This is a genomic window from Anaerotignum lactatifermentans (assembly GCF_016902535.1).
GTDB classification, from domain to species: Bacteria; Bacillota; Clostridia; order Lachnospirales; family Anaerotignaceae; genus Anaerotignum; species Anaerotignum lactatifermentans_A.
Genome location: NZ_JACSNY010000017.1, coordinates 1 through 41,287 on the forward strand (window position 1 = coordinate 1; position 41,287 = coordinate 41,287).

Genomic DNA, 41,287 nt, shown 5'->3' on the forward strand with positions numbered 1-41,287 from the left:
AGGAGGGAGCCGCCGAAGGTGAAGCCAGTGACTGGGGTGAAGTCGTAACAAGGTAGCCGTATCGGAAGGTGCGGCTGGATCACCTCCTTTCTATGGAGTATAGGTTGAGTTCATCACTATTCTATTTTGAGTGTTCATGGCGCAGGATTTATCAGCGAAAAATGATTCCGGATAAGGAGTATTTTTTCTTCCTAGCGGAAGAAAAACCATTCCATCATTTTTCATTCGTTTCCTCGCGCATTGCAAAGCAATCGCAGGGTCGGAAACTCATAAACGAAAAATGATTCCAAGTAAATAAGGTATGTTTTTTCTTCCTAACGGAAGAAAAACCGTTCCGTTATTTTTCATAAAATCCCTTGTGCATTGCAAAGCAATTGCATGGGCGGGATTTTATAAACGAAAAATGATTCCGAATAAGGAGTATTTTTTCTTCCTAGCGGAAGAAAAACCATTCCATCATTTTTCATTCGTTTCCTCGCGCATTGCAAAGCAATTGCAGGGTCGGAAACTCATAAACGAAAAATGATTCCGAATAAGGAGTATTTTTTCTTCCTAGCGGAAGAAAAACCATTCCATCATTTTTCATTCGTTTCCTCGTGCATTGCAAAGCAATCGCAGGGTCGGAAACTCATAAACGAAAAATGATTCCATTATATGGGTGGATTCCCGAGTGGCCAAAGGGGGCAGACTGTAAATCTGTTGCGATAGCTTCGAAGGTTCGAATCCTTCTCCGCCCAGTTTTTAAGACAAGCAGAAATGCTTGTCTTTTTTGTTTTGCAGGAGACTTTTCCACAGGAGAAGTCTCTTTTTTGTGGATAAACTGCTCTATCCACAGTCTTTTCCACAGAGGTGTTTCTTTTATCCACAGGAATTTTTCCTTTTCCACAGAAACAGAGCATATATCCACACAATATCCCCAAAAACAGATTGACATACCTAGATGTACAAGGTATAATATACCTAGAGAATCTAAGTATAAAAAGGAGGGATAGCATGGCAATTGATAAAGGCTTGATCGGTGGAAGTACGGTATTGATGCTGCTGTCTTTGCTGGCAGAAAAGGACTGCTACGGCTACGAGATCATCAAGGAAATCAGCGAGCGGAGCCAGAATGTGTTCCAGTTCAAGGAAGGCACACTCTATCCTGTACTCCATCGCATGGAAAACAATGGTCTGGTGAAGTCCTACCGTTCCAAAACGGAAAGCGGCAAGGAACGGAAGTATTACCGCATCACCGGAAAAGGCAAGGAACAGCTGGCAGAGGAGAAAAAGGACTGGAACGCCTTCTGCGGCTCCGTGGAACGCGTCCTAAGGGGGAGTAGTTATGCGGGAGAGATGGGAACAATATTTGAATGAGGTGGTATCCCATGTCCGCTTTCCGTTTGAGCGGGGGAAGATCCGGCAGGAGATAGCGGACCATATAGAGGATCTGTACGAGGATCTGTGCTCCCAGGAGATGGAGGAGGAGCAGGCGGCACAGCTGGCGCTGGAATGGATGGGAGACAGCGAGGAAGTAGGGAAGGCTCTGGATCGGGAGCATCATCCCGTATTGGGCTGGACATGGCTGGTACTGGGGGTTGTGTGTGTCCTGCTGGTTCTGAAAACGGTGTTTGGCATAGTGGATACGGGATGGGGCATCCTCCGAGGGTATCGAGAGGAATTGGAGCCTGCTTCTGAAAGTGCCGTAGTCTATACGATCTATCCTGAGATAGAGAAGCAGCTGTATCACGATAAGCTGATGATTGACAAGATTGTTTATTATGAGGACGGCACTTTGGCAGTAGATTATGCCACATGGCACAATCCGCTGGAAAGAGGGAATTATTGGACGCTGTCCATTCACATGGATGCTTTGGCAGACGGTGAAAAGTACCATCTTGGAGGCGGCGGTTACAAAAACGGCGGATATTACGGAAAAGGGCAGATGCGCCTGCAAGAGGTGCCGGCCGATGCGGATACACTGCTGATTTATGCCGAGGCCGCATCTATGATGGATGGGATGCCTCTGGAGATCTCTCTGACGGAAGGACGGGTGACGGCGAAATGAGAAGAGGAAGACAAACCATTATTTTTTTACTGCTCATCGTCCTTTGCGCCGGGATTTCCTTTTGGCGGCAGGGACTGTATTTTACAGAAGAAGGCGCTTTTCATAGTGTGGAAACAGGTCTGCGCTACGGCCCTTCGGAGGAAATTTTGCTGACCTATGACAGAGAGGACGGCAGTGAGATTATCGTAGGGCGCTGGATGGATGGGCTTTCGGTGGTGCCGGTGGAACGGTATCTGGGCGTGTTCTGGCGGATGCCAAGAGGCACAGTGGTAGAAGGCTATCAAAGTATGCGCTATGACGTGGATGGATTGGTCACAGCGGAAAATTGGATTTTAGGACTGTCACGGCTGCCGGAGGTAACGGAGGTAGATTGTCTGGTAGTGGTATATGACGAAGAAGAACGCAAAGAGGTGATTGCCGCGGATGTGACGATTCCGGTAAACGAAAATGGATTTTTCTGTCAGAAACTGGATCTGGAAGTTGTTGCGTCCACAGACTACGGTTATTCTATCAGCTATCTGGAAGGAAGAACCGCGGATGGAGATGTGGCATTCCGCCATGGAACAGACGAAAGTGGAAACTTTTTCCAAGGCACAGGAGATCGTTTTTCGGAAGTGCGAATCGGCGGAGAAAACGAGACCTGGGTGAGAGTGCAGTAGGAGAAGAGAAACGGAGGAAACGTCATGGAAAGAGAACATTTTGAAAAATACATAAAGGATGTGACTTCCCATGTGCGTTTCCGCTTTGACCGCCGGGGCATTGCCGAGGAACTGCGGGAGCATATGGAGGATTTATACGAGGATCTGCTGTCACAGGGTATCGAAGCGGAACAGGCGGAAGAGCTGGCTCTGGAATGGATGGGAGACAGCGAGGAAGTGGGGAAGGCCTTAGACGCGGAGCACAACCCGGTTCTGGGCTGGATCTGGCTGTTTTGCCGGAGGGCATTGATCCTGATCTTTCTGTTTTTCGGGATACCGGCGCTCTTTGGCGTGAGCTGCACGGCGCTGATGACAGGATATGACGCCGTGGATACCTTTTTTACGGAGTTGTATGCGGAGAATGACGTGGTATATACAGTAGACGTGGATCAAAAGGTGAAAATTGACGATACAGTTTTTTCTGTGAAAAATCTGAAATACCATGAGGACGGCACGATGGAGATTCGGTATTTGTCTTATCGAAGCCCTTTTTGGAGAGGAATGTATAACAGCAGATTTTCTCTCTATGACTGTGAGATCAATAATGGGGCGGAATACGTGAAGGAAGTGGATGACTGGACCGAGGATACCTATCATGTGCAAGGGCTGTATTGGGATATCAGCGCCTATCTGGAGGATTTTCCCGAGGATTCCCAATGGCTGAATATTATCTATGAAAACGGGGAGCGCAGCTTTACCATGGAGATTCCTCTGACACAGAAGGAGGGAGAGGAATGAAAAGAAAAAAACAGATTGTACTGTATCTCCTTCTGATGGCAGTCTGTGTATGGGGGTATCTGTGGCTCCATGATCTGAAATTATCAGCGGAGGCATATTTCCGGGCCAGTGAAAGAATGGACCATGTGGGGCCATGTGAGGAGATTTTGGCGGAATTGGACTGTGGAGATGGAAAATACCTTATGCTGGGCAGAGACGGAGAGAATCTTTATTACTGCATGATGGAGCGCCGCAGAGGAATTTTCTGGACGGGCGCCGGAAGGGAATATTTCACCCGGTCTTATCTGGAGGAGTACGACCAGAAGATCATGGCGAGATATTACTGGACCCATGACTTTCTTTTTGGTATCTGCACAGAGGACGGCGTTGCGGAAGTTTCCTTCCGGCTGGAGGATGGAGAAGAGAATCTTTTGATGGAAGGCACGCTGCCGGTGAGAGAGGACGGTATTTTCTTTGGCGGCAATATCCACGGAACTGTCTCGGAAGAAGCGGTCTATCCGGCGACTTTGATCGCTACGGATAAGGATGGGAATATTGTGGCGGAATATTGAAGAAAACTTCTGTGACAGCCATGTGTTTAAAATCAAATCAGCATCGCCGGAATTCTTTGTGCGCGGCAGGATTCCGGCGGTTTTGCGTTCTTTTGGAGCGGCCGGCAAGGGGAATTTTCCCGCGGGGAAGAAAAGGAAGATAAAAAAATTGAAAAAAAGTGTTGACAAAAGAATCTCTCTTTGGTATTATAAACAAGCCGTCAAACGACGACAGGATAAGCCCGAGTGGCGGAATTGGCAGACGCACAGGACTTAAAATCCTGCGAGGTAAAACTCGTACCGGTTCGATCCCGGTCTCGGGCAGCTTCCTTTTGATGGTGGAAATCTGTATATGCCCAGATAGCTCAGTTGGTAGAGCAGAGGACTGAAAATCCTCGTGTCACTGGTTCGATTCCGGTTCTGGGCACTTTGTGCGCGAGTGGCTCAGTGGTAGAGCATCGCCTTGCCAAGGCGAGGGTCGCGAGTTCGAATCTCGTCTCGCGCTTTCGGAGAGTATCTTCGGATACTCTCCCGGATTTCCAAAAAATAAAACTTGACAGGAGAAAAGAACTTTGATAGAATATTTCTTGTCAGCAAATATGCGCGAGTGGCTCAGTGGTAGAGCATCGCCTTGCCAAGGCGAGGGTCGCGAGTTCGAATCTCGTCTCGCGCTTTGAGAGAGTATCTTCGGATACTCTCTTTTTTGCATATGCGAAAAAAGACGGAGAAAAACATGGCTGCTGCCGTAAAGAAGTCTGTTCCCTGAAAGGGAAAGTGTGATAAAATAAAAACAGTGGAATCATGAACGAAAAAGGAGGGGACTTTATGGAGAAAAGAAGAATGGAAAATATCGGTGCGGAGCCTTCCATGCTGGGCTTTGGCTGTATGCGTTTCTCTACCCTGCCCGATGGGAAGATTAACGAGGCGGAAGCGGAAAAAATGCTGGATTATGCTCTGGCCCATGGGGTGACCTATATTGATACAGCGTATTTTTATCATGATGGCGCCAGCGAGCCTTTTGTAGGGCGGGTGCTGGAGAAATATGACAGGGATTCTTTTTATCTGGCGACAAAAATGCCGACCTGGATTTTAAAAGACGCCGAGGACGCCAAACGGGTATTTCAGGATCAGCTGAATCGTCTTAGAACGGATCACATTGATTTTTATCTGCTCCATACCATGGACCGGAAGAAATGGCAGGGCGTATTGGATCTGGGCATTCTGCCGGTGCTGGAGGAGCTGAAAAAAGAGGGAAAGATCCGTTATCTGGGCTTTTCCTTCCATGATGAATATGAGGTCTTTGAGGAGATCCTTACCTATCGGAAATGGGATTTCTGCCAGATCCAGCTGAATTATATGGACACAGAGGAGCAGGCCGGTATCAAGGGCTATCAGTTGGCGGAAAAACTGGGGGTTCCTATGGTTATCATGGAGCCGGTACGAGGCGGCGCTCTGGCGGGATTTTCGCCGGAAATGAACCAGCGGTTTTATGATCTGGATGAAAAGGCGTCTGTGGCTTCCTACGCGCTGCGGTTCGTGGGCAGTTTGCCCAATGTCAAGGTGATCCTCAGCGGCATGACTACCATGGAGCAGGTGGAGGACAACATCCGCACATTTTCTCCCTTCCGGCCGTTGAACGAGGCGGAGCGGGAGGTTATCGAAACGACAGCGGCGGAATTAAAGGCGCGGATACAGAATGGCTGCACCGGCTGCCGGTACTGTATGCCCTGTCCCCACGGCGTGGATATTCCCAAGAGTTTTAAGATCTGGAATACCTATCATACGTACCGGAAATACGAAAGTGTGCGTTTCCCCTGGGAAGGCATGGAAGAAGAAAAGAAACCCAAAAACTGCGTAGAATGCGGCAAATGTGAGGCGGCTTGTCCCCAGAAGATTTCGATTCGGGCGGATCTGAAACGGGTGCAGGCGGACCTGGACGGCAGAATCTGGGATCAATAAAGGAGAGAGAAAATTGGAGGCATTGGAAAGGGCTAAGGCCGCGCTGGAGAAAGAGGGAGTGACCTTCTCTCTGGCGGGGGCAAAAGGAGAGAGCTGCTGCTCCGCAAAGAAGGGCATCGCGCCCATGATGGAGCTTCTGGCGGAAGATGCGCAGCTGCTGCGGGGAGCGGCTGTGGCGGACCGCGTCATTGGAAAGGCGGCGGCTTTTCTGATGGTTTATGGCGGTGTTCTGGCCGTTTACGGAGAAGTAATGAGTGAACACGCCGCCAAAGTACTGGAGGCGGCGGGAATGGATTTTTCCTATGGCAAACTGGTCCCCTATATCATCAACCGGAACAAAGACGGGATGTGTCCTATGGAGCAGGCAGTTCTCGGCGAAACAGAGCCGGAACGGGCCTATGCTGTTCTGCGGCGCAAAACAGAGGAGGGACGTTAGGATGGTCATTGGCAGCTGTATCGCCGTGTTTCGGGCGGAATGGGTCGGCAGTCTCAAGGAAAAGCGGATGGTTGTCAAAAGTCTGACGGAAAAGACGAGACATAAATTCAATGTTTCCGTGGCGGAAGTGGATACCCAGGACACTCATCAGATCTGTACCATAGGCTTTGCCTGTGTCAGCAACGAAAGCCGCCACGCGGACAGTATGGTGGGAAATATTCTGGATTTTATGGAAAAAAATACAGAAGCGGAGCTGATCTCTGCACAAACAGAGCTGATTTCTTTGTAAATTGGCGAAAAGAACGGTTTTTTTTCCGTTTAATAGTAGATTTTCAAAAAACGGTGTGTTATAATATGCTTTGATTGTGCGGTTTTCAAGGACCGCAGATACAGCTGCGGCGCAGAAATAAGCCGCGGCATACGAAATTTTAAGGAGGAGCTTCATATCATGAACGCAACATTGATCAGCAAAGAAAAAACAGAAGTAAAATTTTCTTTTGAAGTAAGCCCGGAAGTGCTGGAAACAGGTCTGGCTTTTGCTTACAACAAGAACAAAAACCAGATTGCCCTTCCCGGTTTCAGAAAAGGGAAAGTGCCCAGAAAACTTATCGAAGCACAGTATGGCGAAAACTTCTTCTATGAAGACGCCATCAACCATATTTTCCCCGACGAATACATGGCAGCTATCAAAGAGCTGGGTCTGGACGTTGTATCCGCTCCCACGCTGGACGTGGAATACATCGACAAGGCAAAGGGTGTTAAATTCCTGATCGACGTAACTGTAAAACCCGAAGTTACTCTGGGCCAGTATAAAGGTTTGAGCGTAGAAAAGGTGGACGCAGAAGTAAAAGATGAGGATGTTATGGCAGAACTGGAAAGAGTACAGAAACAGAATGCCAGAAACGTGGAAGTAACAGACAGACCTGCACAGATGGGCGACGTTGTTAAAATCGACTATGAAGGCAGCGTAGACGGCGTTCCTTTCGACGGCGGCAAAGCAGAGGACTATTCTCTGGAACTGGGTTCCCATTCCTTCATTGAAGGCTTTGAGGATCAGGTAGCAGGCCACTCCATCGGTGAAAACTTCGATATCAACGTAACTTTCCCCGAAGCATATCACGCACCCGAACTGGCAGGCAAGCCCGCAGTATTCGCAATCTCCCTGAAAGGCATCACAGCAAAGGAACTGCCTGAACTGAACGACGCTTTTGCAGAAGATGTTTCCGAATTCTCCACACTGGATGAATATAAAGCAGACATTCTGGCTAAACTGGCAAAAGAAAAGACAGAAAGAGCAAAACAGCTGCAGGGTGACAAGCTGCTGGACGCTGCTGTTGCAAACTGCACCATGGAAGTACCTCAGGTAATGTACGATAACAAGATCAACAGCATGATGAAGGAATTTGAACAGAATATCATGCAGCAGGGTCTGAGCATGGATATCTACTATCAGTACATGGGCACAACAGAAGAAGCCATGAGAGAAAACTTCAAAGACACCAGCATGAAGAGCGTTGACGCTAGACTGATGCTGGAACAGATCGCGAAGGAAGAAAATCTGACCATCTCTCAGGAAGATCTGGACGCAGAAGTTGTAAAATACGGCGAAAGCTACGGCATCGACGGCAAGACTATGCTGGAAATGATGAGAGAAGAAGACAAAGAAGCACTGAAACAGGATATGCTGGTAAGAGCCGCTATGAAGCTCATCGAAGACACAGCAGTTCTGACAGAACCCGAAAAGTAAGATCGGCAGAAATATCTGCATTGGAAAGAGACAGGCACAGGAAATCTGTGCCTGTTTCATAAATTGAATAAAAAAAGGAGGGATTCAGATGAGTTTGGTACCTATGGTCGTGGAACAGACCAATCGTGGAGAACGTTCCTATGATATTTATTCCAGATTGCTGAAAGACAGAATCATTTTCCTGGGGGAAGAAGTAAATGACGTAACAGCCAGCCTGGTGGTGGCACAGCTGCTGTTTTTGGCTGCGGAGGACCCGGATAAGGATATCAACCTGTATATCAACAGCCCCGGCGGCTCCGTAACGGCGGGCATGGCGATTTATGATACCATGCAGTATATCCGTCCCGATGTTTCCACCATCTGCATTGGCATGGCAGCCAGCATGGGCGCCTTCCTGCTGGCAGGCGGCGCAAAAGGCAAACGCTACGCTCTGCCCAACGCGGAAGTGATGATCCACCAGCCCAGCGGCGGCGCCAGAGGGCAGGCAACGGATATCCAGATCCAGGCGGAAAATATTCTGCGGATCAAAAAGAAAATGAACGAGATCCTGGCGGAAAATACTGGCAGAACCGTAGAGGAAGTTGCCAGAGACACCGAACGGGATAACTTCATGACGGCGGAAGAAGCCAAAGCCTACGGCCTGATCGATGAGGTCATTACAAAGCCCCAGACAAAGGAGTGAGAACGGCATGGCCGGTAAAAATGATGAAACAAACAAGCTGCGTTGTTCCTTCTGCGGAAAAACGCAGGATCAGGTAAAAAAACTGATCGCGGGACCTAATGTATATATTTGTGACGAGTGTATCGACCTTTGCTCCGATATTCTGGACGAGGAATACGAAACACTGGCCAGAGAGGACGAGGTATTTAAGGTGCCGAAGCCCAAGGAGATCAAGGCCACACTGGATCAGTATGTCATTGGGCAGGACAGAGCGAAACAGGCTCTGGCCGTTGCGGTCTACAACCACTATAAACGCATTTATATGGATGCGAAGACAGAGTCTGTGGAACTGCAGAAGAGCAATATCCTGCTGGTAGGACCTACCGGCACCGGCAAGACCCTGCTGGCACAGACACTGGCGAAGGTATTGAATGTTCCCTTTGCCATCGCTGACGCTACCTCTTTGACAGAGGCCGGCTATGTAGGTGAGGACGTAGAGAATATCCTGCTGAAGCTGATTCAGGCAGCGGATTATGATGTGGAACGCGCGGAGCGCGGCATCATTTATATTGATGAAATCGACAAGATCACCAAGAAAAGCGAAAACGTATCTATCACCAGAGACGTCAGCGGCGAAGGCGTACAGCAGGCGCTGCTGAAGATTCTGGAGGGGACTGTGGCAAGTGTGCCTCCTCAGGGCGGCAGAAAGCACCCCCATCAGGAATTTATCCAGATTGATACCACCAATATCCTTTTTATCTGCGGCGGTGCCTTTGGCGGCATCGAAAAGATTATCCAGAATCGTATGGGCCATAAGGTCATCGGCTTTGGCGCGGAGGTTCACAAGAAGGTGGATAAGAGCAACGATGAGCTGCTTCAGAGCATGATGCCTCAGGATCTGCTGAAATACGGCCTGATCCCGGAATTTATCGGGCGTCTGCCTGTGGTTGTGACACTGGATAATCTGGATGAGGAAGCCTTCATCCATATCCTGACAGAGCCGAAAAACGCTTTGACAAAGCAGTATGAATATCTCTTTGAGCTGGATGACGTAATGCTGGAGTTCCGGGAGGACGCTTTGCGGGCCATTGCCCACAAGGCTATGGAACGGGAGACCGGCGCCAGAGGTCTGCGCTCTATTGTAGAGGAATTCATCAATCCTGTGATGTACGAGATCCCCACACAGACCAATGTGGAAAAATGTATTATCACAAAAGATGTCGTGGAAAATAAGGCGGAGCCGGAATATGTTTACAATGAAAACAGAAAGCCCCTGCACCGTCTGCGTCAGAAAAAACAGAATTCTGGCGCCAGCGCATCCTGATAAATAAATGACAAAATATGGAACAGAGGGAACACCGTAAAAAGGGGACCCTCTGTTTTTTTTTAATTTTCGGGGGAGTCGAAAACGGATTGTATACAAGGGCTGGAGCGGTGGTACGCCGGTGGCGGATATTTGCGTTTCATAGAAAGAAAATTGAAAAAACAAGGGAAAAAATCAAAAAAATGTGAAAAAAATCTCAAAATCCTATTGACGTTGGAAAAGCCCGGGGATATAATAAACTCGTACATGAGAGAGGGACAATTAAGAACGATTGTCCGTGTTATAAAAACAAACAGGAGTGATTATTTATGTTGACAATGGAAATGCTGCAGGACGCAAAAAAGGTACTGGACGGCGTAGCTAGAAAGACACCCGTATTCCAGTCCACATACATCAACCCCGAAGCTGATGTATACATCAAATGTGAAAACATGCAGGTAACTGGTTCCTTCAAACTGAGAGGCGCTTACTTCAAAACAGCTAGCCTGACAGATGAAGAAGCAAAAAAAGGCGTTATCGCTTGCTCCGCTGGTAACCACGCACAGGGCGTAGCACTGGCTGCTCAGAAAAAAGGTATCCCCGCTGTAATCTGCATGCCTGAATCCGCACCCATGGCTAAAGTAGAAGCTACAAAGAGCTATGGCGCAGAAGTAGTTCTGGTTCCCGGCGTATATGATGACGCTGCTGCAAAGGCAACTCAGCTGCAGCAGGAAAAAGGCTACACATTCCTGCATCCTTTCAACGATGAATATGTAATGGCAGGCCAGGGTACAGTTGGTCTGGAAATCATGGAACAGGTAAAAGACGCAGAAGTTGTTCTGTGCCCCATCGGCGGCGGCGGCCTGATCAGCGGCGTTGCTTTCGCTGTAAAACAGATCAACCCTAACTGCAAAGTATATGGTGTACAGGCAGCAGGCGCTCCTTCCATGCTGAACGCTCTGAACGTTGGTACAACAGCTGCTCTGCCTTCCGTAAGCACAATGGCTGACGGTATCGCAGTAAAACAGCCCGGCGACCTGACATTCGCTATGTGCCAGAAATATGTTGACGGCGTTGTAACAGTAACAGAAGACGAAATCGCTTCCGCAATCCTGAAACTGATCGAAAAACACAAAATGGTAGCAGAAGGCGCTGGCGCAGTTTCCGTAGCAGCTGCTATGTACAACAAAGTAGACATCAAAGGCAAAAAAGCAGTTTGCATCATCTCCGGCGGTAACGTTGACGTAAACGTTCTGGACCGTATCATTGACAAGGCTCTGCAGGCAAACGGCAGAATCACAAAACTGTCTGTAATGGTTATGGATAAACCCGGCCAGCTGACACAGCTGCTGACAGCAATCGCTGAAACAGGCGCAAACATCTTCACAGTAAACCACGATCGTATGGTACAGGATATCGCGGTAAGCACATGTATCGTAGACATCGTTGCTGAAACAAGAAATCAGGAACACAGCGATGAAATGATCGCTGCCATCAAAGCAAAAGGCTTTGAAGTACTGTAATTCTCATTGACAACATTCGCTCTTACAGGAACATTCCTCTTTTGAGGAATGTTCTTTTTTTGCCAAAAACTCCTTGTTCAGAGAAAGGGAAGAGGATATAATGAAGCATAAGCCTTGTCTGAGAGGACGAAGGGAAAAGAACGAAGAAAAAGAGATGGGGGAGAAGGAAGAATGGAGAAGGAAGGAAGCAAAGAGAAGGGGATTCTGCTGACACTGGCCGGCGGTATTTGCTGGGGGATCTCCGGATGCTTTGGGCAGTATCTTTTTCAGCAGAAGGACGTGACTTCCAACTGGCTGGTTTCTGTGCGGCTGCTGGTGGCTGGGATTTTGCTGCTGGCCATCGGCAGATGGCGTATGGGGAAAGATTTGAATGCTTTTTTTCATGACAGGAAGGACCTTCGGAAGGTGCTGATTTTTTCTGTCTTTGGGATGCTGTTCTGTCAGTATTTCTATTTTTCCGCCGTGGAATATTCCAACGCGGGAACAGCTACGGTGCTGCAATCTTTAGCGCCCTTTGTTATATTGGCCATTGTATGTATCCGCGGGCTGCGGCTGCCCAAAGGAAGGGAGGTCATTGCGGTATTTGCGGCGGTCAGCGGTGTGTTTTTGCTGAGTACTCATGGAAATATCCACAATATGATGCTGACAGAGCAGGCACTGTTTTTTGGTCTGGCTTCCGCCGCCGGTGCGGCGGCTTATAATTTGCTGTCGGCGGAGATGCTGAGCAAATACGGCGTGTATCCCGTGGTGGGCTATGGTATGCTCTTTGGCGGCATCGTCCTGACCGTGATCGTATGGCCGTGGCGTTATGGCCTGATCTGGGACAGCGGGACGATCATCGCCCTGTTTGGTGTAATTGTCATAGGGACAGCGGTGGCGTTTTCTCTGTATCTGAAGGGTGTCAGCATGGTAGGCCCCTTTATGGGTAGTCTGCTGGGCATGGTGGAGCCGGTGACGGCCATTGTGGTATCGTTCCTGTTTTTGGATACCAAGTTCCAGTGGATTGATCTGGTGGGATTTGTATTGATTTTAGGCACGGTGCTGCTGATGTCACTGCGCTCTCCCGGCAGAGAAGCAACGAAAAAATCGTAAAAAAGCGTTTGGAATTTGGAAAAGGCGGTATTCTCTTTTGAGAGAAACACCGCCTTTTTATGTCTAAATCATACTTCTGATTTCAAAAAGAAGGATTTGCTGTCTTTGGCCCGCATCACAGCCAGAATGCCGTCCAGATGGTCATATTCATGCTGCAAAAGCTCGGAAAGATCTCCCTCCAAAGCCATTTGGCAGGGGGTTTTCTCTAAATCCGTGTAATGGATGATGCAGCGGCGGTGACGGGAGACCCGCACCAGCAGTTCCGGAAAGGACATGCAGTCGTCCATGACATCCATCATTTCCTCGTCGGGAAATTCCAACGAAGGATTGATGAAAACCGTAGGGGTATCAATGAACATATACAGCAGACGCAGAGGCACACCAATCTGCGGCGCGGCAATGGCCCGTCCGGCGCCGTATTTTTTGCGGAAGGCCAGCAGCGTATCGTGGAGATCTTCCACAATGGCCGGCAGGTCTTTCCAGTCCGCGTCGGTGACAGGACGGCTGGTTTCGTAAAGGGCGGGATTGCCCAGAAGCAGTATTTTTCTTTCCATAAATAAACACCTCCGTCTTTATTATACGCCGCCGTCGGGAGGCAGGACAAGCCTTCTTTTTTGTGGGGGCTTGCCCTTTTTGGCGGCCTACATTATAATGGATACAGCATGGAAAAAGGAAGGAAGTATGGAATGATCGCATATATCAAGGGAACACTGGAAGCAAAGGGAAACGGCTTCGTCATTGTGGAGAGCGGCGGGATCGGCTACCGCATTTTTATGTCGCCTACGGCATTGACCCAAATGCCCGCCTCCGGAGAGACGGTAAAGGTCTATACCTATATGAACGTCAAAGAGGACGGCATCTCTTTGTACGGGTTTTCTTCTTTGGAGGAGCAGGAGCTGTTCCTGCGGCTCATTACCGTATCCGGTGTGGGGCCCAAAGGGGCACTGGCCTTTCTTTCCCAGCTGCGTCCCCAGGAGATCATTCTGGCCATTCTTTCCGATGATGTGAAAACATTGTCCAAGGCGCCGGGCGTAGGCAGAAAGACAGCCCAGCGGGTGATTCTGGAACTGAAGGATAAATTCCAGACGGCGGAAGCAGTGGCATGGGAAATAGAAGAACAGGCGGCGCCCACTTCTGCCGGGGCGAAATTTGAGGCCATAGACGCGCTGACGGCATTGGGATACAGCCGCAGCGAGGCGGCCGGGGCCGTCAACGCTGTTGCGGCGGAGGAGATGACCACGGAAGAAATTCTGAAGGCGGCATTGAAAAAGATGGTAAGATTTTAAGATAGCAGGTGTTGGAAGTTGGAGAAGAAAAGAATTATAACGGCGGGATTCCGGGAGGAGGATCTGGAGCTGGAGCCGAAGCTGCGGCCGGACCGTCTGGAAAATTACATCGGGCAGGAGGGCATCAAGGAAAACCTGCGGGTATTCATGGAGGCGGCAAAGCAGCGGGGCGAGACGCTGGATCATGTGCTGCTTTACGGCCCGCCGGGACTGGGTAAGACCACCCTGTCCAATATCATCGCCCAGGAAATGGGCGTGCAGATCAAAACCACCTCCGGCCCTGCCATTGAACGGCCGGGAGATATGGCGGCGGTGCTGAACAGTCTGAATGAGGGGGATGTGCTCTTTATTGACGAGATCCACCGTCTGAACCGCATGATCGAAGAGATCCTGTATCCCGCCATGGAGGACTTTGTCATTGATATTATGATCGGGAAAGGGCCGGGGGCCCGTTCTGTGCGGCTGGATCTGCCAAAGTTTACCCTCATCGGGGCGACTACCCGCATAGGACTGCTGACGGCGCCTCTGCGGGACCGCTTTGGCGTGGTCCATCGTCTGGAGCCCTATTCCGTAGAGGATTTGAAAAAAATATTATATCGTTCGGCCCAGGTATTGCAGGTAGAGCTGGAGGAAGAAGGAGCGGAAGAAATCGCCAGACGTTCCAGAGGCACTCCCAGAATCGCCAATCGTCTGCTGCGGCGGGTGCGGGATTTCGCACAGGTGAAGTATGACGGCAGGATTACGGCGGAGGTGGCACGGTTCGCTCTGGATCTGCTGGAAGTGGATAAAATGGGGCTGGACTATATCGACAGAAAAATGCTCATGGCCATGATCGAGAAATTTTCCGGCAGGCCTGTGGGTCTGGATACTCTGGCGGCCTCTATCAATGAGGAGCCGGAGACCATAGAGGATGTATATGAGCCGTATTTGCTGCAGCTGGGGTATATCCAGCGCACACCAAGGGGCAGAGTGGTAACGGCAAGAGGATATGCTCATTTCGGATTGCCCTACCCGGGAGAAGGAAAAGGAGGAACAGCATGAAACTGACATTGGAAGAATTGATTGAGGATGTAAAAAACGAGCTGCTTTGCTACGAGGATGCCGAGGAAACGGCACAGCGCTGGGAAGAGGAGTTCCGGGCCTGGGCCGAGGAACAGCAGGGCAAAAACAAGGACCTGAGCGTGGAAGGCGACCGCGTGATGTTCCGCATCAAGGACGAGGAAGAGGTTTTTGAGATTGCCGATTCCTATATGGATGCCCTGGAAGAAGGCAGTGTAAAAAAATACTGGGAAAAATTCTGACAAAAAAAGGTGTTTCCGCTCCTCAAGGGGAGTGGGAAACACCTTTTTGTTTATTCCGTAATATAGTAAGTAGCCGCCATACGGGCCGCTTCCGTTTCGCCGCAGAAACAGACGATTTCCAGCCGCAGACGGCCTTTTTTCCGCTGCTGCCAGCTTTGGCGCAGGGCGTCTTTGGCCGCTTCGTCCGTACAGCGGCATTCCGCCCGGAAATCCGAAAGAATGGGCGCAAGATAGCGGATCTGGCTGCTCTGGACAACGATTTTCCCCTCCGGGTATTCCTCCCGAAAGTTGGCGTACATCATGGCCCAGCCGCAGACGGTCATAAGGCAGGAAATACTGCCTCCAAAGCCTGTATGCTTATCGTTCCGATTGGGCTCCAGAGGAACGGCCAGAGAGATGAATTCCGTTGTAAAAGAGAGTGTTTGTATCTCCATAGCCTTTGTTAAAGGGATCTCACGGTATAAAAAGTCAGTAAATTCCTGTGGTGTCATGTTTCCTGCTCCTTTTCTTCCTGTATTTTGTGGAGTTCCTCCCAGAAGGCGGCAGCATCCATTTTTTTCAGGTCCCGGTAATAGGGCCGGTCCTTGTAATCATAACGGCAGAGAGAGGCGTATTTGCAGTAAGTACAGGGCGTCTGATCCTTTTTCCGGTAGGGGGAAGGGGTGATGACGCCTTCTTTCATCTGCTCCCCGATCTTTGCCGCCTGCTGGACCACAAAATCCATCAGCAGATAATAATCCTGTTCCTCCGCCACATAGGAAGCGGCGGAAGGAGTGCCCCCCTTATTATATTTCAAGGGGATAATGGAGGAAGCCCCGGACAAAGGCGCGCCGGTCTTGGTGTCAAAAAGAGACAGATCCATGGCGCGGATGACTTCCTCCCGGTTCAAAATCAGACCGGACATCTGCATTTTTTCATACAGCTGATTCTGGATTTCTTCGGCGGTCATTTCTGTGGTGACGGCCAAAGTGGGGTCTGTGACCCGGAAATAGAAAACGCCGCCGGGGCGGTAGGCGAAACCATCGCCGCCCTGGGTCTTTAAAAAGGCGTCCAGATAGATCAGCAGCTGCATCTGTAAGCCATAATAAATATCCTGGAAATGGAAGGTCTTGCTGCCGGATTTATAGTCAATGATCTTTACATACCGTTTTCCGTCAGCGTCCAGCAGGTCCACCCGGTCGATCTTTCCCCGAAGGATGAGGCGGCTGCCGTCAGCCATGGAGATCACAATGGGCGGGAGAGATTCCTTCTGCCCAAAGCCCAGCTCAAAGGCTGTGGGAACGAAAAGGCCGCTTTGAATATGCTGGGCCAGCGTCCAGGCCGCCCGGAAGGAGATCCGTTTCAGCCGGCGGATCAGATACCGGTTGGCGGCGGAATCTAGCAGAATTTCACTGCCCAGCAGAGGAGCAGCCTGTTCCACAGCGGCAAAAACGCGGCGCTGGGTCTCCTCTTTGGTCAGGCTTTGCCAGGAAAGGCCTTCGTCTGCCAGTCCGGCGGCAAAGGTCTCCAGTACGCCGTGGAAGAGAACGCCCAGATCCGGCGTCCGCAGCTGATAAAGTTTCCGTTCCTCCGCTTTCAGGCCATATTCGGCGAAATAGGAGAAGGGACAGGCGGCAAATCGTTCCAGCCTGGAAACGCTGGAAAGGATATTCTTGCCAAAAAGGGATTTTGTGACCTTAGGCGAGAGCTTTTCCTGACGGATGTCGGCGGTCAGGCCTTCCAGCAGCAGGTCTTTTCGTTCCCGCCACTGGGGCGTTTCACAAAAGTAGCTGTAAATATCCTGCCAGAGAGGAGACATACCCTCCTGTTTCGCCAGCTGTTCTCCCAGCCCGTGAAAGCAGGCGGTGGGGGACAGATTTTCCACAGCAAAAGCGTCCGGCTGTTCCGCCCTGAGGGTGGGGTACATCCGCAGAAGACGGTCCGCCAGAGAGGAAGGAAAAAGGGAATTTCCTTCCGTATCGCCGCAGGCATAGGTCAGGTACAATGCTTCGGAGGGCTTGGTCAGTCCGCGGTAAATGAGGAACTGTTCTTCATAAAGCCGTCGTTTCCCGTCGGGAGCCAGCTCCATGCCTTTTTGGGCCAGAGCTTCCCGTTCCGCCTCCGTAAAAATACCCTGGGGGGCGGCGGGAGAAGGCAGGACACCCTCATTGACCCCCAGCACAAAAAGTACACGGATTTCCGGCAGACGGCTTCGTTCCAGATCTCCGGCCACAAGAGTATCGGCGGAAGGGGGAATCATGCCTAAAGTGCTTTGTTCCAGCCCCGCCAGAAGAATCTTTGAAAATTCCTCCAGCGAAACATCTTCCTCCCCCAGAATTTCCACAGCTTTTTCCAGCACTTGCAGAAAGATCTGAAGAATCTGGCGGTGTTCCTCCGCCCGCTGGGGATTGCCCTTTTCCCGTTCCTGTTCCATCCACTGGGAAAGCTGTTCCCGAACAGGAAGCTCCTCCAGCATCAGCCGCAGGCTTTGGGCGAACTCTTTCAGGGGATAGGTCTTTCCCTTCTGAAAACGGAAAAAGTGGGAGAAGGGAGCCAGCACCTTTTCCTTCAGTTGGTTCATGGCGTCGCAGGCCTCCTCCTCGCCCGGAGCAAAGCCCCATTCCCAACGGGCTTTCCGCCATTTGTAGCTTTTGATGCCGTAGGCCAGAACATAATTTTCCAGAAGGTCTGTTTCCTCCTGTGTGATGCCTGTCAGGCCGGATTTCAGATAGGAGAAAATACCCTCATAGCCGAAATCATATCCCAGAGCATCCAGAAGGCCTCGCAGCAGGGCCAGCAGAGGATGGGCGGAAATATCCCGCCTTGTATCAATAAAGCAGGGGATGCCGTATTCCGGCAGGATGCCCCGCAGACTGCTTTCGTAAAGAGGCATGGCGTTGGTGACGATGGCCATATCCCGGTATCGCAGACCCTTTTCCCGCACCAGGCGGTTGATCTGGGCGGCGGCATACTGTACCTCCTCACTGCGGGTAGGGCAGGCGCAAAGATGGATGCCCTCATGATCCGGTGATTTTCTGCCGGAAACAAAGAAATAATTTTCCTCCAGAAAGCGAAGAGAGTCTGTTTTCGCCCGGAAATTCTGTCTGAAAAACAGGGGGCGTTCCAGAATGGTATGTGTCTCTTCCGCCAAAGAAATGAGGCTTTTTTTCGTGCGCCACGGCTCATAAAAGGCGGCATGAGGGGGCAGGAAGGGGACATAATAGACTCGTTCCGGCAAGGGCAGGGTAATGGTGACCCGTTTCGCCAGCCGCAGAAGCTGGGCGATGACATGGTATTCCTGAGGGGTAAAGCCATAGAACCCATCCAGCCAGACCTCTGTATCCGCCCAGGGCTGGGACTGTTCCAGTGTCTGGGAAAGTAGTGTCAGGGTTTCATCGCCGGAAAGGTAGTCCCGGTGTAGGAACTCCTGATAGGATTGGAAGATATGGGCCAGATCATGGAGCTTTCCGCGGGCAGGCAGGGAAAGTTCTTCGTCCTCCGCCATCTGGGCCAGCAGTTCCGGGGTGACGCCATAGCGGAAAAACTCCGTAATGGTCATGCCAAGCTGCTGCGCAAAGCCCTGTTTGTCCGTCATATGGCGGAAATAAGTCATTTCTTCCCGGAGGGAAAGCAGTACCTTTACCAGTGCCATTTGTTTTCCGGTATCGCCTAAAAGCACACGGCTGCCGCCGTTTTTGGAAAGAATCTGATAGGCCAGACGGCCGAAACTGAGGACTTCCGCCGTCAGGATGCCGCGGCGTTTGGTCATGGCGGTCAGATCCCGTTCTGCCTGGGAGGTGAACTGCTCCGGCACAATATAAAGCTGGCGGCCCGTATGGGCGGCCTGAGCGCGGATGATTTCTTCCATACAGTATTTTGTTTTTCCTGTGCCGGCGGCGCCGGCCAGAATCCGCAGGGGCATAGCCACTCCTCCTTTCTCATTATGTTTATGATACAAAAGGCGGCGTCTTTTTGCAAGAGGAAGGCCCAAGGCATAAAAAAAAGGAAAAAGGCATAAGGTATGGTAACGATAGTTTTCGGAAGGAGAAGGAAGGGTGCGTCATACAAAATTTGTGGTGGTAAAAATGAGAGAACTGCTGAAAACGGCGGTGTTCGCCGTGCTGGGCGTGGTGATTCTGGCGGGGCTGATTACATTTTTCCTGCGGATGGGCAGCGGCGAGGAAAGCGCCGGACTTTACCGGGACGGCAGCTATGAGGCAGCTCTGGAGACGGGAAGTGTGGACGCTGTGGTCTGCGTCCAGATCGAGAAGGGCAAGGTGAAAGATGTGACCTTAAAAGAAACGTCGGAGGCCCTGACGGTGATGTATCCGCTGGTGGAAACGGCAGTGGAGGAAGTCCGGCAGGAGGTAAAAGGAAAAGCGCCGGACCTGGAAGATACAGCCCAGTGGGATACATATTCCCAGCAGACGGTATGGGAGGCTGTGGCGCAGTGTCTTTCGGAGGCCAGAACAAAATAGCGGGGGAAGAAGGATGGTGGAAACACCATCTTTTTCTAATGGGAAAAAGACGGCAGAGGGGAAAAATGACGAAAAATGTTGATGAACGGGGGAAAATCCCGTATAATAATAAGTTGATAAACAGACAGAATATCCCTTTGGGGAAGAAACAGGGAGCAGGAGAATGATACAGATCAATCCCAGAGAGATCGCGGCGGAGGCCATGGTGCAGATCATGGCGGAGGGGGCCTATAATAATGGCGCTCTGCGCAGGCTTTTGCGTCAGAACGGGGCCATGTCCAGACAGGATCGAGCCTTTGTGACGGAGGTCGTCAACGGAACGCTGCGCAATCTTTACTATGTAGACTATATTTTGAATACCATTTCCAAGGTACGGACGGAAAAAATGAAGCCGTGGATTCTGGCGGTGCTGCGGACGGCCCTTTACCAGATGTATTTCATGCATACCCCTGACGCGGCGGCCTGCAACGAGGCCGTAAAGCTGGCTGGAGAGCGGGGATACGCCAAGCTGGGTGGCTTTGTCAACGGCGTACTGCGTTCCGCCGGGCGGCAGAAGGGGCAGATTGCTCTGCCGGAAAAGGGAACGGCGGAATATCTGCATGTGTACTATTCCCATCCCCTTTGGCTGGTGAAAATGTGGATGGCTTATTACGGTTATAAATTTACGGAAGCATTGTGCCGGGCCGACAATAAGGCGCCGGATGTGACCATTCGGGTCAATACCTTGAAAACAGACAGAGAAGGCCTGAAAAAAGCGCTGGAGGAAAGGGGCGTTCAGGTGACGTTGGGAAAAATGCCCCATGCCCTGCATTTAAGCGGTACGGCGGATCTGGGACGGATGGATCTGTTTCTGGAGGGCATGTTCCACGTGCAGGACGAAAGCTCTCAGGCGGCTGCCGCTTTGCTGGCACCGAAAAAAGGGGAGCGTGTGCTGGATCTTTGTGCCGCACCCGGTGGAAAGAGCTTTACCATGGCCCAGGATATGGAAAATGACGGCCTGATTGTGGCGAGAGATATTTATGAGCATAAGATCGAATTGATCCGGCAGGGGGCTCAGCGTCTGGGCATCGAAAACATTACGGCCCAGCAGAGGGATGCCGCCCTGTGGGACGAGGACAGCGCGGCGGCTTTTGACCGTGTGCTGGTGGATGCGCCCTGCTCCGGGCTGGGACTGCTGCGGAAAAAACCGGATATCCGGCTGAAAAAAGACGGACAGGAGATTGACCAGCTCATTGGGATACAGCGGCAGATTCTGGATACGGCGGCGGGATATGTAAAGCCCGGCGGCGTTATGGTATACAGTACCTGCACTTTGAGCAGGAAAGAAAACGAGAAAAATGTGCAGTGGTTTTTGGAGAAACATCCGGAGTTTTCCGGTGAGGTGGCAGCGCCTTTTCTGCCGGAAAGCATGACGACGGAGAAGGACAGCTGTATGGTGACGCTGTTTCCTCAGATACAGGGGACAGACGGGTTCTTTATGGCCCGGCTGGTAAAGAAAGGATCGTGAAGCATGGAGAAACAGGATATCAAGTCCATGACGCTGGGGGAACTGCAGGCGCTCATGGCACAGATGGGAGAGGCAAAGTTCCGTGCAAAGCAGATCTTTGGCTGGCTCCATGAAAAACAGGTCTCCTCTTTTTCTGAGATGACCAATCTTTCTCAGGCATTGCGGACAAAGCTGGAGGCGGAGACGAAGATCGGCGGCGTGACCATGGTGGAGCGGCTTCTTTCCAGAGAGGATGGCACCAGAAAGTATCTGTTTGCCCTGGAAAACGGCTCTGTCATCGAAAGCGTGCTGATGCAGTATGATTATGGCAATACGGTCTGTGTTTCCACCCAGGCGGGCTGCCGTATGGGCTGCCGGTTCTGTGCCTCTACGCTGGACGGGGTGGAACGAAGTCTGACGGCATCGGAAATGCTTTCTCAGGTTTATGAGATACAGAAGGATCTGGGACGGCGGATCTCAGGCGTTGTGCTCATGGGCAGCGGAGAGCCTTTGGATAATTATGAAAACGTTTTGCGTTTTCTCCGTCTGTTAAACGATCCTTCGGGGCAGAATATGGGACAGAGACATATGACGTTGTCTACCTGCGGACTCATTGACAAAATTTATGATCTGGCGGAGGAAAATTTGCAGATTACGCTGGCGGTTTCCCTTCACGCGCCCAATGACGAGATCCGGCGGCAGATCATGCCGGTGGCAAAGGCCAATCCCATGGACCGGCTGCTAAAGGCCTGTGTGGATTACGCCAACCATACCAAACGGCGGATTACCTTTGAATACGCTTTGATTCAGGGAGTTAATGACAGTGACGCCTGTGCCAGAGAATTGGGGGCAAAGCTCCATGGTACGCTCTGCCATGTGAATCTGATTCCCATGAATCCGGTAAAGGAACGGGATTTTACCAAAAGCTCGGCGGCGCAGGTACAGCGTTTCGCCCAGCTGGTACAGCAAAGCGGTGTGGAAACCACCATCCGCAGGAGACTGGGCAGCGATATTGATGCAGCCTGTGGTCAGCTGCGGCGGAAATATATGCAGAAATAAGAATCTGTTTTCATAGGGCTTTGGAGAGAAGCAGGAGGTGGAGAAAATGAAGGCAGTCGGGATCACCGACATCGGCAGGTGTCGGAAAAATAACGAAGACGCTTATTATGTGGCGGAAGAAGGCGCACCTATGGAGCATCTGTATCTTGTGGCAGACGGCATGGGCGGCTGTAACGCGGGAGAAGTAGCCAGCAGCGGCGCCATCCGGGCATTTTTGCGATATGTGGAAGAACATCGGGAAGAAGGTATGGAGATCCCTGATTTGATCGCCGGCGGATTTCAGGCGGCCAATCAGGATGTGTTCCGGCAATCTAATTCCGCCAGTGAGTTTGCGGAAATGGGAACGACCATGGTGGCGGCAGTCATCAAAGAGGACAGAGTGTATATCGCTTATGTGGGAGACAGCCGGGCCTACCTGATGCGCCAGGGAAGTCTGGAGGCGGTGACCACAGACCATTCCTACGTAATGGAACTGGTAAAAATGGGTACGATTACAAAAGAGGAAGCGGCAAAACATCCCAAACGCAATATCATTACCCGTGCCGTGGGCATTAAGGATACGGTGGAGATCGACACCGTGCTGGAGGATGTGCAGGCGGGAGATATGCTCCTGCTGTGTACGGACGGCCTTTCCGGCATGCTGCGGGACGAGGAGATGGAGGCTGTGCTGCGGGCGGAACTGCCTTTGGAGAAAAAGGCGCAGAAGCTGGTGGCGCTGGCCAATGAACACGGCGGGTATGACAATATATCCCTGGTTTTGATCGAGATATAGGAGGGAGAAAATTAAATGTTATTGAATCCTGGTTCTGTCCTTGGCGGCAGATATGAAATTATAGAAAAGATCGGCTCCGGCGGCATGGCGGTGGTTTATCGCGGGAAGGATAAAAAACTGGACCGTTTCGTCACCATCAAGGTGCTGCGGGAGGAATACATCGGGGATGAGGAATTTATTGAGCGGTTCCAGTCGGAAGCCTGTTCCGCCGCCAGACTGTCTCATCCCAATATCGTCAGAGTGTATGATGTTGGCGAAGACGGGGACATCAATTTTATTGTAATGGAGTATATCCATGGAGATACGCTGAAAACAGCCATTCGCAAGAAGGCGCCCTTTGATTCCCGTTCTACCATCAATGTGGCCATTCAGATTGCTTCGGCGCTGTCTCAGGCTCATAAGGCCCATATCGTACATAGAGACATCAAGCCCCAGAATATTCTGGTGGGCACCGATGGCGTGGTAAAGGTAACGGATTTCGGTATTGCCAGAGCGGCCCGCGCTACCACCATGACCACAACGGCCAACGCGGCTGGCTCTGTGCATTATTTTTCTCCGGAACAGGCCAGAGGCGGCTATGTGGATGAAAAGAGCGATATTTACTCTCTGGGCATTACCATGTTTGAAATGATTACCGGGGTGCTTCCGTTCCAGGGAAATAACTCCGTTGCCATCGCGTTAAAGCATATCAACGAGGAGCTGCCGGATATCCGTCAGTACAATCCCAACTGCTACGCTTCTTTGGAAGGCATTATCAAAAAGGCGACCATGAAAAAGGCTGATGAAAGATACGCCAACATTGATCTGATGCTGGCGGACCTGATCCGGGCCAGAACAGATACATCCGCCTTTGTTCAGTCCGAGGAAAAGCCCTCGGCGGCGGAAGAAGCCGTAAAGGCGGCGGCGCCTGCGGCAGGTATCCGTATGTCCAAACGGGCGGAGGCGGCCATGGAACTGCGGGCGGCCCAGGAAAAAATGGAAGCGGAACGGGCGGAAAACGCCAGAAAAGCCAAAGAAGAACTGCCTGCGGAGGAAGAGGCTACCAGAAAAACCGATGCCAGAGAGCTGGAATATATCCGGGGCAAACGGACGGAGGCGGAAGAGCCTGCCGCCGTTAAGGAGCCTCTGGTCAGCTTTGAGAAATACGGCAAAAAGCTGAAGATTTCCAAAGACGACAATTACGAAGGGGAATATATGGCGGCAGAAGAAGTCAAGGCTAGCAAGCGTCCGGAGAAAAAGCGGCGCAACCCCAGAAAAGAAGAGGATTATGACAACGAGAGAGACCGCAAGGCGGAACGGAAGGTCATTGCCGCCGCCATTGTGACTGCTATTGTCATTATTGCCATCATCAGCGCCGTGGGCCTGCGGGCACTGGGCGGCATCGGCGGCATTGGCGCCGGAGAAAAGAATATCGAGACACCGGTATTTATTGGTATGACCTATGAGGAAGCCGTTACAGAGGCGGAACGCCTGGGCATCACACTGGTGAAGGAAGGCGAGGAATACAGCAGCTATTACGATGCCGGATTGGTTACATGGCAGTCTGTCAACGACGGAACCATGGTGGCGAAAAACGCCAAGGTAGGCGTAAAAGTCAGTCTGGGACTGAGCAGTGAGGAAATGCCGGACGTAGTGGGCAAGGACGAACAGAAGGCCAGAGAGGCTATTATCTCCCTGATAGGTACCGCGCCCATTATCGAATATGAAGAAAATGAGGATGTAAAGCCCAATACGGTTATTTCTCAGAATCCGGATGAGGGCGAGAAGATCGACGCCCATACCAGAATCACGCTGGTGGTAAGCAAAGGCGGCGAAGGTGATGATGTGATCGTGCCCAATGTACAGGGTTCCACCGAGGATCAGGCCAGACGGGAACTGGAAGCTGTGGGCCTGACAGTGGGCAATGTTTCCAGAATTGAGAGCAGCACGGTGGCGGAAGGTCTGGTCATTACCCAGACATTGACACCGAATACAGAGGTTGCCAGCGGCAGTGTTGTAAATCTGGTAGTTAGCAGCGGCGCGCCCGCCTCCAGCGAGCCTTCCGGCAGCGGAAGCGGCAGTGGCAGCGGCAGCGGTACGACAGAAGCCACCAGCAGCACGAAATACTATACATTGGAAGCGCCTGCCGGCGCCGGAGATGTGGTTCAGGTGCGTGTTGTGAAAACAGACATGGACGGAACTTCCGTTGTAGAGGAAGGCGCGAAGAACCTTTCCGACTTCCCTTACAGTATTGCGGTTATGGGCAGAGGCAGCGGCACGGTGACCTATTACGCGGACGGCGTACAGCAGTGGTCCGTAGCTGTTGAGTTTTAAATCATTGGAATCAGGTGAATGAATGACACATAAAGGCGTAATTTTAAAGGGCATCGGCGGTTTTTACTACGTGGATACGGAAAACGGCGTTTACGAGTGCAGAGCCAGAGGCATTTTCCGCAAGGAGGGCATCCGTCCTACCGTTGGAGATGATGTAGAAATTTCGGTGCTGGATGAAAAAAATAAAAAAGGCAGTCTGGATGTGATTTTTCCCAGAAGGAACGAGCTGATCCGTCCCAGAGTAGCCAATGTGGATCAGGCGGTCATTGTGTTTGCCGCCAAAAGTCCCAATATGAATCTGGATCTTCTGGATCGTTTTCTGGTGCTGGCGGAGGAGCAGGAGCTGGAGATCGTTCTGGTCATCAATAAGATCGACCGGGATAAGCAGGGACGATATGAGGAGGCGGCGGTGCTGTACCGGGCCGCCGGCTATCCTGTGGTTTGTACCAGTGCGGAAAAGGGAATCGGCATAGAAGAACTGCGGGAAGTTTTAAAAAATAAGATTTCTGTATTTGCCGGGCCATCCGGGGTAGGAAAAAGCAGTCTCATCAACAGCGCTTTTCCCGGATTGTCCCTGAATACAGGAGAAATCAGCGAGAAGATACAAAGAGGGCGCCATACCACCCGCCATGCGGAGCTGATTCAGGTGTCGGAGCAGAGTTATATTGTAGACTCTCCGGGATTTACCTCGTTGTTTCTGAACCACATTCCGGCGGAAAAATTGCAGTATTATTTCCGGGAGTTCGCGCCTTATGTGCATGAATGCTATTATAACGGATGTATGCATATCAACGAGCCCGACTGCGCCGTAAAGGAGCAGATCGGCAAAGCCATAGACAGCCGCCGGTATGAGCGGTACAAAACACTGTTTGAGGAACTGGAGAATGAAAGGAGAATGTAATATGTCGATCTGTCTTTCCCCTTCTATGCTTTCCATTGATTTTACGAAAGCAGGAGAACAGCTTGCCATTGTGGAAGGCGCAGGCGTGCCTTATCTCCATCTGGATGTGATGGACGGGGTATTTGTACCCAATATTTCTTTCGGTATCCCTGTGATCCAGGGCATCCGCAAGGCCAGCCATATGGTATTTGATACCCATTTGATGATTGTGGAGCCGGAACGGTATGTGGAGCAGTTCCGCAAGGCCGGGGCGGATATTATCAATTTCCACGTAGAGGCCACAAAGGACCCGGCAGGCTGCATCGCTAAGATTAAGGCCACGGGCGCAAAGGCAGCCATTACCATTAAGCCCAAAACACCGGTAGAGGAAATCAAGCCCTATCTGGCGGATGTGGATATGGTGCTGGTGATGACGGTGGAACCCGGTTTTGGCGGTCAGAAATTTATGGCCGATCAGGTGCCTAAGATTGCGCAGCTGGCGGCATGGAAGAAAGAACTGGGTCTGTCTTACGATATTGAGGTAGACGGTGGTATTACATTGGATAATGTACGGCAGGTATTGGACGCCGGGGCCAATGTCATCGTAGCTGGCTCCGCGGTCTTTGGCAAAGAGGATATCGCGGCGGCGGCCAAGGGATTTTTGGATATTTTTCAGGAGTATGAGGCGAGATGAAGGCGGTACTGTTTGGCGGTGCGGCCATAGAGGATTACAGATTCTGCCTGCCCTACTTAGCGGAGGCGGATGAGATCATCTGCTGTGACGGTGGGATGCACCACGCAAAAGCATTAGGAATACAGCCGGACCATATTGTCGGAGATTTTGATTCTGTTTTGCCGGAAGTATTGGAAGAGTATCGGGAAGCAGGCATTTCTATCCGGCAGTTCCCTACCCATAAGGACGAGACAGATATGCAACTGGGATTACAGCTGGCTCTGGAGCTGGGGGCGGATACGGTGGTCATGCTGGGCGGCATTGGCAGCCGTCTGGATCATACACTGGCCAACGCCCATTTGCTGCTTTGGCTTTTGAAAAAGGGGGTTCATGGCATCCTGGCAAATGAAAAAAACCGGGTGGAGCTGACAGACGGAGAACTGACGCTCCATGGAAAGGCGGGGGATCTGGTGTCTCTTCTGCCCTTGAGCATGGAAGTAAAAGGGGTAACGCTGGAGGGAATGGAATATCCTCTGACAGACTATGATCTGGCGGTGGATGATGAACTGATCGCCGTCAGCAACGTAATGCTGGGGGAAGAAGCGAAGGTGCGGATCAAAAGCGGATATCTTTATGTAATGCAGACCAGAGATTGATGAGAAAACGGACAGCCCTTAAAAACAATTCCAATGAAAATTGAATTGCCGGAATCTTTGTAACAATGAGGATTCCGGCAATATTTGTTTTCTTATGGAGATATTCCGAAGAAAAGGTACGTTTTTCGTATGGAAGGAGCCGGATAGCACAAACGGCCGGAAAAAGGCATACCATAAAACAAGGAGGTGGGCCCATGGGAAAAGGATGCAGAACGGACTGGAAAAAGCGCAGCTGCGGCATCATACTTATGGCAGTGGGCCTTGGGATGCTGCTGGCGTTTCTATTTCCTGGCTGCGCGTTTTTGACTGCCGCGGCGCTGTTGTGCGGCGGTGCATGGCTGATTTATCTCAGCTGAAAAAACCCCTTTCCGAAGGGCATTGGCCCATGGGAAAGGGGTTTTCTTTGGTTCAGCCGGGAAAAATGTGTTTCGCCGGAGGATTAGTTATCCTTTTCCGCCATCATTTTTTCCTGGGCTTCGATCATTTTTTTGACCATATAGCCGCCAACATAACCGTTCTGCGCGGATGTCAGATCGCCGTTGTAGCCTTTTTTCAGAGGTACGCCGATCTCGTTGGCCACTTCATATTTAAACTGTTCCATCGCGGCCTTCGCTTCGGGTACATTGACCTTGTTGCCTGTTGTAGAATTGCTGCTCATGTTCATTACCTCCTTGAAATCTTGCTGTTGTTTGGTGTTGCAGTCTTAGTATGGCACGGTGAATTTGAAATATGACAGGAACTTAATTCCACAAAAACTGGCAGATTCTGTTTGAAAAATCAACTGACGGTCTGAAAAAGGCATTTGCGGGCAGAATAAAAAGAAGAAATGGAGAGAAAAGTACACCTTGACAGAGGAAAAAAGGAGCTCTATCATGGAAAGAAGAAAAAGGAGGAAGGAACCATGAGAATATTAGATGGACTTGGCACGGACAACGTGTTTTATTTTTTTGAAGAGATTACGCGAATTCCCCACGGCAGCGGAAACGAAGGCCCTCTGGCGGCGTATCTGATGGCGTTTGCTCAGGAGCGGGGGTTGGAGTGCCGCAAAGATAACGCCGGAAATGTGGTTATCAAAAAGCCGGGGACGGCAGGATATGAAAAGTCTCCTGCGGTGATTTTGCAGGGGCATATGGATATGGTCTGTGAAAAACTGGCAGGAGTGGAACATGATTTTACAACAGAGCCTTTGCAGCTGGAGATTGACGGCGATTTGATCCGCGCTAAGGGCACTACACTGGGCGCGGACAACGGTATTGCCGTGGCCTATATGCTGGCGGCGCTGGATGCCGGAGATATGGCGCATCCGCCGCTGGAGGCAGTATTTACCACAGGCGAGGAAACCGGCATGGAAGGCGCCAAGGGACTGGACTGTTCTGATTTAAAGGGAAAATATCTTATCAATATGGATACGGAAGAGGAAGGGAAATTTCTCATCAGCTGCTGCGGCGGCAGACGGGAGCAGATTGTGCTGCCGGTGGAATATGTGGAGAAAAAAGAAGGACAGCAGGCCTATCTTTTGACCATAAAGGGATTAAAAGGCGGACATTCCGGCAGCGATATCCATTTGAACCGGGCCAGCGCCAACAAACTGCTGGGGCGGATTCTGCATGGTTTGGCAGAGAATGTTTCTTATGATCTGGTTCGTGTGGATGGCGGCAATATGGATAATGCCATCTGTCGGGAGGCGGAAGCGGTGCTGATGGTGACAGAAGCGGAGGCGAAAAAAGCCGCGGCGGCTGTGGCGGAAGCGGAAAAAATGCTGAAAGAGGAATACCGCCGTTCCGATGGGGATATGATAGTGACATGGGAAAGTCTGCGGGAGCAGGTATCCCATATGATGACGGAGGATACCAAACAGAAGGTCATTTCCATACTGATGCTGCTGCCATTTGGGGTAGAGAGCATGAGCATGGAGGTGGAAGGACTGGTGGAAAGCTCCAGTAACCCCGGTATTCTGAAGACGGAAGGGAACGCCGTTTATTTTGACAATGCGGTCAGAAGTTCCGTTGCCTCTAAAAAAGAGCTGATCTGTCAGCAGATTCATACGCTGGCGAAGCTTTGCGGTGGGAAATGTGAAAGCAGAGCTGATTATCCCGGCTGGATGTATCAGGAGGATTCCAGACTGCTGACTGTGCTGGAGGAGGCATACCGCCGTACCGCGGGCAAGGAGCCGGAACGTGTGGCCATCCATGCCGGCGTGGAATGTGGTTTATTCGCGGAGAAGATGCCCTGGCTGGATATGGTATCTCTGGGACCGGAAATGTATGACGTCCATACGCCGGATGAGCGGTTGTCCATTTCTTCCGTAAAACGGACGTGGGAACTGTTGAAGGCTACATTGGCGGAATTAAAATAAAACATAGGGAGGTGGGCTTTTGAAGCTGCCATGGAACAGAAAATATCTGGAGATCTGTTTTCACGTGGTGTTGACGGCAGGCGCTGTGGCTCTGCTGTGGGCGGTCATGAGCCGCCTCCCTCAGGCGAAAAATGTCATATTTGAAACGGCGGGGAAGCTCCTCGCCGTTTTTGCGCCCTTATTCTGGGCCATTGGCTTTGCCGTGGTACTGGAACCATTGACCAAGTTTTACGACAGGCGGCTGTTTTTTGGCAGGGAAAAGAAAAAGAACAGAAAAAAGGCGGCAGCGGCGGCTTATCTGACGGTGGGGCTGCTGCTGGGCGGTCTGGTTCTGTGGGTAGTACGAAAAGCGGGGACCATGGATGTGGAAGCCCTGGCGGCGCAGGCAGGGGACTTTGTGCTGTCCATCGGCGATCTTCTGGTGCTGCTTCAGCTGCGGCTGGCGGAATTCGGTCTGCTGCGAAATGTGGAGGGGCTGATTTCTCAGGGGGCTTTGCAGCTCAGTCAATGGCTGGAAAATTTTATTCTGGGAGCGGCGGTTTCTCTGCCAAAGGCTGGCGGCTATGTTCTGGATGCCGTCATTGGATTTACAGCGGCTTTTTACTTCCTGATGGAGAAGGAGCAGGTTTTTCTTTTCCTGCGGGATACGTCCACCGTGTTTTTTGGCCAGAGGTTTACGAAAACGGCGGCGGAGCTGTGCGGGGAATTCTATGGTTTGGTCATGGGGTATCTCAGCGGTCAGATCACCGATGCCGTCATTATGGGCATTCTTTTCGCGGCGGCCTTCTGGATCATTGGTATCCCCTATGGGATCTGGATTGGAGTGATTTCCGGTTTTTCCAATCTGATTCCCTATTTTGGGGCGATTATGGCTTTTCTGCTGGCGGTGCTGTCCGGTTTATTCAGCGGTGTACCCATACGGGCGCTTTTCGCGGCGGGGGCTATCCTTTTGCTCCAGCAGCTGGACAGTGCCGTGATCGTGCCTAAGGTGCTGGGAAAAAAGGTGGAGATGCATCCGGTGCTGGTTCTGCTGTCTTTGTCGGTATTCGGCGGGCTCTTTGGGTTTTGGGGGCTGGTCTGGGCGGTACCTCTGGGTGCCTTCTGCAAAAATCTCTTTTTCCGGCTATATCTGAGAAAACGGCGGAAAACATGACGTTTTTTTCCGGGTTTATGTGCAAAATATCACTTTTTTTTCTTATGGGGATATGATACAATATCTGTGCAATAGGAAATGAAGACATCCCAAATGTTGTGAAAGGTGGTTGAAACCTATGAAGGGTCTGGTAACAGACGCAAAAGGAAGTTTCGTGACAGTACACATTGTGCGGAAAGAAGCCTGCGGCGAATGTCGTGCCTGCTTCCGCGGCATGATGGAAAAAGATATGGACGTAGAGGCGAAGAATCTCTGTGAGGCGGAGATCGGCGATTGGGTTGAGCTGGAATTGAAGGACAATGCGTTTATGCATGCTGTTCTGATTATGTATGGCATCCCTCTGATCGGTCTGCTGGTTGGTGTGGTACTGGGCTATTTCTTCGCGGCGCCTCTGGTGCCTGCCATTGATGAAGGGCTGGTATCCTTTATCTGTGGGCTGATCGGTACCGGCATTTGCTATGCCGCTATCCACAGCCAGAACAAACGGTGGGAAAGCGGAAAGTATCTGCCCATGGCGACTCGCCTGACCACAGAGGACGCTTTGACAGACGGTTCCTGCAACGCGTAAGAAAGGTGAATTGAATAGAAACAGACAACAGGCTGGACGCTTTTCCATGGGAAGGCACCGGCCTGTTTTTTTGTTTGGGAACAAAGGCGGATGGACGGGCATATGATAAAAGCAAAAAGAGGAATGAATATGAAAGAACGTGTCATGTACTGGTGTGGAGAAGGGGAAAACTGTTCGCGTGCCATTTTGCGGGCGGCGGCGGAGAAATACGGATTCCCTTATACCGGGGAATTGGAAAACTGCTGTGCCGCTGTCAGCACCGGTTTCGGCATCGGCACATTTTGCAGCGGGCTCATTGCCTGTATTATGGTTCTGGGAATGCTTTTTGATCCGGAGGAGGCCAAGGCCAAACGTCTGGCGTTATTGATGACATTCAAAGAAAAATACGGCAGCCTGGACTGCGGCGCTTTATCCGGAGACCGAGCGGATTGTATTGCACTGATGGGAGAAATGGGCAGTATATTGGAAGACTGTATTGGCACGGTACAGGAGACGGCAGACTGAAAAAGGCCCCGTTGGCGAAACAGAGACTTTCGCTGACGGGGCTTTTTTGGCGGCGGATCATTCCTCAGAGGGAGCTTCCGAGGCGGAGGGCGCCTCCTTTTGGCGCAGGCGTTCGTTTTCCAGGCGCAGGGACGAAAGACGGGCTTCCAGTTGAGCCATCTGCTGGCGCCAGTTTTGTTCCGCCTGCTGCATCTGCGTCTCTTTTTGGGAGAGAAGCCGGGAAAGCTCTTCTCTATGGGCCTCCGCGGCGGAAATGCTTTGCTGCTCCGACTGAGAGGAAATACCATCGGGAAGATAGAACCATTCCGGATTGCCCAGGGTTTCTTCGGCAAAGGATTCCGACGGGTCCGACACCAGCCGACCTTTTTCCAGAGCGGGAGGCAGGTCTTCCGTCAGGCTTTCCACAGGGCCAAAGGTATGGCCGTTATCGGTGGAGATACAGCGGAAGGTTTCGCCGCCGGCGGTCCAGAGAAGGGAAAGGACCTCCTTCTGCTGGGTCAGAAGACAGGAGGTACAGCCCACGCCTTCCCAGATAAGGCGAGGACGGCTCATGGCGGAGGTTTGGCGGTAGCGGTAAAGGACTTGCGTCCGAAAGAGATTGCGTACCAGATACAGCAGATGGATTTTCTCGCCATGGTCGTGAATGGACAGATCCAGCCAGGGACTGGAAGTTTGGGCCAGGGGAGACAGACTGCCTACGGTAAAGGGGGACAGCAGCAGTTCCCGGGCGGACAGTGTAGTTTTTGCCGAGCGGTAATAGAGGATCAGATGGTTTTCACTGAGGCGCTTGGCCTGGAAAATAATCGAAGGGGACGGCAGAAAATGGTCGATGCAGTAGGGTTTCTGGCACTGCCCCTGACGATAGACCGTATACATCAGTCCATGGATGCCGGTATTGCCTATAGGCTGATGATAGATCAGATGCAGGGCGTCCTGCTGCGGTACCATGAAATAGGAAATGGGTTGCCGGCTTTCCTGCCGGAAAAGGACTCTGGGCTCCCAGCGGTACAGATCCGGCGAGGCGCTGAGGGTGACCTCCCCCTGTTGTGTGGTATACAGCAGATAAGTATAGTCCCGATAGCGGCAAAGGGAAAACCGGGGCAGGGTATGTTCCGCCAGAAGGAGCGGGGCCGCTGCCTGTCCGTGAAGGATACGGCAGAAGATACGGTCTTTTTCCTGATAAAATACAGCATCGCTGCCCTTTGGAGTATGAAGAAATTTTAAGTAAGGTGTCTGCATAATAAAACGCCTCCCAATGATTTGGAACAGTATATGCGGGAAAAAAGAAAAATAGGAAGAAGCTTATTTTAATTAAAACAAAAATAAAGATTGACTTTAATAAAATTAAATGCTATCTTAATAATATGAAAGAGGTGGTGAGATGGAACGGATACCGGAGTGGATCTGCCGTCTGGAGGCGGAGGATTTGGCGTTTATTAAAAACTTTGTGCTTTCCTCGGGTTCTTTAAAAGAGATTGCAGGGATTTATGGGGTGACATATCCTACGGTACGTTTGCGGCTGGACCGGCTGATCCAGAAAATAGAGCTGGCGGAACAGAAGGAGCAGGAACCCTATGTGCGGCTCATCAAGGAGCTGGCGATGGAGGACAAAATGGATTATGCCACGGCGAAAATATTGATCGAGGCATACAGAAAGGAAAAGGAGGGAAAGTAAATGGCATTTGCAACGGGTGTCATGTGGATCATATTATTTGGGATGGTACTGCTTGGGATTGGGTTTCTGGTGCTCCAGATTTTTTTATCCAGAGCCGAGAACAAATGGCTGGGGCTGATATTGCCGGGGATTTCCTTTCTTTTCAGTCTTCTGCTGATGGTTCAGGCTTCGGAGGCGGGAGGCGCCGTACGCAGTTTTCTGGTGGGAAACGCGGGGACGGTGGTATATCTGCTGATTTATTTCGCGGTTCGGGGGAAAAAGAAACGGAACGGGCAACTGGATCAAATGAAAATCAAAGACTTATAAAAACAGAATTGCCGGAATCCTTTTGAGAGAAAGGATTCCGGCAATATTTGTTTGCTTATGAAAATGCCTTTTGGTGTTCAGCCTAAGATCAGGGCTTTCAGAGCGAAGAACAGCGGCGGTACCAGCAGGGACGGCAGCATATTCAGTGTTTTCAGGTCTTTGATCTTTAAAATGCCGATGCCGGAGGACGCGATCAAAAATCCGCCGATGACAGAAATTTCGCACATGAGGGCGTCCGTCAGGAATTCTGAAAGGAAACCGGCAAACAGATAAATAGCGCCCTGCCAGCAGAACAATATCGGCGCGGCAAGAGCAATACCGATGCCGTAGGTGGAGGCCAGTACGGCGGAAGTGACCAGATCCAGAGTGGCGTTGGTCAAAAGATAGGTATGATCTCCATAGAGGGCGCTTTGGATGGGCCCAACGATGGAAAGCGTACCGATACAGAATAAAAGGATGGCGGTGGACAGACCTTCCCCTAAATTGGAAGAGGAAAAACGGCCGGTCAGAGACTGAAAACGGCGGTCGATATCCAGAATATTCCCTACTAGAGAGCCGATAGCCAGACTGGCGATAAACAGTACCGGATAGACACTGTTGGGCATATTCTGCACAATAGCGTTGATGCCCAGTCCAGCGGCGGCAAGGCCCATGGAGTTAAAAAGAACGTCCTGATACTGGGGCTTTACGCCTTTACGGAGCAGAGAGCCTACCACAGAGCCGATGAGTATGGTGCTGGTATTGACAATGGTGCCGATCATCATAAAAAACACATCCTTTTCTTTCGTATGAATTTTCTTTTGTATGTTGGAAAAAACAATATCAGTATATACCTAAAAAAGCCATCTGCGCAAGGAAAAAAACAAAAAAATGCCCTTTCCCGAAGGAAAGGGCAGGCAGAATCAAAGTTTTTCCGCTTCTTCCATCCACAAACGGGAAGAGGCATCGGAAGGCATCCGCCAGTCACTGCGAGGGGACAGACACAAAGCGCCGACCTTGGGACCGTCCGGCAGACAGGAACGCTTGAACTGCTGGATAAAGAAACGGCGGTAGAAGTTCTTCAGCCATTTCACCAGAGTGTCTCTGTCATAGCGCTGCTGGAAAGCCTGCTCCGCAAGATAGAGAACCTTATCCGGATGGAAGCCGAAACGCAGGATCTGGAACAGGAAGAAATCGTGGAGTTCATAAGGACCTACCAGATCTTCTGTTTTCTGATTGATCTTACCCTCCTGATCGGGAGGCAGAAGTTCCGGGCTGATGGGAGTATCCAATACATCGAAGAGGATATCGGAGGCCTTTTCGCTGAGAGTACCGGACTGCGCAACCCAATGGACCAGAACGCGGACCAGCGTTTTGGGAACGCCGGCATTGACACCGTACATGGACATATGGTCACCGTTATAGGTAGCCCAGCCAAGAGCCAGTTCCGAAAGGTCACCGGTACCGACTACCAGACCATTGGCCTGATTTGCCAGATCCATGAGGATCTGGGTGCGTTCTCTGGCCTGAGTGTTTTCATAGGTGACGTCATGGACGCTGGGGTCATGGCCGATATCGGAGAAGTGCTGCAGCGCCGCGTCGCGGATAGAAATTTCCCGTGTCTGGATGCCTAAGGAGGCCATCAGATCCAGGGCGTTATGGTAGGTACGATCGGTAGTGCCGAAGCCGGGCATGGTGACACCCAGTACATGGTCCCGGGGAATGCCCAGGTAATCACAGGCTTTGACGGAAACCAGCAGAGCCAGTGTGGAATCCAGTCCGCCGGAAATGCCGATTACCAGTGTATTGGCGTGGGTATGCTCCATACGGCGGGCCAGACCGGTTACCTGGATCTGGAAAATATTCTGGCAGCGGCTGTCCAGAGAGGAGGTATCCGCGGGAACGAAAGGCGCGTCGGAAACGGCGCGGGCCAGACGATCAAAGGAAGTATCCTCCAGTCGGAAGGAGATTTCCCGGTAGAAGCGCTGCGCATCCGGCTGGGAAAGCTGCTCCATAAAGGTAGTATGGCGGCGGCGTTCATTGGTCAGAAGCTCCAGGTCCACATCCCGGCTGACAACCTGCCCCTCTCTGGAGAAGGATTCTGTTTCGCCCAGAATTACCCCGTTTTCACAGATGAGGCTGTGGCCGCTGAATACAGCGTCCTGAGTGGATTCGCCGATGCCGGCGGAAGTATACACATATGCCGCCAGACAACGGGAAGCCTGCTGAGACACCAGCTGTCTGCGGTAAAGAGGTTTGGACGCCAGTTCATTGCTGGCGGAAAGATTCAGGAGTACAGTAGCGCCGTAAAGGGCGGCGTAGGAGCTGGGCGGGATCGGTACCCAAAGGTCTTCGCAGATCTCCAGTCCGATTTTCAGCCCGGGGACATTTTCAGCGGAGAAAAGCAGATCCGCGCCAATGGGCACTCTCTGTCCGGCAAAGGTGATCTCCTCGCTGATCAGGTCCCTGGAGGAGGAGAACCAGCGTTCTTCGTAAAATTCACTGTAATTGGGGATAAAGGTCTTGGGCACCAGACCCAGAATACGGCCGCGGCACAAAAGAGCGGCGCAGTTAAAGAGCTGATTGTCCAAAGCGACGGGAACTCCCACCGCAATTACCATATCCACATCGGCCGTAGCCGCCGCGATATCCTTGAGAGCTTCCTGGGCGCCATGAAGCAGAGGCTGCTGGAAGAAAAGGTCGGCGCAGGTATAGCCGGTCAGGGAAAGCTCGGGGAAGGTGAGGACTTTTACCTGCTGTTTCTGCGCTTCCCGGATGGCATCCAGGATCTGTTCTTTATTATAAATACAGTCGGCAACTTTCAGTCTGGGGACTGCGGCGCCGATTCTGATAAAACCATACATACGTTTGATTCACTCCTTAAAATTTTCTGAAAAGACCGATGACTTTGCCTAAGATCGTAACGTCTCGAACCATGATTGGGGTCATGGAAGGGTTCTCCGGCTGAAGGCGGACAAAGTCCTTTTCTTTATAGAATGTTTTGACGGTGGCGTAATCTTCGATCAAAGCCACGACGATATCGCCGTTATTGGCGGTATTCTGCTGGCGCACCAGGATCATATCCTTATCGAAGATGCCGGCGCCGATCATGCTTTCGCCCCGAACCTTGAGCATAAAGACTTTATCGTTATGGACATATTCCACCGGGATGGGGAAGGTATCCTCGATATTTTCCACGGCCAGGATAGGGCTGCCGGCGGTGATATTGCCGATAATGGGGACCTGTACCAGTTCCTTTTCCGGCAGGGCATAGTCCTCATCCAGAATCTCAATGGCTCTGGGTTTGGTAGGATCTCTGCGGATCAGACCTTTTTTCTCCAGTCTGGATAAATGTCCGTGGACAGTGGAGGTGGATTTCAGGCCGACGGCCTCACAGATCTCCCGAACGGAAGGGGGATAGCCCTTTTCCCGCACTTCCTGTTTCATGTATTCCAATATCTGCTTTTGCTTCGCGGATAATTCGTTCATGGGCTCACTCCTTGCGGTATTTTTTGAATTTTTCTTCTTTACTATACCACAGGAAGACAGCAAAATCAAACCTGTGTTCGTAAAAAACGAAAAAAGTTGTTGACAAAGAACGAATGTTCGTGTAATATGAGAACAGAAAAAGAAAATATGTTCGAAGAAGGGGTGAGATAGATGGATGGAAGAAGACGCAGAAGAATGGTACGGAAATCAAAAAAAGCGAGAAAAAACGTACTGGTACTGTTGACACTGGCATTGATTGTAGGGCTGGGTACCATTGCCATGGGTGCGCAGGGCGGAAAGGAAGGCAGCGTCTGCTATGAGTCCGTTCTGATCCATACAGGAGATACCCTTTGGTCCATTGCGGAGGAATATAAATCAGAGGGAGAAAAGACCGAACATATGATTGATGATATTCTGAAGCTCAATGGAATAAAAACGACGAAAATTCGTTCGGGAGAGCATATTCTGGTGCCTGTGGAAAAAGCGTCATAGATAAAGAAGAAAATCGGGCAAAGGAAAGAGAAGATGTTTTTCATAGATGGACAGCTGGCGTAAGGAGTGGGATTCTTACGCCTTTTTTAATTTTTTCTTTTTCGTATACATTTGTCCGTGGAAATGATACAATATAGTATAAGTACGATCAGTACGAAAGAAAAAGGGGGTTGAAGAATGCTGCCTTGGATTATTTTAATAGGAATTCTTGGTCTGGTGCTGGTATTTGCGGAGATTTTGATGCCGGGATTTGGTATTTTTGGAATTCTGGGCGCTGTGGCCATGATTGTTACAGCGGTCCTGTCCTATTTCTCTTATGGCATTTCCGGTTTTTTACTGGCGCTGGTACTGCTGGTGATCGTTTTCGCGGCGATGGTGGTCTTTGCGAAAAAAAGCGGGATGTACAATAAAGTCGTGCTGACGGCGAAGCAGGAGGCAAAGGATTTTGATGAGAGCGCTCTGACAGGACTGATGGGAATGGAAGGCGTGACACAGACAACACTGCGGCCCTTTGGTGTGGCGGATTTTCAGGGGAAAAGCGTGGATGTCTGCTCCGCCGGAGATTTTATTGATCGGGGGAAAAAGGTCAGGGTCACCAGAATCAGCGGGAAAACCGTAACTGTGGTGGAATGTGAAACAGAAAAATAAAAATGAATTAAGGAAAGGGGTCATTGTGGAATGGATTTGATATTATCATTGGTAGTGCCGATCATTGTGATCGTTGTTCTGGTTGCGGTCTTTTTGAGCTTTGTGCCGTTGGGATTGTGGATCTCCGCTGTTTCGGCAGGGGTAAAGGTCGGCATTTTCTCTCTGGTGGGCATGCGGCTGCGCAGAGTCCGCGCGGATAAAATTATCCGCCCTCTTATCAAGGCACAGAAGGCTGGTATGGACGTTAACGCCAATCAGCTGGAGTCCCATCTGCTTTCCGGCGGGCGCGTGGATAATGTGGTAGACGCTTTGATCGCGGCGCACCGGGCGAATCTGGATCTGTCCTTTGAACGGGCGGCGGCCATTGATCTGGCAGGACGAAATGTGTTTGAGGCGGTGCGTATGAGCGTTACGCCAAAGATTATCGAAACACCGTGGATCTCCGCGGTTGCCATCGACGGTATCGAAGTAAAGGTTATTGCGAAGGTAACCGTTCGGGCGAACCTGGGCCGTCTGGTGGGCGGCGCCGGGGAGGAAACCATCATCGCCAGAGTCGGCGAGGGGATTGTTACTACCGTAGGTTCTTCCCAGAGCCATAAAAGCGTATTGGAAAATCCCGATCTGATTTCCAGAACAGTGCTGGCAAAAGGTCTGGATAACGGAACGGCTTTCGAAATTCTTTCCATTGATATTGCGGATGTGGATATTGGCAGAAATATCGGCGCCCATTTGCAGATCCAGCAGGCGGAGGCCGACAAGCAGATCGCGCAGGCCAAAGCCGAAGAACGCCGGGCGACAGCTATTGCCAAAGAGCAGGAAATGCGCGCGGAGGTAGAGCGCATGAAAGCGAAAGTAGTGGAGGCGGAAGCGGAAGTGCCTATGGCAATGGCAGATGCGTTAAGAAGCGGAAATCTGGGGGTCATGGATTACTACCGGATGCAGAACGTGCAGGCGGATACCAGCATGAAAAACAATATTGGTTCTACCGATTTAACGGAAGTTTTGAGAAAGAAAGACGATTTGCCGAAAGACAAACAGTAAAAAAAGACCGCCTGCGGGGAATCTGCGGGCGGTTTTTGTATTTTTGAGACAGAGATAAAACAGAGAGAAAGGAGGGCTATTTTTGCGGGATATGATTCAAAAAGAACTGGAGAAGATCCAGAAAAAAGAAGAGCGGTTTTTGTCAGAAAGCAAAAAGGAAAAAACAGGTACCATACAGGAACTGACGGAGAAAATAGAGAAAAAGATTCCTTCTAAATTGAAAGAAACGCTGGATACAGCTTTTTATAAAGGGTTTTATCTGATATTTGAAAAAGGGACGGCAGTGGTGGAGAAGTCATTTAAAGGAGAAGAAATGGCTCTGGAATTTAAGGTCAATGATTTCCGCGTGGACCAGAGCCCAACAAGGCGTTCCCTCAAAAAGATGGACCGGCTGGCGGGAAAAAGCAAGAGCCTGAATTCCGCCATTACTACTGTGGAAGGCGCAGGTCTGGGGCTTCTGGGCATTGGTCTGCCGGATATTCCTGTGTTTATGGGGATGCTCATGAAGGGGATTTACGAGACGGCGGTGGGATATGGTTTTGACTATACCAAAGAGAAAGAACGGGTATTGATTCTGCGGATGATTTATACGGCATTGGCGCCGGAGGAAGAACGCAGACAGGCGGACCTATGGGTAGAGGACTGGATCAGCCACATGGAAGAACCGGATGTGGCCTATGATTTTGATGAGGAAGTAAGGGAAGCGGCGTCAGCGCTGTCTTTTTCCATGATGACGGCAAAATTTGTGCAGGGACTGCCGGTGGTAGGCGTTGTAGGCGGAGTGACCAATCTGATGACTTACCGCAGGATCATTGGGTATGCCGCGTTGAAGTACAAAAAAAGATATTTAAGAAAGAAAAGAAAAGAATAAAAAGAAGGGCCATTGTTCATACTATGACTGCAAGAAAAGTTTGCAGCTGAAGAAAACGAGGAGGTCTGGACAATGGAAAAGAACATGAACAAAAATATGGAGAAGAAAAACCAGAAGGGAATGAACAGAACAGAGTTTGCGCAGGAGTACAGCATTGACAACGGCAAACAGAATGGCAAACAAAACGAAAAGCAGAACAAGACCGGGAAAACAGGCAAGACAAACGGCTGATTTCAGGGTTGAAAAAGGAGGTAAGGGTATCCTTATCTCCTTTTCCTATGAAAGAGAATAATGTGCTGATAAAAATACAAAAAATAGTGTTGACATTCTTTCGGAAACGTGTATAATAAATAACTGTCACTGCCGAAACGCAGCGGCGAACAGGAAGTCAAATAGAAGTTAAGGAAATGAAAAATGTATGAAAAAAAGTACTTGACAGAAAAGAGACAACCTGATATACTAATCTAGCTGACGCTGATAAGCGGAAAGCAAGACTGATCCTTGAAAACTGAACAGCAGAAATAAACTTACAACCCATAGTCAATTTCAACGACAGATGAGTCTGTCGGATAAATGACAAGAGTTTGC

General features: G+C 50.8%; 44 protein-coding genes, 5 tRNA genes and 1 rRNA gene. 42 read left to right on the forward strand and 8 right to left on the reverse strand.

Translation table 11 applies throughout. The features are described 5' to 3' along the window. The 19 genes from H9X84_RS10870 to H9X84_RS10960 all read left to right on the forward strand — a co-directional run. Positions 1 to 90 (forward strand): 16S ribosomal RNA (locus H9X84_RS10870); the annotation flags it as partial. A gap of 566 nt (positions 91 to 656) precedes the next feature. Further along, positions 657 to 737: transfer RNA gene (locus tag H9X84_RS10875), tRNA-Tyr, on the forward strand. Between the two features lie 256 nt (positions 738 to 993). Then, positions 994 to 1,356 carry a PadR family transcriptional regulator gene (locus tag H9X84_RS10880; protein ID WP_205134341.1) on the forward strand — a complete coding sequence of 121 codons (363 nt, stop codon included), beginning with the start codon at positions 994 to 996 and terminating at the stop codon, positions 1,354 to 1,356. Continuing rightward, positions 1,325 to 2,047: a permease prefix domain 1-containing protein gene (locus tag H9X84_RS10885; protein ID WP_205134342.1), complete on the forward strand. Its 723-nt coding sequence runs from the start codon at positions 1,325 to 1,327 to the stop codon at positions 2,045 to 2,047. The genes H9X84_RS10880 and H9X84_RS10885 overlap by 32 nt, the downstream gene beginning before the upstream one ends. Further along, positions 2,044 to 2,706, forward strand: a complete 663-nt coding sequence (locus tag H9X84_RS10890) for a hypothetical protein (protein WP_205134343.1) — start codon at positions 2,044 to 2,046, stop codon at positions 2,704 to 2,706. The genes H9X84_RS10885 and H9X84_RS10890 overlap by 4 nt, the downstream gene beginning before the upstream one ends. 24 nt (positions 2,707 to 2,730) lie before the next feature. Next, a complete protein-coding gene (locus H9X84_RS10895; protein WP_205134344.1) occupies positions 2,731 to 3,483 on the forward strand; it encodes a permease prefix domain 1-containing protein in 753 nt (250 codons plus the stop codon). Next, positions 3,480 to 4,034 carry a hypothetical protein gene (locus H9X84_RS10900; protein WP_205134345.1) on the forward strand — a complete coding sequence of 185 codons (555 nt, stop codon included), beginning with the start codon at positions 3,480 to 3,482 and terminating at the stop codon, positions 4,032 to 4,034. The genes H9X84_RS10895 and H9X84_RS10900 overlap by 4 nt, the downstream gene beginning before the upstream one ends. Before the next feature lie 219 nt (positions 4,035 to 4,253). After that, positions 4,254 to 4,337, forward strand: a tRNA-Leu gene (locus H9X84_RS10905). 30 nt (positions 4,338 to 4,367) lie between these two features. Continuing rightward, positions 4,368 to 4,440, forward strand: a tRNA-Phe gene (locus H9X84_RS10910). 6 nt (positions 4,441 to 4,446) lie between these two features. Then, positions 4,447 to 4,518: transfer RNA gene (locus H9X84_RS10915), tRNA-Gly, on the forward strand. A gap of 96 nt (positions 4,519 to 4,614) precedes the next feature. Continuing rightward, positions 4,615 to 4,686 (forward strand) — tRNA-Gly (locus H9X84_RS10920). A 152-nt stretch (positions 4,687 to 4,838) separates the two neighbouring features. Next, the gene (locus H9X84_RS10925; protein ID WP_205134346.1) at positions 4,839 to 5,972 is read left to right on the forward strand and encodes an aldo/keto reductase; all 1,134 of its coding nucleotides are present in this window, start codon (positions 4,839 to 4,841) and stop codon (positions 5,970 to 5,972) included. Positions 5,973 to 5,985: 13 nt separating this feature from the next. Next, on the forward strand, positions 5,986 to 6,408 hold the full coding sequence (locus H9X84_RS10930) for a DUF1893 domain-containing protein (protein WP_205134347.1): 423 nt from the start codon (positions 5,986 to 5,988) through the stop codon (positions 6,406 to 6,408). A gap of 1 nt (position 6,409) precedes the next feature. Beyond that, complete coding sequence (locus H9X84_RS10935; protein WP_205134348.1) at positions 6,410 to 6,697, forward strand: DUF503 domain-containing protein; 288 nt, start codon at positions 6,410 to 6,412, stop codon at positions 6,695 to 6,697. Positions 6,698 to 6,856: 159 nt separating this feature from the next. Next, entirely contained in the window at positions 6,857 to 8,155 is a 1,299-nt protein-coding gene (tig, locus tag H9X84_RS10940) for a trigger factor (RefSeq protein ID WP_205134349.1), read from the forward strand. Positions 8,156 to 8,243: 88 nt separating this feature from the next. Further along, positions 8,244 to 8,837, forward strand: a complete 594-nt coding sequence (gene clpP, locus H9X84_RS10945) for an ATP-dependent Clp endopeptidase proteolytic subunit ClpP (RefSeq protein WP_205134350.1) — start codon at positions 8,244 to 8,246, stop codon at positions 8,835 to 8,837. A gap of 7 nt (positions 8,838 to 8,844) precedes the next feature. After that, positions 8,845 to 10,140: an ATP-dependent Clp protease ATP-binding subunit ClpX gene (gene clpX / locus H9X84_RS10950; RefSeq protein WP_205134351.1), complete on the forward strand. Its 1,296-nt coding sequence runs from the start codon at positions 8,845 to 8,847 to the stop codon at positions 10,138 to 10,140. 308 nt (positions 10,141 to 10,448) lie between these two features. Further along, the gene (gene ilvA, locus H9X84_RS10955) at positions 10,449 to 11,642 is read left to right on the forward strand and encodes a threonine ammonia-lyase (RefSeq protein WP_205134352.1); all 1,194 of its coding nucleotides are present in this window, start codon (positions 10,449 to 10,451) and stop codon (positions 11,640 to 11,642) included. A gap of 171 nt (positions 11,643 to 11,813) precedes the next feature. Continuing rightward, complete coding sequence (locus H9X84_RS10960) at positions 11,814 to 12,734, forward strand: EamA family transporter (protein WP_243423744.1); 921 nt, start codon at positions 11,814 to 11,816, stop codon at positions 12,732 to 12,734. 68 nt (positions 12,735 to 12,802) lie between these two features. On the opposite strand, the gene H9X84_RS10965 is transcribed toward H9X84_RS10960, so the two are convergent. After that, a complete protein-coding gene (locus H9X84_RS10965) occupies positions 12,803 to 13,288 on the reverse strand; it encodes a peptide deformylase (RefSeq protein ID WP_205134353.1) in 486 nt (161 codons plus the stop codon). 132 nt (positions 13,289 to 13,420) lie between these two features. Here H9X84_RS10965 and ruvA point away from each other — a divergent pair, with 132 nt between their 5' ends. The 3 genes from ruvA to H9X84_RS10980 are packed head-to-tail and all read left to right on the forward strand — an operon-like array spanning position 13,421 to position 15,321. Next, entirely contained in the window at positions 13,421 to 14,020 is a 600-nt protein-coding gene (gene ruvA, locus H9X84_RS10970; protein ID WP_205134354.1) for a Holliday junction branch migration protein RuvA, read from the forward strand. An 18-nt stretch (positions 14,021 to 14,038) separates the two neighbouring features. Further along, positions 14,039 to 15,061, forward strand: coding sequence for a Holliday junction branch migration DNA helicase RuvB (gene ruvB / locus H9X84_RS10975; protein WP_205134355.1), 1,023 nt, complete (start codon positions 14,039 to 14,041; stop codon positions 15,059 to 15,061). Beyond that, positions 15,058 to 15,321 carry a hypothetical protein gene (locus H9X84_RS10980; RefSeq protein WP_205134356.1) on the forward strand — a complete coding sequence of 88 codons (264 nt, stop codon included), beginning with the start codon at positions 15,058 to 15,060 and terminating at the stop codon, positions 15,319 to 15,321. The genes ruvB and H9X84_RS10980 overlap by 4 nt, the downstream gene beginning before the upstream one ends. Positions 15,322 to 15,371: 50 nt before the next feature. Here the strand turns inward: H9X84_RS10980 and H9X84_RS10985 are convergent, their stop codons facing one another. Both H9X84_RS10985 and addB read right to left on the reverse strand, forming a co-directional pair. After that, positions 15,372 to 15,812, reverse strand: coding sequence for a YiiD C-terminal domain-containing protein (locus tag H9X84_RS10985; RefSeq protein WP_205134357.1), 441 nt, complete (start codon positions 15,810 to 15,812; stop codon positions 15,372 to 15,374). Next, the gene (addB, locus tag H9X84_RS10990; RefSeq protein ID WP_205134358.1) at positions 15,809 to 19,222 is read right to left on the reverse strand and encodes a helicase-exonuclease AddAB subunit AddB; all 3,414 of its coding nucleotides are present in this window, start codon (positions 19,220 to 19,222) and stop codon (positions 15,809 to 15,811) included. Before addB ends, H9X84_RS10985 begins: the two co-directional genes overlap by 4 nt. Positions 19,223 to 19,355: 133 nt before the next feature. Between addB and H9X84_RS10995 the strand changes: the two genes are divergently transcribed. From H9X84_RS10995 to H9X84_RS11035, 9 genes are all read left to right on the forward strand, one after another. Next, positions 19,356 to 19,778, forward strand: coding sequence for a hypothetical protein (locus H9X84_RS10995; RefSeq protein WP_205134359.1), 423 nt, complete (start codon positions 19,356 to 19,358; stop codon positions 19,776 to 19,778). A 163-nt stretch (positions 19,779 to 19,941) separates the two neighbouring features. Further along, entirely contained in the window at positions 19,942 to 21,285 is a 1,344-nt protein-coding gene (gene rsmB, locus H9X84_RS11000; RefSeq protein ID WP_205134360.1) for a 16S rRNA (cytosine(967)-C(5))-methyltransferase RsmB, read from the forward strand. 3 nt (positions 21,286 to 21,288) lie between these two features. After that, on the forward strand, positions 21,289 to 22,323 hold the full coding sequence (rlmN, locus tag H9X84_RS11005) for a 23S rRNA (adenine(2503)-C(2))-methyltransferase RlmN (RefSeq protein WP_205134361.1): 1,035 nt from the start codon (positions 21,289 to 21,291) through the stop codon (positions 22,321 to 22,323). A gap of 46 nt (positions 22,324 to 22,369) precedes the next feature. Continuing rightward, positions 22,370 to 23,095: a Stp1/IreP family PP2C-type Ser/Thr phosphatase gene (locus H9X84_RS11010; RefSeq protein WP_205134362.1), complete on the forward strand. Its 726-nt coding sequence runs from the start codon at positions 22,370 to 22,372 to the stop codon at positions 23,093 to 23,095. Positions 23,096 to 23,110: 15 nt separating this feature from the next. Then, entirely contained in the window at positions 23,111 to 25,408 is a 2,298-nt protein-coding gene (locus tag H9X84_RS11015) for a protein kinase domain-containing protein (protein WP_205134363.1), read from the forward strand. A 22-nt stretch (positions 25,409 to 25,430) separates the two neighbouring features. Next, complete coding sequence (gene rsgA, locus H9X84_RS11020; protein ID WP_205134364.1) at positions 25,431 to 26,309, forward strand: ribosome small subunit-dependent GTPase A; 879 nt, start codon at positions 25,431 to 25,433, stop codon at positions 26,307 to 26,309. A 1-nt stretch (position 26,310) separates the two neighbouring features. Next, complete coding sequence (gene rpe / locus H9X84_RS11025) at positions 26,311 to 26,982, forward strand: ribulose-phosphate 3-epimerase (RefSeq protein WP_205134365.1); 672 nt, start codon at positions 26,311 to 26,313, stop codon at positions 26,980 to 26,982. Next, positions 26,979 to 27,617 (forward strand): thiamine diphosphokinase, encoded by a 639-nt coding sequence (locus tag H9X84_RS11030; protein ID WP_205134366.1) that lies wholly within the window; start codon positions 26,979 to 26,981, stop codon positions 27,615 to 27,617. Before rpe ends, H9X84_RS11030 begins: the two co-directional genes overlap by 4 nt. A 194-nt stretch (positions 27,618 to 27,811) precedes the next feature. Next, positions 27,812 to 27,973: a hypothetical protein gene (locus H9X84_RS11035; protein WP_205134367.1), complete on the forward strand. Its 162-nt coding sequence runs from the start codon at positions 27,812 to 27,814 to the stop codon at positions 27,971 to 27,973. Between the two features lie 83 nt (positions 27,974 to 28,056). Here the strand turns inward: H9X84_RS11035 and H9X84_RS11040 are convergent, their stop codons facing one another. Further along, a complete protein-coding gene (locus tag H9X84_RS11040; protein WP_205134368.1) occupies positions 28,057 to 28,275 on the reverse strand; it encodes an alpha/beta-type small acid-soluble spore protein in 219 nt (72 codons plus the stop codon). A 243-nt stretch (positions 28,276 to 28,518) separates the two neighbouring features. On the opposite strand from H9X84_RS11040, the gene H9X84_RS11045 reads away from it, so the two are divergent. From H9X84_RS11045 to H9X84_RS11060, 4 genes are all read left to right on the forward strand, one after another. After that, entirely contained in the window at positions 28,519 to 29,973 is a 1,455-nt protein-coding gene (locus H9X84_RS11045; protein ID WP_205134369.1) for an aminoacyl-histidine dipeptidase, read from the forward strand. 19 nt (positions 29,974 to 29,992) lie between these two features. Next, positions 29,993 to 31,126 carry an AI-2E family transporter gene (locus H9X84_RS11050; RefSeq protein ID WP_205134370.1) on the forward strand — a complete coding sequence of 378 codons (1,134 nt, stop codon included), beginning with the start codon at positions 29,993 to 29,995 and terminating at the stop codon, positions 31,124 to 31,126. Positions 31,127 to 31,244: 118 nt separating this feature from the next. Continuing rightward, complete coding sequence (locus H9X84_RS11055) at positions 31,245 to 31,694, forward strand: SoxR reducing system RseC family protein (RefSeq protein ID WP_205134371.1); 450 nt, start codon at positions 31,245 to 31,247, stop codon at positions 31,692 to 31,694. Between the two features lie 129 nt (positions 31,695 to 31,823). Continuing rightward, positions 31,824 to 32,198 (forward strand): C-GCAxxG-C-C family protein, encoded by a 375-nt coding sequence (locus H9X84_RS11060; protein WP_205134372.1) that lies wholly within the window; start codon positions 31,824 to 31,826, stop codon positions 32,196 to 32,198. Positions 32,199 to 32,255: 57 nt separating this feature from the next. On the opposite strand, the gene H9X84_RS11065 is transcribed toward H9X84_RS11060, so the two are convergent. Next, on the reverse strand, positions 32,256 to 33,437 hold the full coding sequence (locus H9X84_RS11065; protein ID WP_205134373.1) for a hypothetical protein: 1,182 nt from the start codon (positions 33,435 to 33,437) through the stop codon (positions 32,256 to 32,258). A 142-nt stretch (positions 33,438 to 33,579) separates the two neighbouring features. On the opposite strand from H9X84_RS11065, the gene H9X84_RS11070 reads away from it, so the two are divergent. After that, positions 33,580 to 33,873, forward strand: a complete 294-nt coding sequence (locus H9X84_RS11070; protein WP_205134374.1) for a DUF2089 family protein — start codon at positions 33,580 to 33,582, stop codon at positions 33,871 to 33,873. Then, entirely contained in the window at positions 33,874 to 34,179 is a 306-nt protein-coding gene (locus H9X84_RS11075) for a hypothetical protein (RefSeq protein ID WP_243423745.1), read from the forward strand. Positions 34,180 to 34,256: 77 nt separating this feature from the next. On the opposite strand, the gene H9X84_RS11080 is transcribed toward H9X84_RS11075, so the two are convergent. From H9X84_RS11080 to lexA, 3 genes are all read right to left on the reverse strand, one after another. Then, on the reverse strand, positions 34,257 to 34,943 hold the full coding sequence (locus H9X84_RS11080; RefSeq protein ID WP_330612347.1) for a DUF554 domain-containing protein: 687 nt from the start codon (positions 34,941 to 34,943) through the stop codon (positions 34,257 to 34,259). 138 nt (positions 34,944 to 35,081) lie between these two features. Next, positions 35,082 to 37,022, reverse strand: a complete 1,941-nt coding sequence (locus tag H9X84_RS11085) for an NAD(+) synthase (protein WP_205134375.1) — start codon at positions 37,020 to 37,022, stop codon at positions 35,082 to 35,084. Positions 37,023 to 37,038: 16 nt separating this feature from the next. Then, positions 37,039 to 37,647, reverse strand: a complete 609-nt coding sequence (gene lexA / locus H9X84_RS11090) for a transcriptional repressor LexA (RefSeq protein ID WP_205134376.1) — start codon at positions 37,645 to 37,647, stop codon at positions 37,039 to 37,041. A 171-nt stretch (positions 37,648 to 37,818) separates the two neighbouring features. Between lexA and yneA the strand changes: the two genes are divergently transcribed. The 5 genes from yneA (at position 37,819) to H9X84_RS11115 (ending at position 40,930) form a co-directional block, all read left to right on the forward strand. Further along, positions 37,819 to 38,139 (forward strand): cell division suppressor protein YneA, encoded by a 321-nt coding sequence (gene yneA / locus H9X84_RS11095; RefSeq protein ID WP_205134377.1) that lies wholly within the window; start codon positions 37,819 to 37,821, stop codon positions 38,137 to 38,139. Positions 38,140 to 38,316: 177 nt separating this feature from the next. Next, positions 38,317 to 38,787, forward strand: coding sequence for an NfeD family protein (locus H9X84_RS11100; RefSeq protein ID WP_205134378.1), 471 nt, complete (start codon positions 38,317 to 38,319; stop codon positions 38,785 to 38,787). Between the two features lie 30 nt (positions 38,788 to 38,817). After that, the gene (floA, locus tag H9X84_RS11105) at positions 38,818 to 39,828 is read left to right on the forward strand and encodes a flotillin-like protein FloA (protein ID WP_205134379.1); all 1,011 of its coding nucleotides are present in this window, start codon (positions 38,818 to 38,820) and stop codon (positions 39,826 to 39,828) included. Positions 39,829 to 39,919: 91 nt separating this feature from the next. Then, on the forward strand, positions 39,920 to 40,699 hold the full coding sequence (locus H9X84_RS11110; protein WP_243423746.1) for an EcsC family protein: 780 nt from the start codon (positions 39,920 to 39,922) through the stop codon (positions 40,697 to 40,699). A 72-nt stretch (positions 40,700 to 40,771) separates the two neighbouring features. Then, on the forward strand, positions 40,772 to 40,930 hold the full coding sequence (locus tag H9X84_RS11115; protein ID WP_205134381.1) for a hypothetical protein: 159 nt from the start codon (positions 40,772 to 40,774) through the stop codon (positions 40,928 to 40,930). The last annotated feature ends 357 nt before the right edge of the window (positions 40,931 to 41,287 follow it).

Coding starts and splice junctions, on each gene's coding strand:
- H9X84_RS10880 (WP_205134341.1), top strand. CDS start 994: ATGGCAATTGATAAAGGCTTGATCGGTGGAAGTACGGTATTGATGCTG.
- H9X84_RS10885 (WP_205134342.1), top strand. CDS start 1,325: ATGCGGGAGAGATGGGAACAATATTTGAATGAGGTGGTATCCCATGTC.
- H9X84_RS10890 (WP_205134343.1), top strand. CDS start 2,044: ATGAGAAGAGGAAGACAAACCATTATTTTTTTACTGCTCATCGTCCTT.
- H9X84_RS10895 (WP_205134344.1), top strand. CDS start 2,731: ATGGAAAGAGAACATTTTGAAAAATACATAAAGGATGTGACTTCCCAT.
- H9X84_RS10900 (WP_205134345.1), top strand. CDS start 3,480: ATGAAAAGAAAAAAACAGATTGTACTGTATCTCCTTCTGATGGCAGTC.
- H9X84_RS10925 (WP_205134346.1), top strand. CDS start 4,839: ATGGAGAAAAGAAGAATGGAAAATATCGGTGCGGAGCCTTCCATGCTG.
- H9X84_RS10935 (WP_205134348.1), top strand. CDS start 6,410: ATGGTCATTGGCAGCTGTATCGCCGTGTTTCGGGCGGAATGGGTCGGC.
- tig (WP_205134349.1), top strand. CDS start 6,857: ATGAACGCAACATTGATCAGCAAAGAAAAAACAGAAGTAAAATTTTCT.
- clpP (WP_205134350.1), top strand. CDS start 8,244: ATGAGTTTGGTACCTATGGTCGTGGAACAGACCAATCGTGGAGAACGT.
- clpX (WP_205134351.1), top strand. CDS start 8,845: ATGGCCGGTAAAAATGATGAAACAAACAAGCTGCGTTGTTCCTTCTGC.
- ilvA (WP_205134352.1), top strand. CDS start 10,449: ATGTTGACAATGGAAATGCTGCAGGACGCAAAAAAGGTACTGGACGGC.
- H9X84_RS10960 (WP_243423744.1), top strand. CDS start 11,814: ATGGAGAAGGAAGGAAGCAAAGAGAAGGGGATTCTGCTGACACTGGCC.
- H9X84_RS10965 (WP_205134353.1), bottom strand. CDS start 13,288: ATGGAAAGAAAAATACTGCTTCTGGGCAATCCCGCCCTTTACGAAACC.
- ruvA (WP_205134354.1), top strand. CDS start 13,421: ATGATCGCATATATCAAGGGAACACTGGAAGCAAAGGGAAACGGCTTC.
- H9X84_RS10980 (WP_205134356.1), top strand. CDS start 15,058: ATGAAACTGACATTGGAAGAATTGATTGAGGATGTAAAAAACGAGCTG.
- H9X84_RS10985 (WP_205134357.1), bottom strand. CDS start 15,812: ATGACACCACAGGAATTTACTGACTTTTTATACCGTGAGATCCCTTTA.
- addB (WP_205134358.1), bottom strand. CDS start 19,222: ATGCCCCTGCGGATTCTGGCCGGCGCCGCCGGCACAGGAAAAACAAAA.
- rsmB (WP_205134360.1), top strand. CDS start 19,942: ATGATACAGATCAATCCCAGAGAGATCGCGGCGGAGGCCATGGTGCAG.
- rlmN (WP_205134361.1), top strand. CDS start 21,289: ATGGAGAAACAGGATATCAAGTCCATGACGCTGGGGGAACTGCAGGCG.
- H9X84_RS11010 (WP_205134362.1), top strand. CDS start 22,370: ATGAAGGCAGTCGGGATCACCGACATCGGCAGGTGTCGGAAAAATAAC.
- H9X84_RS11015 (WP_205134363.1), top strand. CDS start 23,111: ATGTTATTGAATCCTGGTTCTGTCCTTGGCGGCAGATATGAAATTATA.
- rsgA (WP_205134364.1), top strand. CDS start 25,431: ATGACACATAAAGGCGTAATTTTAAAGGGCATCGGCGGTTTTTACTAC.
- rpe (WP_205134365.1), top strand. CDS start 26,311: ATGTCGATCTGTCTTTCCCCTTCTATGCTTTCCATTGATTTTACGAAA.
- H9X84_RS11030 (WP_205134366.1), top strand. CDS start 26,979: ATGAAGGCGGTACTGTTTGGCGGTGCGGCCATAGAGGATTACAGATTC.
- H9X84_RS11035 (WP_205134367.1), top strand. CDS start 27,812: ATGGGAAAAGGATGCAGAACGGACTGGAAAAAGCGCAGCTGCGGCATC.
- H9X84_RS11040 (WP_205134368.1), bottom strand. CDS start 28,275: ATGAGCAGCAATTCTACAACAGGCAACAAGGTCAATGTACCCGAAGCG.
- H9X84_RS11045 (WP_205134369.1), top strand. CDS start 28,519: ATGAGAATATTAGATGGACTTGGCACGGACAACGTGTTTTATTTTTTT.
- H9X84_RS11055 (WP_205134371.1), top strand. CDS start 31,245: ATGAAGGGTCTGGTAACAGACGCAAAAGGAAGTTTCGTGACAGTACAC.
- H9X84_RS11060 (WP_205134372.1), top strand. CDS start 31,824: ATGAAAGAACGTGTCATGTACTGGTGTGGAGAAGGGGAAAACTGTTCG.
- H9X84_RS11065 (WP_205134373.1), bottom strand. CDS start 33,437: ATGCAGACACCTTACTTAAAATTTCTTCATACTCCAAAGGGCAGCGAT.
- H9X84_RS11070 (WP_205134374.1), top strand. CDS start 33,580: ATGGAACGGATACCGGAGTGGATCTGCCGTCTGGAGGCGGAGGATTTG.
- H9X84_RS11075 (WP_243423745.1), top strand. CDS start 33,874: ATGGCATTTGCAACGGGTGTCATGTGGATCATATTATTTGGGATGGTA.
- H9X84_RS11080 (WP_330612347.1), bottom strand. CDS start 34,943: ATGATGATCGGCACCATTGTCAATACCAGCACCATACTCATCGGCTCT.
- H9X84_RS11085 (WP_205134375.1), bottom strand. CDS start 37,022: ATGTATGGTTTTATCAGAATCGGCGCCGCAGTCCCCAGACTGAAAGTT.
- lexA (WP_205134376.1), bottom strand. CDS start 37,647: ATGAACGAATTATCCGCGAAGCAAAAGCAGATATTGGAATACATGAAA.
- yneA (WP_205134377.1), top strand. CDS start 37,819: ATGGATGGAAGAAGACGCAGAAGAATGGTACGGAAATCAAAAAAAGCG.
- H9X84_RS11100 (WP_205134378.1), top strand. CDS start 38,317: ATGCTGCCTTGGATTATTTTAATAGGAATTCTTGGTCTGGTGCTGGTA.
- floA (WP_205134379.1), top strand. CDS start 38,818: ATGGATTTGATATTATCATTGGTAGTGCCGATCATTGTGATCGTTGTT.
- H9X84_RS11110 (WP_243423746.1), top strand. CDS start 39,920: ATGATTCAAAAAGAACTGGAGAAGATCCAGAAAAAAGAAGAGCGGTTT.
- H9X84_RS11115 (WP_205134381.1), top strand. CDS start 40,772: ATGGAAAAGAACATGAACAAAAATATGGAGAAGAAAAACCAGAAGGGA.